Origin of the sequence: Psychrobacter okhotskensis (genome assembly GCF_965638355.1) — a bacterium.
Taxonomy (GTDB): domain Bacteria; phylum Pseudomonadota; class Gammaproteobacteria; order Pseudomonadales; family Moraxellaceae; genus Psychrobacter; species Psychrobacter okhotskensis.
In genome coordinates this window covers 2,595,216-2,652,886 of the sequence record NZ_OZ281822.1, presented here as the reverse complement: position 1 = coordinate 2,652,886, position 57,671 = coordinate 2,595,216, and the positions used below count along the sequence as shown (strand labels likewise).

The window sequence follows — 57,671 nt, the reverse complement described above, 5'->3', positions numbered from 1 at the left end:
AATAGTGAGCAGCACACAGCAGACTTCTTAGTCGTCGCGACAGGTGCTGAGCCTAAGATACCACCTTTTAAAGGTGCTGAGCTGGATGGTGTCTATACGCTACGCAGTATGGATGATGCCAAAGACATCAAGGCCGCCAGTGATAATAAGCATGTGGTCATCGTTGGTACGGGTTTTATTGGGATGGAAGTGGCTTCCGCATTGGCAGATGCGGGCACGACTGCCTCTATTACTATCGTTGGTCGCAGCCGCCGCGTCATGAGTAATATCGTCTCAGAAACAGTGAGTAATGCGCTCATCAAACTTCATGAAGAAAAAGGGGTGACTTTCGCATTTGGCGCGGGTGTTGATAAAATCACTGGAGAAGGTAGTAAAGTCAGCGGCGTAAAACTGTCAGATGGCAGTACGCTGGCAGCAGAGGTGGTCATTTTAGGTACAGGTGTCGCCCCACGTACCGAGCTATTAAATGAGGTAAACGCGCCAGATGGCGTGCAAGTGGATGAGCATCTACAACTGCGTGATGGCGTCTATGCGCTCGGTGATATTGCTAAAGCGACCAACCAAATGGGGCGTATGCGTATTGAGCATTGGCGGGTGGCGCTACAACACGGCATCGTGACCGCTGCCGCTATCTTAAATCAAGACGATGTCAACTCGCTAGAAGAGCGTATTCCTTTCTTTTGGACGGCACAATACGGCAAAAGTCTGCGTTATAGTGGACACGCGGCGACGCCTGATAACAACATCTTGTTTGGTTCGCCAGATACGCTTGATTATATCGAGTATTATTTTGACGATGATGGAGAAGATACGCGCGCGAGTGCAGCCAGTACGTTAGGACGTGATAAGGAATTAGTCGCCTTTTCTGAATTACTGCGCCGTGGTCATGCACCAACACGCGCACAAATCAATGCAGGGTTTAACCTTATCGAACAAGCGCAGGCGTTATCGCGCTAGCATTTAGAAGGTTTTAAGGTTTACTATAAAGGCTGGCCTATTGATTTGGGTCAGCCTTTTATATTATGTTGATGGAAAAGGAAAACCAATTTTATGAATAAAAACCACTTGAATAGCACATCAGTATTTTTACGCCAAGCAGAAACCGATGATATTGAGGCACTGGAACAACTGCTAAATCGCTGCTATCGGCAGACGGAAGGCTGGACCAATGAAGCAGATTTGGTCGGTGGTATCCGTATTACTCAAGCTGAGCTGGCGAGCATCATCGCCAATCCAAAACACTATCTGTTCGTGTACCCAAAAACCATAACGGGCGAACGCGATGGAGAGGAGACTGGTGAGCTATTGGGTTGTATTGCGGTCGATATAAAAGTTAATGCTGATACAAATAAGAGTGACCTTAATAGCACTGACAGTAAGAATAAAGCGTATATCGGCATGTTTGCGGTACATCCACAGCTGCAAGGGCAGGGCGTGGGTAATATAATTCTACAAGCGGCAGAGACTTTCGCAGGAAGACATTTGTCATCAAGTGATCAGCAAAATAATCAGCAGCCAAGTCGTCTGACCATGTCTATATTGAGCCATCGCCCTGAGCTATTGGCTTATTATCAGCGCCGTGGCTATCAGCTAAACGGTAATAAAATGCCGTTTCCAGACGATGGTAATAATGGCGAGCCCAAACGTCAGGACTTAGAGTTATTAGAACTGGAGAAAATTGTTAACGCATAAAAGTGAGTTTTATCTACATCAAACTTGAGTTAACCCCAAAAATGCCCAAAGGTCATAAACAGCCCAATACTAAGCAAGATAAATGCCACGACAATTAAGCGCTTAAACCAATTAAAAGCGGGCAAGCGTGTGGCATTGTCATCAGACATTAAGTAAGCAAACAGGCATAATAAGCTTGCTGCTAATGTCATAATCCCTAAGCCTATGGGTAATATATAAAGGTAGATTTGCCACACAGCCATCTCGCAACTATTATTGATACTATCATCATAACAGCATCGATAATGGACTGTCTGTATGCGGCATACTTTAATCTTTTCATCTTATCGAAATGTATAATGAGTGAACAGTAATATCGATAAATCGTGCACTGCTCATATCAATTTTTCTTGCTTGCTGTGCCTGTACAGACAGAGGCTACAAGAAATCAATATCAGCAATAGCGTCGCATTTTTAGCCCATTTAGATGACTATCGAGTGAATTGAAGACACGCCCTAGGATATTTTGACTATAAAAACCACTCACGAATAAACCCAACTTTATTTTCTAAAATTAAGTTGGGTTTATAGAAAGGAATCTGTATAATTAAATAACATTATAGATATATTGAGAACGATATGAAAAACCTAAAAAGACTCGCGCTGATACTACTTCTCACGCCATTATTCGCGGCTTGCTCTAGTGGTCCTTCTGAAAGCGATGTAGAGGCACTTATCCAAGCTCAGTATGATAAGGCCAACAGTATGATGGATGATGCTATGGCAAATGCGGGCAATGATGAGATGGCAAAAGCCATGAGCGGCATGATGGAAGGGATGATGCCAACGCTTGAAAAAGTAGAAAACGTAAGCTGCGATACTACCGAAGGTGACAACACTTATTTGTGCACTGCTGACGTCACGCAAACTATCGGTGGTAAAAGCCGTACAGATAGTGGTACCTTTAAAGTTAATGATGTTAATGGCACTTGGGTATTGACTCAATAGCGGCTTATAAAGCTGTTAAAAGTAATGATATAAACAGGGCGCTTAAGTAGCGCCTTTTTTTGTACTTAACAATAGCTGATGAGTGGTTTATATTGTTCTATAAGACCTATGATAATAAAAAATAAGCGAATAAGGACTATCCGATGACTAGCAGTATTCTATCTAAAGGCTTGTTTAAAAGAGGATTCAGAGCAACGACGATAATGACCGGTGCGCTTATTTTTATGTCAACATTGCCAGCTTTGGCTCAAACCTCAAATCAGCACTATCAGATTCAGGATTTTTCTGACGATTACTATGCGGTTATTCAGACTAGCGCCGATGAGGATAGTGAAGAAAACACTAGTATAAATATTATAGATGCCAAAACCAAGCAAACCCTTATCAGCCAGCCAACTGATATTGATATAGAGTATGAGCTGAGCAATAGTGAAGCGTACCAACTAGGCAACAAAGTTAGCGCTAATATTGCCAATAGGCATTATGGCGAGCATAGCGTGCTCATATACGATGACTTTAATTTTGATAATAAAAAAGACTTAGCACTGCAAGATGGTCGCTACGGCTGTTACGGCGGGCCTTCTTATCAGGTTTATCTCAAGCAAGGGAGCAGGTTCGTGCTTAGCGAAGGTTTTACTGAACTAGCGCAAGGCTATTGCGGATTTTTTGGCATAGATAAAGACAGTAAAACCTTAAACACGATGACTAAGAGTGGCGCAGCATGGCATCAGTTTAAAGAGTTTAAGGTCATCAATAATAAGCCAGTAGCGGTGCGTATTATTGAGGAAGAATATAACTCAAGAAGCCTGCTATCTATTACTGAAAGCAAAAGGGTCAATGGCAAAATGAAGGTCGAGAATTATGAAATGCTACCGCAATATGATGATCAGAAGGCAGCGGGCACACTACCTTATATTTATACCCTTATTGTAGATAATGGCAAAAAACTGGTGATTGATAGTCAGTATAAAGATGGCAGCGAGCAATTATATTATGCTTTTGCAAATAAAGAAGACAGAATTGAGCTGCTTTATGAAGGACAGTTTGACTATGATAAAACAACGAAGACACTGAGCTTCACCAACAGACCTGTGCTCTATAAAATCAATAACCAAGGCATCACGGTAAAGCTACCTAACCAGACAGTGCTGTTAAAGTCGCAACCTAATAGTGTGCAAGGCAATTTGGATGAAGTTACTCATTTCAAAAATGTAAGGGTGAGATAAAGAATATCGAAATAATTCGTTAAAGTGAGAGATAGTGGGAGTTTCCTAAAAACTGTGTAACTGCTTATAATCCCATAACAGGAGAATAAGCAATGACCAAGCAAACTGACATTAAGAAACTGGCCGAGCAGATGGCTAGTAGTATGAACAGCTTCGATGACATCAAAGACTTCCAAAAGCAGCTCATGCAATCGTTTATTGATACCGCCCTAGAAGCTGAGATGGAAGACCATCTTGGCTACCCTAAGCATGAGAAAGCAGATAAGCCAAATAAACGCAATGGGCATACTAAAAAGACCGTCCGCAGTGACACAGGCGATCTTGAGATATCCACCCCAAGAGACCGTGATGGCGACTTTGAACCTGAGCGAGGAAATAGCGAAGCACTGCTTCGCCCGAGCGCAAGACAAGAGCTGTGCTCGCGTGGGTGCGTAAGCATCAAACCCGTATTAGCGGCCTTGATGACAAGATCATATTCCTTTACGCCAAGGGTCAAACCACCACTGAGATTGTAGAGAGTATCAAAGAGCTCTACGATGTCGACATCTCAAGCACCCTGGTTTCAAGAGTCACTGACAACATCTTAGAGGACATCACCGCTTGGCAGAACCGGCCGTTAAGCAGTGTCTATCCTATCGTCTATCTAGACTGTATTGTCGTGAAGATACGTCAAGATAAACAGATTATCAACAAGGCTATCTATCTGGCACTAGGCGTGGGACTTGATGGTAAAAAAGAGCTGCTTGGTATGTGGCTATCAGAGAATGAGGGCGCTAAGTTCTGGCTGGGTGTACTCACTGAACTACAAAACCGCGGGGTGCAAGATATCCTCATTGCCTGTGTCGATGGTTTAAAGGGCTTCCCTGATGCCATCAATACCGTTTATCCCAACGCTCAGGTTCAGCTGTGTATCGTACACATGGTGCGCTATTCGATGAAGTTTGTACCTTGGACAAATAAAAAGGCAGTAGCGGCTGATCTAAAGGCTATCTACGGCGCTGATACGCTTGAGATAGCAGAGGCTAACCTTGAACACTTTGATGAGGTATGGGGCACTGAGTACCCGCATGTGGTTAAGTCTTGGCGCAATAACTGGGAGGGCTTAACGGTGTTCTTTAATTACCCTAAAGACATCAGAAAAGTCATATATACCACCAATGCTATTGAGTCACTGAACAGTGTGATTCGGACGGCGGTGAATAAGCGTAAGGTGTTCCCCTCTGATCAGGCAGCATTCAAAGTGGTGTACTTAGCCACCCAGCAGGCATCCAAAAAGTGGTCGATGCCCATCCGTAACTGGACGTCTGCTTTAAATCGCTTTATGATTATGTTTGATGATCGTATTAGTAAGCACTTAATCTAAATGGCAGTTACACAGAATTCGGGATGGGCTCGAGATAGTCCTCAAACCTAGCAAAAAAGGCTACTCTCTCAAGAATAGCCCCTCTACTTACACACCCTATAAAACTAACGCATATATCAACGCGACATTAACGCATGGTCACAAACTCTTCCGAGCCAGTTGGATGAATGGCAACCGTATTATCAAAGTCTGCTTTCGTCGCGCCCATTTTTATCGCTACCGCAAAGCCTTGAATCATCTCATCGACACCAAAACCTATGCCATGCAAACCGATGACTTTTTCATCATCGCCCAAGCAAACGAGCTTCATCACGCATTTTTGGCGATGCTGAGTTACCGCGCTGTACATCGAGGTAAAGCTCGAGGTGTAGCATTTGATATTGTCTTTACCATACTGCTCAACCGCGTCAATCTCAGACAAACCAATCGTGCCGATAGGGGGGTGAGTAAAGATAACCGTTGGTACCAAGTCATAAACCAAATGCTCGTCTGTCTTATCATTAAACAAACGCTCTGATAGGCGGCGACCTGCTGCGATAGCGACGGGTGTCAAATCAATACTGTTTTCGATAATATCACCGACCGCATAAATACCATCGACATTAGTATTTTGGAATTTATCGACCTTGATTTTGCCATTATCAGTCGTTTCCACACCCGTAACATCCAAATTGATATTGTCCGTCGAAGGCGCACGACCTATCGCCCAAATCAAACAATCAACGGTATCAAGCGCACCATCTTTGGTAAAGAGTTCTAAACTGCCATCGTCGTTTTTATTGACTTCCGTCAGCGTCGTTTCAGTATGCAATTGAATACCATCTTGCTCCATCTCTATCAATAACGCTTCTACGATAGTATGGTCAAACGAGCGTAGCGGCGAATGTTGACGCACATACAGATGTACCTCAGCGCCCAGACTGTTGAGCACGCCAGCGATCTCAACCGCGATATATCCTGCCCCGACGATAGCCACGCGTTTTGGCAAATGATTTAATCTAAAAAACCCATCAGAATCAATACCGTGTTCCGCGCCTTTGATATCAGGGAAGATAGGATGACCACCCGTCGCGATCAAAATATGGTCAGCGGTGATATGTTCGCCATTGACCTCGACCGTATTGGTATCGACGAATTTGGCAAAGCCTTTTATCACTTCAACGCCGTTCTTTGCCAAATTATTATCATAAGAGCGATGAATGTTTTGGATATATTGTTGACGACTATTGACCAGCTTTTGAAAGTCAAAGCCTTTTAACTCAACGTCAAAACCATAGTCTGGCGCATACTTTTCGATAGCTTCGGCCACTTGTGCGCCATACCACATCACCTTTTTGGGCACGCAGCCCCAGTTTACGCAGGTGCCGCCTAATTGCTCCGCTTCGATGATGGCGCATTTTTTGCCATAGCTTGCCGCTCGGTTGATTGAAGCAATGCCACCGCTACCGCCACCAATGGAAATATAGTCATAATGTTTGGTCATAGTTAAGTCTCTTTATTTAGTACGTATTGATGCGTATTGGTACAATTTTGCAGTCTATTATTTTTTAATTCTGTTATTTTTAACTCTATTGTAATGGGTATGATAATGAATCTTACAAGGTTTTGCTTATGAAGATGTGCCAGCTAGCACCACGCTATAAAAATATTTAGGCAAAAATAGCCTAACACCTTATAAGCCCATCTAAACAATAGCGCGCCGTCTATAAAATAACAGCCCAGGAATGGATAAGCCTAGCACCAATCCTGAAGTCACAAATAAGGCCTCAAACAAATACACCATCATTTGGCTAAATAATTCGTCGGAAAAGCCAAAATAGCCAATCTGTACCATACTGACCATCGCCTTATAAGCAGCGATACCGGGCATCATACAGATGACGCTTGGCGAGATTAACGCTTTGGGCGGTAAGGTATATTTTTTAGAAAAATACACGCCTAAAAAGCTGGCAAGCATCGCCCCAAAAAAGCTGGCTACCACCAGATGGATGTGCTGATAGACCAGCGCTGTTTTTAGTCCAAAGCCAAAGGCGGTCATCAGCAAACATGGAAGGATATAGCGTTTGGGGACGCTAAACATCAGCGTCCAACCAAGGGTAATAATACACGACAGCGCAACGGTTTCAATGAACCACATGTCAAAATCCCCAGTGCTGTATTTGTAGTAAAACCAGCGCCATCACAATGCCAACGCACGCTGACAAGGTTAGCATATAAGTAAAAACGGCACGTCCAATGCCGATATTGACATAGCCCTTTAAGATGTCTGAGAAAGAATTGATTAAAGGAAAGCTTGGAACTAGTAAGAGCACGCTAGAGGCAACGGCAATATCTGCATTATTACCAATATCAAAATAGTAAGTCGTCGCCCCAATTAAAGAGGCGATAAAAGCCGTCACGATGACGGTGATAAAAGGATTGAAATGCTGCTTGGCCAAATAAATGCGAGTGAACATCGCGACCATACCAGCGACAAAGGTCACCGCGGTAATCGACCAACTACCGCCATTAAGATTAGCAAACGCGGCACAAGATGCACCAACAAATATGCCCACCAGCCATGTTGGATAAACCGTTTTATCTAATTCATCAAACGCAAGGGTGGTGCGGTCAGTCAGCTCAGACTTCAGTTTATGGTTATCTAGCTTTTCGCTATTTGTATTGGCTTCGGTTTTATTGATAATTTGCTGGATTTGTACCAATAAATTGACATTGATGCTCTGATTAATCGTGTCTCTGGTGGTGGTGATACAGCGTTCATTACAGATGGTCGTCAAGGTGATGGCATTAAAATTCAGCGAACATTCTACGCTACTCATTCCCAAAGCGAATCCCAAACGTTTAGACAAGTCCACCACTACGGCAGACTCGGCACCATATTGCATAAGGAGTAGTCCGCAGCGCACGCATAATCGAGTAATGCGCTGTTGCTGTACGTAGCTGATAGAAGTCATTGGGCGAGTACGCATATTGGCTATTATGATTTTTATGAATGGTATTAGTATAAACAGTGTGAGTCGTTATGAGGTATCGATACGGCAAGGTAACGATAGCATAACTTGCCGTGCTTATTTGCTACTATTATAAAGCGTAAACCACTGTCGCAAGGAGAATAAAATGCATATCGTCATTCTAACTTTGACCTTTTCTCTACCCGGTTGTAGTTCACTCAAAGAAAAACGCCAATGCATGGGCGGCTTGCATGCACGCTTTGGTAATACGCCAAGCGTCGCGGTATGTGAAAGCGGTGAGCGTGATCGGCATGACGCCAGTGAGTGGACGTTTGTGATCGTTGGGCTGTCTAAACGTGAAGTCGAGTCGCAATGCAGTCAAATTGAGGAGAAGATAGAGCGGACCGTAGATGCGCGGGTGATGAATGTTGAGAGAGAGTTTATGTAGATTGGCTTTATTGCAGAATACTCTCTGAGTAGAGATTCTATTTAAAATGATAAAGTTGTATGTTTCAAAGGTAGGTCGGTAAAGCTTAAGACAACGAACAAACAATAGACTACAAATTTAATAGACTTTTGTTTTATATCATGATAATCTCCCACTCGGTAATTTAGACACATTACTTACACCTCATTTACATTTTAGTCACATTATTAATTATATATTGCTTTCAGTGCGCGGATTGCATGATATAAATTTTGATAGTGGGATTTTAAGTTTATCAACGCATTACTTTTATTTTAGCCAATCACCTTAATTATATTTCTCAACTAGGACGTCTAATGACAACTTTTAATAAAGTAAAAAATGCTCTATTGCTTACGACGATTACTACTTTAGTAGGCTGTACTACGATAGCTGATATGTCAGGGTACGATACCAATAGCATGAATGCCGATGCGGCTAAAAATTACTCTCAAGTGGTTTCTAGTGCTAATAGTCAAGGCGCAGTAGATAATACGTCTACCACCGCCATCCGAGTGAAAAGAGTCTTTAATCGTATGAAGCCCTACGCCGTTCGCGCTAATACGACAGGCGTCCCTTTTGATTGGCAGATCACTGTTCTACGTTCACCTGAATTAAATGCTTGGGCAATGCCGGGTGGTAAGATGGCTTTTTACACCGGTATTGTAGAGAAGTTACAGTTAACGGATGCAGAGATCGCTGCGATCATGGGACACGAAATGACCCATGCGTTATCTGAGCACAGTAAAAAAGATGCTGGGCAAAAAATTCTGACAGGCTTAGCGCTGCAGTTAGGTGGTGCCGAACTACAGGCAAAAACAGGTTTGAGTGATGATGCGTTGGGTTTGATTAGTGACTACGGACTTGATAAGCCGTTTTCTCGTAGCCAAGAATCACAAGCCGATGCTGGTGGCCTACGCTTGATGGCGCAGGCAGGCTACAATCCAGAAGCTGCCGTTGCAGTATGGCAAAAAATGGAGGCCGCCAATGGTCGTAGCAACACCATAGCTACTTTGATGTCTACGCATCCAAACTCTGGGCAGCGTATCGCTAAAATCCAGGCACTCTTACCTGAGGTTACACCAGTTTATCAAGCGGCTGCTAAAGCACCTACTAACGCAACTAGTGGGGCAACTACTGGGGTAACTACTAGAACCATTAAACGTAAATAACTCAGTAAATACTCTCAAAAGTAAATGTTATCAAAAAAGGTAAGTCAAAAGACTTACCTTTTTTTTGCGAAGAAATATCGAAAAGTGGTTGGTTTGGACTTTATGCGACGTCTGGATATTGGGTGTCGAGTAGGTTAGCGGCGAGGTACGAGATTCAACAGCTAAATATTGGAGCCAATCCCGCTTTCCGCTCATATCTACTCACTGATACGAGGCGAGGGCTACGGTTTGTCCTGTCTCTTGCTCCGCGTAGCCAAGCCAAAACCTAGTCCTCGCAACTCGTTCAATTGAGCAGGATAACCGCTACAATCGGGGCTAAACCGCATCTCAAGGCGACCTTCATAAACTAAATGGTAGGTTGGGTGGAGTTTGCGACACCCAACATCTAAATATTAAAAGAACATTCTCAACAGCCCCAATCAATAGGAAGTAAACCATCCTTCACAAATCGATGAAATGAGGAATATTGCCAGTCTTTGAGTTGTTTAACATACTCATGTTTAATAGGGTTGCTGATTTTTTAATAGCGGGAATATAATCAATATGTGCTCGATAGTCTGCTTCATCGCGAATGCAATGCTCCCAAAATCGACGTTGCCAAATACCGCGCTCGCTTTTTTTAAGTCTGCTATTTGAAATATATTCTGTTTTAGCAATATGATAAGAAAAGTAATATTTGATTAGTTTGATACGTTTAGAGAAGTCTGCATCATTGTTTGGCATAGTACATAACATATGCAAATGGTCTGGTAAAATAACGATAGCATCAATATGAAAGGGAGGTTTTTGTTTAACGAGTTTGAAGGAGTGAGCTATGCTGAAGAAACCGTACAATTAAACTTGGTAAACTAACGACTCAAAGAGGAGTTTACCATGGTCAAGAAAGTAAGAACCTACAGCGATGAATTTAAAGCCGAAGCTATTAAGAAGATAGCAGACAATAAGGGTAATATTTCAGCGACTGCAAAGCAGCTTGGCATAGCCATGCAAACGCTATCTAACTGGCAAAACAAAGCCACTCAAGGCAAGCTTGCAGGGACTGAGCAATATGACCCACAGCTAATGGCCGTGCTAGAAGAGAATAAGCGCCTCAAGCGACAGCTGAAAGTTGCCGAAGAGGAGCGCGAAATTCTAAAAAAGGCGACGGCGTACTTCGCCAAACACAGCTAGTAAAGTACGCCTTTGTTAAAGACAACCAGCAACTCTTTCGCATCAGTAGCATGTGCCGTGTACTACATATTAGACCCTCAAGTTACTACGACTGGCTGGGTCGTGACATCAGCGCTCAGCAGATACATCGTAACCAGTCTGAGCTACTAATCAAAGCGGCACACAGTGAAACAAAGGAGCGCTACGGCTTTGAGCGTCTGCATGCGCATCTAAATGAGCAAGGATATGATATCAGCCCATACATGGTCAGAAGCATCAAGGAAGAACACGGTATCAAATGCCGTCGTCATAAGCGTTTTAAAGTTACTACCGACTCAAACCACAACAAGCTGGTCTATGACAACGTGCTCGATCAGCAGTTTGACGTCAACCGCCCTAACGAAGCATGGGTCAGTGATATCACCTATATCTGGACAACCGAGGGCTGGCTGTACTTAGCAGGCGTTAAAGACTTGTATACCAAAGAGCTGGTTGGCTATGCCATCAACAAACGTATGACCGCTGACTTAGTTTGCAAAGCATTGAACATGGCAATTAAGAATAAGAGACCAAGCAAGGGACTAATTGTTCACTCTGACAGAGGCAGTCAGTATTGTAGCCATGCGTATCATAAGATTATTAAACAGCATCAGTTTATAGGCTCAATGAGTGGCAAAGGTAATTGTTATGACAACGCACCCATAGAGAGCTTCTGGGGTGTATTAAAGAATGAGCTGGTATATCATCAGGACTATAAGACCAGATTTGCCGCTATTACCGATATCATTAGATATATCGAGTTGTACTACAACCAAACGAGAATTCAAAAGGGTTTAGGCTATAAATCGCCAAGACAGGTGTGGTTTGACTATTATCGTCAAGCGGCGTAACTAAAATCTCCCAAGTTTAACTGTACGGATTTGACGGCAGGGGTCAGAGTGTCTAAGTGTTACAATTTTTTTGACTAGCAAATCGCTAGACCTATCAGCTAGGTTGATAGTGAAAAAGTAGGTTGCTCCCTTTTGATAGTGCCTTCGATACTGCATGCTATTCTGCAAATGATAATTGATAGCTGATATTACTTAATTTTGTTGGGTGTCACAAGCTCCACGCCAACCTACGGATTATAGGTGATTCCGCGTTTAGATTGTAGGTTGGTGTCGAAGGATGAGACCCAACGAGATAGTTTTGATGAATATGGATAGTTGGGTTTCCTTCGTCAACCCAACCTACGAGCTTTGAAGTAGATGAGTGAAATTAATAACCTCATTCAACAATAACTTCCTCAAAATCACAACTTCTTTGATCGCCATTATTACAAGCTAGATCAAAATATTCTTTTGCTTTCTTCTTGTTTGGCTCTATACCAACTGCAGGTATTCCATAATAATACTTAAAACCAGTATGAAACTGCATGTCAACGTTTCCTTTTTGAGCTATTTCCTCATACGAGTTTAATTCTTTGCGATACCAGTATGCAGATTTCTTATGATCTATCTCTATGTTCCCAATACCATTCTGGTATATTCTTCCTAATTGAGCTTGAGCATCGACATTATTTTTTGCTGCTTTTTTTAGCCACTTTACTGCTCGATGAGAATCCTGTTCTACACTTAAACCTTTCAAGTAAAATGTTCCAACTATAGTTTGAGCCATTGTATTTCCTCTGTCTGCTTCTTTCTTAAAAAAAACTAAAGCTTGTTCAAAATTCTCTTCAGATACGTAATTTACAGCATCATCAAAATCATTTGCGAAAGCAAAGACAGGTAGTAAGCAAAAAGTGAGGCATAAGGATATTAGTAATTTCATTTTTTTCCATAATTATAAAAAGTGCTGAATGCAAATAAAAGAGTACATAGGTAAAGCTTACGACACAGAACAACTATATTCAATAATAAAAACTCTCAAAACTATACTACAACCGTCTAAGCGCCCGAGTCGCATCATCAAAATCTACTTTAGCATCTTTTATCTAGCCTGCGAAAAGAGGAAATAGATGCGGCATCGTCTCATAAACCTTGAGTTTCGTATTTACACCAGATTCTTTAAGCTTATTAACACTAATGAGGATTTATCTATAAATAATTTTGATGATGTGAGAATTGAGAGTGCTTATACTCATGAATTAATTGATATTATTGAGGGTTTTATTTTAAATACTCGTAGGCAGGTTTTTATTGAGTAAGTAGCTATGTACAGTCTATCCAACTTAAAAAGGATACAATGCTGCTGGGATGAATTTTTCTAAGCCTCTGGAGTGCGGAGCGCATAGCAAGCGAGGAGAATTGATACCAGCAGGACGTTATTTTGAACGTATCTCTTTTATAGCAGACTTACTATACATAAAAAAGGCCACTCCATAAAGAGTAGCCTTTTATCAATAATTAATTAATTAACTAACTAACTAACTTGTATTAGCTCACTTCTTTCATTGCTTGCTGAAGCATCGGCTTCAAAAACTCACCCGTATACGAGCCTTTCACTTCTGCCACTTCTTCAGGTGTACCTTCCGCGATAATCAGTCCACCACCTTTGCCACCTTCAGGGCCAAGATCAATTACCCAATCGGCGGTTTTGATGACGTCAAGATTGTGCTCGATGACCACGATAGTATTGCCTTTATCGCGTAAGGTATGCAGGATATGCAGCAACTTATCGATATCATGGAAATGCAAACCAGTGGTAGGCTCATCCAAGATATACAGCGTCTGTCCGGTATCACGCTTGGCAAGCTCACGTGCTAGTTTAACACGTTGGGCTTCACCACCTGATAGCGTTGGCGCAGATTGACCCAAACGGATATAGCCAAGACCGACATCCATCAACGCTTGCAGACGACGATAAATCGCTGGAATGGCAGAGAAGAACTCAGTCGCATCTTCGACGGTCATATCGAGCACGTCGGCAATGCTTTTGCCTTTATAATGAATCTCTAACGTCTCGCGGTTATAGCGTTTGCCTTCACAGGTATCACACGGCACATACATGTCAGGCAAAAAGTGCATCTCAACTTTGATAAGACCATCACCCTGACACATCTCACAGCGTCCGCCTTTGACGTTAAAGCTAAAGCGACCGGCTTTGTAACCACGGGCGCGTGCTTCTTGCGTTTGCGCAAACATCTCACGAACTGGCGTAAAGACACCGGTATACGTCGCTGGGTTTGAGCGCGGCGTACGACCAATCGGACTTTGGTCGATATCGACCATTTTGTCCAAATGCTCAAAACCAGTGATGCTGTCATGCTTATCAGCGATGAGTGTTGACGCATTATTTAACTGGGTGGCCGCAAGTGGCATTAAGGTACGGTTAATCAAAGTTGATTTACCAGAACCCGAGACGCCAGTGATACAAGTCATAATTCCGATTGGCAGGGTCAAATCAACGTCGTGTAAGTTGTTGCCGGATGCGCCTTTTAGCTCAATAGTCATAGGGACTTTTTTCGGCTTAGCTTTCCCTTTAACTTCCATATCGATAGTTTTGGCTTTATGACGAATGCTTGGAATCTCAATTTTTTTCTTACCAGACATATATTGTCCAGTTAGTGATTCTTTATTGGCCATGATGTCATCGACCGTACCTTGAGCGATGATATGACCGCCATGTACGCCCGCGCCGACACCGATATCGATGACGTGATCCGCTTGGCGAATGGCATCTTCATCATGCTCAACGACCAACACCGTATTGCCCAAATCACGCAAGCGCGTTAGAGTTTTTAATAAGCGATCATTATCGCGCTGATGCAGACCGATTGATGGTTCATCAAGGACATACATCACGCCCATCAGACCCGCGCCAATTTGGCTGGCAAGACGAATACGTTGCGCTTCACCGCCTGATAAGGTTTCGGCAGAGCGGGCGAGTGATAGATAATCAAGACCGACACTGACAAGGAAGTTTAAGCGCTCGTTAATCTCTTTAAAGATTTTTTCCGCGACTTCGCCTTTATGACCGCCAATCTTTAGCGTTTTATAATAGTCAGCAGCATCACCGATAGACAGCTTAACGATTTGGGCGATGGTTTGATCATCAACGCGGACATTGCGTGATATCTCATTTAGTCGAGCACCATCACAGACGTTACAAGTGGTATCAGCTAAATATTTAGCCAGCTCGTCACGCACAAGATTGCTCTGCGTTTTGGCATAACGACGCTCTAGATAAGGTAGCACGCCTTCAAATGGTACGGTTTTATTGGTTTTACGACCGCGCTCATCGGTAAAGTTAAAAGTTAACTTTTCTTTGCCAGAGCCCTGCATGATGAGATCTTGCTGCGCTTTTGGCAGGTCTTGCCACGGTGCATCCATATCAATTTTGAAATGATTGCAGACGGTAGAGAGCAGGCCAAAGTAATAGGCGTGGCGCTTATCCCAACCGTTAATCGCCCCTTGATTGAGGGATTTTTCATGATGAGTAATCAGCTTCTCGGCTGAGAAATACTGACGTTTACCGAGACCATCACAGCTTGGGCAAGCGCCATACGGATTGTTAAAACTGAACATGCGCGGCTCAAGCTCAGACACGGCGCGATCACAAACAGGGCAAGAATGCTTGGCTGACATGACTTGGTTTTCATCGCCGCCTTCTTTTGGATTGCCATCCATAAAGTGTAGCGTCACCAAACCTTGGCCTAAACGTAGAGCCGTCTCCAAACTTTCAGCGACACGGTTGCCTAAGTCATCACGGACTTTAAAGCGGTCAACGACGACTTCAATCGTATGCTTTTTCTTTTTATCGAGCGTTGGTAGCTCGTCGGTATCGTAAACATCGCCATCGACGCGTACGCGCACAAAGCCTTGCCCAATCAATTGCTCAAGCAAAACCGTATGTTCGCCTTTACGCTCACGAATGACTGGCGCCAGTATCATCAGTTTAGTGTCGTCCGGCAACGCCATCACTTGGTCGACCATTTCGGTCACCGACTGCGCAACCATTGGCTCGCCATGCTCAGGGCAAAACGGTGTACCAATGCGCGCATAGAGCAGACGCAAATAGTCATAAATCTCGGTAATCGTCCCAACCGTTGAGCGCGGGTTATGGTTGGTTGATTTTTGCTCGATAGCAATCGCTGGCGATAAGCCCTCGATACTATCGACATCTGGTTTTTCCATTTGCGAGAGGAACTGACGTGCATAAGCGGAAAGACTTTCAACATAACGGCGTTGCCCTTCAGCATAAAGCGTATCAAACGCCAATGAAGATTTACCAGAACCTGATAAACCGGTGATTACCACAAATTTATCGCGTGGAATGTCTAAATCGATATTTTTTAGATTGTGCGTACGTGCGCCGCGTATTGCAATATGGTCATGTGCCATCGGTGATAGGTTTCCTATTTGCTAAAATGGTATTCGAAATGAGTATATATAATGTTAAGAAAGACTGGTTATGTCACTGGCTAGATCATGGTTTTAAATGGGTTGTTGCTTTTGTACAATGAGCATTTCTACAGAAATTCTGATTTTTATTAATATCTGATTTTTATCGGTCAATGTTGGTTGTTATTGAAATTTATTATTAGTAAACATTGAAGGGCGCTTTCAAACCGTTGCTAGTCATTCAACTGGTATTTAATGGCTAGTGGTATTTAACAGCCAAATGCATAAATTACAAGTAATAGACTAGCCTGATAATAGTGAATTTATTGGCCAAATGACATGTTTCGATTGTCGTTGTTTTATATAAATAGTGGTCGCTATACAATGATTCTGTCAGGCGAGAATGTCAGCGACGTTTTACTTTATTGTCATGATAGGCGCATTATTCAAGGTGCGATGACGCATCAGATGCACTTGGTAACAAAATTGTCGAGTAAAATGAATGAAGTGATCTCATATAAGCAGCATAGCGAGGCGAGCCGCATAAACCTCTAACTAAAAAGACATGGACAAAAACTGGTAGGAAGGTAAAAGTCTCGGCAACCAAACGGTGAATGTTTTATACTGTGGGGCTTGCATTATAGGTTGGGCGAAGCAGTGCGTACTTTTTTAAGGGACATTTGCCATAGAGTAAATGGCTCTTGATATCTTTTGAGACGCACACTTGACCTATAAGGATAGTGGCGCTATCTATTATAATAATGGCTAGCGCCCAGTTGTGACGTGATAAACCAGTGAGGCAAGTATGAATAGCGTAGAAAAACGGGCAATCCTCGGGGTCGGTGGCATTTTTGCCTTGCGCATGATTGGTCTGTTTATGATTGTGCCCGTCTTTTCTGTGTATGGTGATAATTATGCGCATGCGACGCCATTCTTGATCGGTTTGGCGGTCGGTATTTATGGGCTAGGGCAAGCTATCTTTCAGATACCGATGAGCCTTGCTGCAGATAAGTTTCCGCGTAAGCCAATTATCTTTTTGGGTCTGGTGCTATTTGCGCTCGGTGGTATCATTGCGGCAAATGCCACGGATATTTACGAAGTCATTATCGGGCGGGCGCTGGCAGGTAGTGGCGCGGTCTCTGCGGTATTGATGGCATTACTCGCTGATGTGACGCGAGAAGAGATGCGTACCAAAGCGATGGCGACGATGGGCTTGACCATTGCGACCTCTATCATGTTGGCTTTTGCTTTCGGCCCTCTATTGGTCGGCTCGCTTGGTATTTCCGGGCTGTTTTGGCTCACGGCAGGCTTTGCGGTGCTAGCGATGCTGCTGCTTTTCTTTGTACCGACACCGCTACGGGTGCTTAAGCATAATCTTGATAATAAATCGATTGGGCAGCAATTAGCGACAGTGCTAAAGATTGGCGATTTAAACCGTTTGCATATCGGTATTTTTGCCCTGCATTTAACGATGACGGCGATATTTGTTATTTTGCCACATCAGCTCAATGACGTGATGGGTCTATCGGTACGCCAGCAGGGTTTGGTCTATTTGCCATTGCTATTTATTGGCTTTGCCGTTGCGATTCCATTCATTATCATCGCTGAAAAGAAACGCAAAATGCGTCAAGTATTCTTGGCGGCGATTGGCTTAATGACCGCAGCCCTCGCGATACTGGCATTAGGCAGTCAGGTCGGTATCGGTATCATTTTAGGATTGTTGCTTTATTTTATGGGCTTTAACTTGCTCGAGGCAACGATTCCCTCATGGATATCGAAGCGTGCGCCAGTGGCTAATAAAGCAACCGCGATGGGACTCAATTCTTCTAGCCAGTTCTTTGGCGCTTTCGTCGGTGGGGCGATGGGTGGTCTATTATTGAGCCAGCCTAATCTGTTAGCATGGGGTATCCTTGCAGCAGTGATGGCAGTGGCGTTGATACTTATTATTCCCATCGCTGATCCGCCGTATTTATCAAGTACCACGGTGACTATTCCCAAGAATATTAATATCCAAGATTGGTCACGGCAAATGTTGGCAGTAGATGGCGTGGATGAACTGGTCGTCATGGCAAAAGAGCAAGTGGCGTATTTAAAACTAGATAAAACCCAGCTCACAGATTTGTCGAGACAAGAGCTGTCACATTTGGCACAAAGCCCGCTCGATATTTAACAGATCGCTTGTCGTTAGCCTCAAAACTTAATAGATCGCTGTTGTTTTGATACGCATTCTTTAAATACATATTGTTTAAATGAAAACGGCTTAAATCATCAGGGTGTTTGCCTAAAGTCGAATTCTGATCTCTGTTTAAAAGGAATTAATATGAGCAAATTTAATACGCTATCTAGTCAGGTGGTCGGCATCAATGCGAAGACCGCCACGCCGTCAGCCATTGTTCATCGCTCGATGGCTAAGATTGCGATTGGTATGGGTCTAGCTGTCACGCTATTGACGACAGGCTGCGCCACTCAAAATATTCAGGCGTATCAAAACACCACACCAACGCTCGATATGCATGAGTTTTTCTCCGGTCAAATCGATGGCTGGGGCATGTTTCAGGGTCGTAATGGCGAGGTCAAAAAACGCTTTTATGTCGATATTGATGCCACTCACGAAGGCGAAAATGTTATTGTTTTGGATGAGAAGTTTTCATGGGCAGATGGCACAAAGTCGCAGCGCATATGGCGATTGACCAAGCAAGCTGATGGTAGCTGGAGAGGCACGGCAGGCGATGTCATCGGTGCAGCAAAAGGTGAGGTCGCGGGTAATACACTGCATTGGCAGTATCTGTTAGAGTTGCCCGTCGACGACAAAACTTATAAAGTGAATTTCGATGATTGGATGTATTTAGTCAATAAAGACGTCATGCTCAATCGCTCGGTCATGAAAAAATTTGGTGTGGAGCTGGGTAGTGTCACTCTTAGTATGCATCGCAACAACAATGATTCTAGATAGTTAAATAACGGTTCGCAAAGGGGGGGGTATTGACCGAGAAGAATATTTTATTGCTATAAGTCAGCCAGATTTTAGCTTATAAATTATTCACGACAGGTGTTGTCGTATCTTGCCCACAGACTGCTAGATATTTTAAAAGAAAATAGTTAAAGTAAAACCATATTACTGATAGAATTAATTGTTTATATGAAAAACTCGATTAAAGCTCGTAATTAAATTATTCATAAGTAAAAGGACGGAACTATGCGCGGAGTTAATAAAGTTATCATCATTGGTAACCTTGGAGCAGACCCTGAGGCACGTCAATTTAGTAATGGCGGTAGCGTGACCAATATTTCGGTTGCGACATCAGAACAATGGACAGACAAGCAAAGTGGTGAAAAGAAAGAGGCCACCGAATGGCATCGTATTTCACTCTTTAATCGTTTAGGCGAAATCGCTGCGCAGTATCTACGTAAAGGCAGCAAAGTCTATATCGAAGGCAGCTTGCGTACGCGTAAATATCAAGATCCCAATGGTCAAGATCGTTATATTACTGAGATTCGTGCTGAGCAAATGCAAATGCTAGATGGTGCCACGGGTGGTCAAGACAATGGCGGCTTCAGTAATAATAACCAAGGTGGTCAAAATCAAGGCGGCTATGGCAACCAAGGCGGTCAGAATAATTTTGGTCAGCAAGCAAACAACCAGTCAGCACAGCAAGGTGGTTACAACCAAGCGGGCGCGGCAGCTTCGCAAGGCGGTAATCAGAATAGTTTTAATAACAACCAAAATACGCCTGCTCAGTCGAATCAGTTCAATAATCCAGCGCAAACACCTGCTCAATCAAAACCGACAGCAATGCCAGATGGCCCAGTTGATGATGATATCCCATTTTAGGATTTACCTAAGAATTATATGTAAAGAATATACTATTAACCCCCGTAATCACGGGGGTTAATAGTATATATATAAATAAAATAACGTAAAGAATATATTGAGTAAATAATGGATATAGTGTACCTTGTAAATATGTAAAGTATTAGGGTATTGCGATGAGAAAATCTTTCGGAACAACAGCTTTTTCAATGAATAGTGGAGAGCGTTATTGTTTGGTCGTCGATCAAATAACACAGCTCCCTGTCTATCATCCTAATCTATTTATCACAACTCAGATTCGTAATAAATCAGACTCGTTTTCAACTATGTTATCAGCTGCTAATAACTTAGTAATTTTTCTTGAGTTCCTAAAGGAAAGAAATATTGATCTTGAAGAGAGAGTTATAAGCCGAGAGTTTATTGGGATTAATGAATTAGACGATTTACGTGACTATACTCAAAAACGTCTTCCAAAGACCATTAATAGAAATTCGTCACGTATCGGGAAGGCTGAGAATGTAGTTAGCTCTATAACTCATTACATGCGTCTGACTACAGTTGCTCAATACATAAGTTGGTATTCTAGTCATTTAATAAAACAGCCAAACGCTGCTGAAGCTAGAAAAATTAAAAGCATGGAAACACAAATTAAAGCACGACGCCCAAGAAAAAGAGGTAGAAATCGAGACAAGGACAAGTCTCTTGATGATGAACAATTGGAAGTATTGTTTGAGGTGATAAGGCTAGAATCTCCTCTTAATCCATTTAGCCAAAAAGTACAACGCCGTAATCGTGTGATCATCTTAATTTTATACTATCTTGGAATTAGAGGTGGTGAACTTCTCAACCTAAGAATAGGTGACATCGATTTCTCCAGACATCAGTTGAAAGTAATTAGACGGGCTGATGAGAAAGAAGATCCGAGAATACAAGAACCAAATGCTAAAACGTTAGAACGTACCATACCTATTGGAGAGGTTCTCAGCAAAGAGCTGCACGAATACGTTACGAAAGACAGGCGTAAAGTTAGTAATGCTAGGAAAAACGATTTTCTGTTTGTTACTCACAAGGAAGGACCGACAGTTGGGCAGCCTATATCCAAGTCTAGTTATTACAAAATTTTTAATATCGTAAAGTTTGTATCGCCTCAGCTTCATATATTAACTGGTCATAAGCTACGTCATACATGGAATTATAAGTTTTCAGAAAAAATGGACTCAATGGATGAATCTGTAAGTGAGGAAAAACAAGAACAAATTCGTTCCTATATTATGGGATGGAAATCGGGTTCTGGTACAGCGATGCATTACAATAAAAGATTTATCCAACAGCAAGCTAAGAAGGCAGCTTTAGCGCTTCAGTCAAATAATGGTACTCGATTACCAGAACAAGGATTATCAAATGAATAACTTAGCTGTTAAAACTCCTAATATTACTGATGCAGAGCATTCTAAAAGCAATAAAAAAATATATGCGAAAACAAAAGGTTATTCTTTCAAAATCTATGAAAAAGAATGGGTGTTAGACAAAAATAGCACTATTAACTTAAATTATATTCATCAGAAACTGAATGATAGAGTTCTAGATGGTTGTATTAGCGCACTAGTCTTTTATGCTTCCAATTATTCAGCTAGCCACACTTATAATGTAGTTGCTAGATTCAATCATATGATTAAAAGCACAGGTTCTTCTGTAATTAATGACACTATGTTAATCAATTATAGAGCTTCCTTGGGTAAATCTCATGAGTGGTATTTAGGTACGGTTAGAGGGTTCTTAAGAAAATGGTATGAGCTTGGCTATTATGGTGTGGATGAAGATGTAATTCGATTGCTCGACAGTTGGACGATTAAAGGTAATAAGAAAGGGGATGCTGTTAAGCGTCAAGATCCTCAAGAAGGCCCTTTGAGTGACAATGAACTTCAAGCTTTTAATGAAGGTGCGGTTACTGCGTTTGAACAAAATCTAATTACACTCAACGAGTTTGCGATTTCACTTGTTACTAGCAATACGGGTCGTCGCCCAGTTCAAATTTCTCACTTAAGGGTTATAGATATTTTATGCGGAACAAATAAGAGAGGTGATCCCTTCTATATACTTAACATACCTAGAGCAAAACATAGTGAAGGATTTAGAACTCAATTTAATCCTCTTGCTGTAACACAAGAGTTATGGGCTATTCTTTCAGCTCAGTCAAAAAGTGCTATTTCGTTGGTTGAAGAGAGTCTTGGTATTGAGCTAAATGAAGATGATCGTCAGCAAGTTCCTCTGTTCCCTGGCTATAAAAGGGTTGAAAAAGTGGGATCTCTTTTTGAGTTTAGGGCTTTATTAGTAAGTGATAAGTTGCACATTGCATCTAATAAAGTGACAGACACCTTACAACTTGTAGTAGCAGCAGCAGGTATTAACTCAGAAAGAACAGGTGGTGAGTTGCCTATTGACGCTTATAGGCTTAGATATACTACAGGCACTAGAGCTGCTCGTGAAGGGTTTGGTAAGTTAGTTATAGCAGAGCTGCTAGATCATAGGGATACTCAATCGGCTGGTATATATATTGAAAACATACCTGAGCATGTAAAGCGTTTAGATGAAGCAGTTGGTTTTCATCTTGCTCCTTATGCGCAAGCTTTTGCAGGTGTATTAGTTGATTCAGAAAGAGATGCTGAGCGTGGTAATGATCTTAGTAGTCGTATTCGTACTGAAGAAGGCTCTAATATAGGCACGTGTGGAGAGCATGGATTCTGCGGTGCAAACGTTCCTATACCTTGCTATACCTGTATTCACTTCCAGCCGTGGCTTGATGGTCCTCATAAAGAGGTATATCAGGACTTACTGGATGAACGAGAGCGAATCAAAGATATTACTGGTGATATAGAGGTAGCAGCAATACTGGATAGGAGCATCGTTGCTGTAGCTGATGTTATTATGCGCTGTGAAAAGCGTCATGCTGAACTTAATGAGCAGAGAGGTGTTGATCATGCCTAATGTTTTCCAGTTTAAGTCTAAAGTGGAGCTAACAACCGCAGCTAACTTAGAAGCTTTTATAATTGAATGTCGTGAAGACTTAACGGTATTTGGCGCTGATTTAGATTGGGATGCTTATGTTTGGCCAAAGGTAGCTGTATTTGCAAAGCTTGGTGTCACAACACGTAAGCCGAAGCAAGAAGAGTTAATGGATGAAAGTTTTGTGGAGTTCGCCAAGGCATATTTTCGTTATCAACAAGGTCATAAACCTACTGGTACTAAAAATGAGCTCAAAGCGCTTCGAGTGTTAGAGGCCGCTCTTATACAAGTAAATGAAGAAGCATTAATTACAGGGTTATCTATTACTTGTCTAGATGAGGCTGCTTCTTTGGCGAGAGAGTATTATAGTGAGGGAGCTGCTTATGCTTGTGGGAGAGAGATTGAGAGATTGGCTGAGTTTGTAACTGATAACCAGCTTATTAATGCGAATTTAAAATTGTGGCGTAATCCTATTTCCCGTCCAACAGATACTACCAGAACAGGTAAAGAAGCAAAAAAAAATAGAGAAAAAAAGTTACCTAACGAAATAGCTCTTAACGCATTAGCCGAAATATTCGCTAGTAATCCTGCGGAAGAGCGAGATGTTTTCACAACATCAATATTCGCAATGTTAATGTCTGCACCCTCTCGAATTGCTGAGGTAATGGCATTACCAGTAGATTGTGAAGTATTTGAAAAAGATAGTGAAGGTGTAGAGCGCTATGGATGGCGATTTTTTGCTGGGAAAGGATATGAAGGAGATATTAAGTGGATACCTACCGTCATGGTAGAAGTGGCCAAAATCGCCGTTGATAGAGCTAAAAATCTATCCTTGGAAGCTCGTAAGCTTGCTAAATGGATTGAGGATAATCCTAATAAGTTTTATCGACACGAGAACTGTCCGAACGTAGCCGACGATAAGCCACTTACCATGGAGCAAGCCTGTCAAGCGTTAGGGCTAGCTTATGATACTAAAGACATCTGTTACTCTAGTTTAAACGGTAGAGGCCTTGATCACCATGATGGAATGAATACCTTAGATAGTCTTTGGCAGCACGTAAAAGGTAGATTACCTGATAGTTTTCCATGGTTCGATGAAGATAAAGGTATTAAGTTCTCGAATGCACTATTTGCACTAAATGCCAATCAATTCCATGGTAATAGACCGCGTTTGCCTACTGAACTTAAAAAGCCTGATACGAACTTTTTTAACAATGATATTGGTACTCGTCCAGCTTTGGAAGGTAAACATAAAACTATATTTGATAGGTATGGTTATTTTGACAACGATGGTGAACGATTAAAAGTCACATCGCATCAAGCTCGCCACCTGCTCAATACTATTGCACAGCGGGGTGGTTTATCCAACCTTGAAATAGCTAAATGGTCTGGTAGAGCGGATGTAAAACAAAATCGCACCTATAACCACATGGCTGACTATGAAATGGTCGCTATGGCAGAGAGGATTGATCCCTCGAAAGCGCTTTTTGGCCCTTTAGGTAAAGTGGAAAATCATCTTCCAGTCACTGCTCAAGAGTTTAATACCCTTGAGCAAGCTGCTGCTCATGTCACAGAATATGGATTTTGTGTACACGACTTCACAATGAGTCCGTGTGAAAAATATAGAGATTGTATCAATTGTACCGAGCAAGTATGCATCAAAGGCGATGCAGCAAAACTAGTTCGTATGAAAGAACGTCTTGATAAAATAGAGAAGATACTAGTTAAAGCTGAACAAGCAGTTAAAGAAGGTGATATTGGTGCTGATAGGTGGTTAAATCACCATATAAAAACAGCCAATAGATTGCGTGATCTTATCTGTATTCTAGAGAACCCAGATATAGATGACGGTGCACAAGTTAAGCTTCGTGGTAATGACTTCAGCCAGTTACGTCGTGTTGCTGAAAAGAAGTCTATAAGTATGGTTGTTGAGAATGATGTTGAATTTAAAGAAGCATCAATTTTAGAGGATCTCACAGATATACTTGGAGGCGGTTTTGGCTAAAAATCTCAACAGACAAGAAATACAAGCTATCGTCAATCTAATTCGAGGTTGGGATGAGCCTAAAATTACGTGGGCAGCGATTTGCGAGGATGTAGAGCCGCTTGTAGGCAAGAAGCCTACAAGACAGTCTCTAAGCGCTCATGAGACCATTACGGCTGCTTACCAAGCTAAAAAAGACACACTTAAGGGGAAATCGCCTACTAAGCCTCGGCCCGCTAGTTTAAATGCAGCAGCTTCAAGGATTGCTAACTTAGAAGCAGAGCTTGCAGAACTCAAGGAGCAAAACCGTCGATATAAGCAAATGTTTGTATTGTGGCAGTACAATGCTTACAAACATGGAATGACAGAAAGTAAGCTCAATGCATCTATGCCAAAAATTGATCGTGAACGGTCTGACAATGAGAAGCGATGATGTTAATCATCCTGCTTCTTTATATTCGGTACAATATTATTCTCATTGCTTAACCATTCTATACCAGCTTCAGTTGTTGAATATGTTTGGTTAGGGTGGTTAGGAGTTTCAGCATACGTCTGACTTAGTAGTCCCTTACTTAGAAGTGAATTGATATATTTTGTACGTAAATAGTCTGAATTTCTATTAATTGATTTTGCTAATTCCTCTGTACTAAATTTCTGCTGATTGCATAGAAGAAGAAGTATACCTTGTATCTGCTTCATCGAAGCCTTCTTAGGAAGGTCATTTAGTTGGCTTAAAGTTTTTTGTGGTAGATCTTCTATTTTCTCTATATCTGAAAGGTCTAGTAAATACTGATCATTAGCTCCTGAGGTTTGATCACTAGCTCCTGAGGTTTGATCACTAGCTCCTGAGGTTTGATCATTAGCTCCTGAGGTTTGATCACTAGCTCCTGAGGTTTGATCACTAGCTCCTGAGGTTTGATCACTAGCTCCTGAGGTTTGATCGCTAGCTCCTGAGGTTTGATCGCTAGCTCCTGAGGTTTGATCGCTAGCTCCTGAGGTTTGATCGCTAGCTCCTGAGGTTTGATCGCTAGCTCCTAAGTTATTTTGTTTGATTTTATTATTTTTGATTCGGCCACTAGGGTTCAAGCCCAAGGCGTGCTCAGTTAGAGTGTAGGTGGTAGAGCTCCCACCACCTTGCTTCTGTAATAAATCTTTTTTGCAAAGCCTAGATAAAAGGCGACTTGCTGACAATGTTTCTAATTTAGTTATTTCTCTAAGAGTACTGTTATCAACTGCACCTGTTTCGTGAGCTAGCATAAGCGCCATAGCATCATCGTCTGACAAATCATGATTATCAAAAGCTTCAAGCCACTTTAATTGCTTATCGTCCATTAATTGATGTAAAAGAAAAGTAGCTTTAAAGTAGTTTCTAGTATGATCACTATCAAACTTAGGCTCACTTAGCCCAGCTTGTTTAAGTTTAGCTCTCATAGTGCGAATGCCACTTCCTTTAGTTTCTGCCAGCCTCAAATCATATAACACAGAGGCTATTAGCGGATTGCGTGTTAACGAGCTAGAGCTGTCTAATGCGTCTAAGGGTTTTAGAGAGTAACCAGCATTTTGTAACTCTAATCGATCTTTGTATCGGTTAATTTGGGAAGGTTGATTTTCAGAATAGTCACGATGCATAACCATGTTTACTAAAGCTTCTCGAACAACCCTTTGCGGTAATAAAGGCTCATCAGATCTTTGCAGCTCGTTTTCGTTTAAGCGAAAATGATTGGGCATATCATCCATAATCATTGCTTCAATTCGAGGTATCATTAAGATTAAGGGCTCACGAAAATCTTTTGTGTAAATAAATCGCTCATCACTATGTTCAACCCATTGTGTTCCTGCACTACGAATGTAGTCAACACGAGCCATAGGAAGATGACGACGAAGTGCTAATGAAGAGCCGAACAATAATAAGCCAGCAATATTCGGTTTGAATACTCCATTCTTTTCTTGAATCAAATTAAAAGAAAGAAGTAAGTCAGTATCACTATAATCTAGTTCAACTGCATCAGGCTGTACTTTAGCTCGTTGCTTTCGATAAAATGCAATCACATCGGGATCAATGTCCGACCAAGAAGCTTCTGGTAGAACTATATTTTCAAATGATTGACCAGTTTTAGAAGCAATAATGTCATAAAGATCTTCAATTTTAGCTTCATAATCACCATTGATGCCGCGCCGCCATATACCAGTTTTAGTAAAGTTTTTGCTTTTTTTGCCACTACTTATAAAACCACAAGGCTTAGAAGCTGCATCAAGTTCGAAAACTTTGATTACAATAACTTTTTTATTTTCTAAATCGAGAATGCCAGCGTCTATATGAATAGCTGTATTAAATTGATTGCGACAGTTATTTTGTAGGTCATTAAGAATTTTATCCACATCATCAACGCCGCTTACCCAGTGCTTCTCGTGATTTTCATTTGGTTCTGAAACACCTAATAGTAAATATCCACAACTAATGTTAGGCTCATTAGCAAACGAGCAGACAGTCTGCATTACTGAATCGCCAATACTGTTTGTGGCACGCTTGGCTTCAATATTTTGAATCTCAGATGAGTTGATTAGTTCGTGATAAACGCCTAACATTTCTTCTTTTAATAACATTGGATATCCATAAAATATAATGAGCTACTTTTTCTTAAAGAACGGACAAAAAATTATAAAATAACGTGCTGTATAGTAAAATGCTGTCGTTAAGGTATACAAAAAGACACTTTGCGAATAGGTAAATAGAGCTTATGCGCTAGTATAGCAAAAGGGAATGCCATACAGATAATATAACACTTGTGAATTAAGAGCATGTAGGCAGGTATCGACTAGAAGCGCAGACACTATCAAGCACAAGGGCAATACGGAAGCTTTCGATTGAAGCTAGAAATAAAAAGCGAATGCTTCAATAGTAAAAAAGACTTATATGATTTATTGCACAAAAGTATCAAAGTCTATCCAAGTAATAGATTTCGACATCTCCATAACTGTTTAATTTAGGAAAATCATGAAATTAGAAGACATCAAACGCTTAGAAGACCAACTTTGGGAAGCAGCAGATACCCTGAGAGCCAATACTGATCTTAAACCTAACGAATATGCTACGCCTGTCTTAGGTCTGATATTCTTGAAGTTCTCCGACAACAAATATGCGGCTTATGAAGAGGCGATCCAAGCTGAGTTTGAAGAGTTACAAGGCACTCGCCGTGCCAAAAATATTGAGGATATTGCTATAAAGCACGAGCCCATCCCGAATTCTGTGTAACTGCCATTTAGATTAAGTGCTTACTAATACGATCATCAAACATAATCATAAAGCGATTTAAAGCAGACGTCCAGTTACGGATGGGCATCGACCACTTTTTGGATGCCTGCTGGGTGGCTAAGTACACCACTTTGAATGCTGCCTGATCAGAGGGGAACACCTTACGCTTATTCACCGCCGTCCGAATCACGCTGTTTAGCGACTCAATAGCATTGGTGGTATATATGACTTTTCTGATGTCTTTAGGGTAATTAAAGAACACCGTTAAGCCCTCCCAGTTATTGCGCCAAGACTTAACCACATGCGGGTACTCAGTGCCCCATACCTCATCAAAGTGTTCAAGGTTAGCCTCTGCTATCTCAAGCGTATCAGCGCCGTAGATAGCCTTTAGATCAGCCGCTACTGCCTTTTTATTTGTCCAAGGTACAAACTTCATCGAATAGCGCACCATGTGTACGATACACAGCTGAACCTGAGCGTTGGGATAAACGGTATTGATGGCATCAGGGAAGCCCTTTAAACCATCGACACAGGCAATGAGGATATCTTGCACCCCGCGGTTTTGTAGTTCAGTGAGTACACCCAGCCAGAACTTAGCGCCCTCATTCTCTGATAGCCACATACCAAGCAGCTCTTTTTTACCATTAAGTCCCACACCTAGTGCCAGATAGATAGCCTTGTTGATAATCTGTTTATCTTGACGTATCTTCACGACAATACAGTCTAGATAGACGATAGGATAGACACTGCTTAACGGCCGGTTCTGCCAAGCGGTGATGTCCTCTAAGATGTTGTCAGTGACTCTTGAAACCAGGGTGCTTGAGATGTCGACATCGTAGAGCTCTTTGATACTCTCTACAATCTCAGTGGTGGTTTGACCCTTGGCGTAAAGGAATATGATCTTGTCATCAAGGCCGCTAATACGGGTTTGATGCTTACGCACCCACGCGAGCACAGCTCTTGTCTTGCGCTCGGGCGAAGCAGTGCTTCGCTATTTCCTCGCTCAGGTTCAAAGTCGCCATCACGGTCTCTTGGGGTGGATATCTCAAGATCGCCTGTGTCACTGCGGACGGTCTTTTTAGTATGCCCATTGCGTTTATTTGGCTTATCTGCTTTCTCATGCTTAGGGTAGCCAAGATGGTCTTCCATCTCAGCTTCTAGGGCGGTATCAATAAACGATTGCATGAGCTGCTTTTGGAAGTCTTTGATGTCATCGAAGCTGTTCATACTACTAGCCATCTGCTCGGCCAGTTTCTTAATGTCAGTTTGCTTGGTCATTGCTTATTCTCCTGTTATGGGATTATAAGCAGTTACACAGTTTTTAGGAAACTCCCTAAAGCACTGCGGCTTCTATTTGCCACCTAAAGCACGCTACAAGTACCTGTTAGAGCTACCAGAGTCAGCAGATTTGTCAACTGAAATTTCAAATGCTATGCAGTCTATAGAGGACTTCAAAAAGGATGATAAGTTCGTCGATGTACTACCTAAAGATGAGTATGCCGCGTTTAGTCGCTTAGAAGAAGGCAAGAAAGCTTTAAAAGGTCTTTTAAGAAGCTTTTCTAATATCCCAACTGATGCCAGTGGTGATGTCTTTGGACGCATTTACGAGTATTTCTTGGGGAAGTTTGCGCTCTCAGAAGGTCAGAAAGGTGGTGAATTCTTTACGCCTACCTCTGTTGTTAAACTGATGGTAGAGGTCATCGAGCCCTATCATGGGACGGTATATGACCCTGCTTGCGGCTCAGGCGGTATGTTCGTTCAGTCACTACATTTCGTTGAGGATCGTAATGAGCAGCTTAAAGCGCATGGCGAGCTAGAAGAAAAAGACAGTACGATAGATTTGAGCGTATATGGTCAAGAGAAGACCCGTGATACGGTCAAGCTCGCTAAGATGAACTTATTCGTCAATGGCCTTAGAGGAGAGATTAGACAGGCCAACAGCTATTCAGAAGACCCTTTCGATAGTTATGAGAACTTTGATTTTATCATGGCGAATCCACCGTTTAACGTCGATGACGTATCGGTTGCTACTGTTGAAGACGATAAGCGTTTTAATACTTATGGCTTACCTCGAAAAAAGACTAAGAATAAAAAAACAGATGGTAAAGATGAAACAGTAACGAATGCGAACTACCTTTGGATCAGTTTATTTGCCACATCTCTAAAAAACCAAGCAGAAGCTGAGGCACGAAATAGTGGTCGTGCTGCGCTAGTGATGCCAAACTCTGCCTCTGATGCTCGCAATGCAGAAGAGGATATTCGTAAGCAGATCATCGAGGATAATATTATATATGGCATGCTGACGCTACCATCAAATATGTTCTATACCGTGACCCTACCAGCAACGCTATGGTTTTTTGATAAAAACAAAACCGATGACAATATATTGTTTATTGATGCGCGTAATATATTTAGACAAATTGATCGAACTCATCGTGACTTTACTGATGAGCAAATCCAAAATATTGCGATGATTGGTAAGTTACATAAAGGTCGTCGTCGCGAGTATGTCAGTTTAATAGACAGCTACTTCGGTCTTGGTATGCAGATACTGACAGAAACGGTATCTGACATCGAACCTGCTATTGAGCAGCTCAAAGCAGTGGTAGCGGGTGATAAAGCACTGAAAACAATTGTTAATACGCTAAATGACAATTGGCATGCACTTTCCCCTTTGCAAAGTAAGTATCAAGCCTATTTGGAGGCTCAGGATATAAGTCAGATCGCAAATGAAGATATTGATGACCTAAATACTGACCAGATAAGCCTTTTACAGGAGTTCAAGCCTTTCTTCAAAGCACTGCAAGATAATAATAAGCAACTAGATAAAGGTATCAGGGAAAAGGAAAAAGACAATAAAGAGCAGGTCGCTCAAGCCCGTAAAGGGCTTGCTGATGCAAAGGAAACTAATGACAAAAAGCTGATCAAAGAAAAAGACACTGATTTGAGAGCACTAACAGCTATAACTGCTGAAATAAAGGCTATAAAAGATTTACTAGCAATTATACGTAATGATAGAAAACGTGCTGAATATTATTTCAATCATATAGATTGGTTACAACAACGTTTTCCTGAAGCTCGCTATGAAGATATAACGGGACTATGTAAGCTTGCTAATCTTAAAGATATTGAGGAGCAGGGTTATTCACTTAATACAGGGCGTTATGTTGGTGTGGTGATCGAAGAAGACGGTCGTACTGAAGAAGATTTTATTGACTATATTCATGAAATGAATGAAGAGTTTATGTCTTTAAATAAGCAAGCTCAACAGTTGGAAAGTGTTCTTAATGAGAATATAAGTAAAATCTTAGAGGTGAAAGGTTATGGGAATTAATTTCCAAAAGTTGAGAGAGCTTTGTGTAATCGGAGATGGCATCCATACTTCAATAGAGAGGCAAGATTCAGGTGTACCGTACTTTACCTCCAAAAACTTTAAGCCTGATGGTTTGGATTTAACTAACGTTGATTATATATCTGAGTCAGATTATGAAAGATATTTTATAGATAAGAAGTCACTGCTAAACCCTATAAGCCAAGACATTGTGTTTGGTATTATTGGAACTATCGGAACACCATACTTAGTTAAGCCGGAAGATAGGTTTGGAATTTCAAGTAGCGTAGCTATTCTAAGGTCTAAGAAAAAAATATTACCTAAATATTTATACTTATACATGAGTTCTCATATATTCCAGTCTACTGTAGATATAATGAAGAGTGGTTCTGCTCAAGGTTTTTTGAGCCTAGAAATGATTGGGAATTTACCTATCATTGCTCCTGATTTACGGATTCAGGAGAAAATAGCAGCTATTTTACATACATATGATAATTTGATAGAAGCTAACAAACTACGCATAGGGATTTTAGAAAGAACTATTGAAGAGTTGTACAAAGAATGGTTTGTCCGTTCGCCTAAACGGAAAATGATTGAGCTTAAACCAGAATTACCTAGTAGTTGGGATTTAGTTACAGTTGAAGATCTATGTAAGGAGATTAGAAAGTCAGTAAAGTTAGAAGATTTAGATAGCAAACAGACATATCTTGGGTTAGAACATCTAAGTAGAAAAAGTATAAGCCTATATAAATCGTCAACCACTGATTCTGTTAGCAGTAATAAACTGGCTTTTCAGAAGTTTGATATATTATTTGGGAAAATAAGGCCTTATCTGCATAAAGTTTGTATAGCAAATTTTGATGGTGTTTGTTCAACTGATATTTTGGTAATCAGACCTAAAGACAATATTCACTTAATTTATTTGCTTTTTACTATATTTAGCGATGCTTTTATAGACTTAGCCAACGTATCATCAAAAGGTACTAAAATGCCTAGAGCAGATTGGGATTTCTTGAAGAAAACTGAGTTGCGCCTACCTCCTAGAGATATTCTAGAAAGTTTCAATGAAATATGCATGCCAAGAATAGACCAGATATTTATTTTCTTACAGCAAATCAAATTACTCGAGGGAATGAAAGCTGCTTTATTACCGCGTTTAGTATCGGGTGAGCTATCTGTTGATGATCTAGATATTCAATACCCACCATCTATGCAAACAAGTGATGAAGCTGAAGAAAAATAAAAAATATTCATAGGACTAGAAGTATGGCAAAAGTGACATATAATTTCATCAGTGAAGATAAAATTGAAAAAGCCTGTATTAAGTTTTTGCAGCAGCGCTATTCCTATCAGCATATCGATTGCACTACTATCGACCCTGAAGATCTCAACGATGGCTCAAAGCGTACAGATAAGCGTGACGTCGTATTCAAAGAGCGCTTAGTTGCTAAATGCATGCAGCTGAACCCTAACGTGCCTGAGGCCACCATTCTATCAGCAGTGAAGGACATCATGAGTCGGCGTGTATCGATGTCTACTCTGAAAGCCAACAAGCAGATATATAGCTATATTCGTGATGGAATTAACGTCACTTATGAAGATGCTAATGGTGTTAAGCGCGAAAATATACCTTTACGTCTCATAGACTTCGATACCCCTACTAATAATGAGTTTTTATTAGTAACACAGCTAACCATTAAGACGACTGGTCTTGAACCCATCAGAAAGTACCGTCGTCCTGATATATTGCTCTATATCAACGGCTTGCCGATTGTTTTCTTTGAGCTAAAAAACTCTAACGTCAAGCTACAAAACGCTTTGACGGATAACTTGACCAACTACAAAAACGATATCCCACAGCTATTTTTATATAATGCCTTTTGCATCCTATCTAATGCCTCAGATACTAAGATAGGGAGCTTTACCGCAGATTGGGAAAACTTCTATCCTTGGCTAAGGGTGGATAACGAGAAAGAAAAAGTAGATAAGCAGCAGATTGAAACTCATGGTAATAGCATCGAGTACTTGCTTGCAGGGCTGTTTAGGCCTGAACGGCTATTAGACTACATCGAAAACTTTATTCTATACCAAAACGAAAAAGTAAAAATTGTCGCCCAGAACCATCAGTTCTTAGGCGTTAAGCATGCTTTTGAGAACTTCCTAATTAGAGATCAATTGCAGGGGCGTTTGGGCGTATTTTGGCATACGCAAGGTTCAGGTAAGAGCTTTGCTATGGTGTTCTTTATCCGTAAAGTATTTCGTAAATGTGCAGGCAACTTTAGTTTTGTCGTCATCACTGACAGAGATGATTTAGACAAGCAGATATCCAAAAACTTCTTGGCGACGGAGGCGGTAAAAGAAACGGAGATTGCCAAACCGAAGAATAGTCATCAGATGCGTGAAATGCTAGGTCAGAATCTGAAAATCGTTTTTACACTCATTCAGAAGTTCCGTTATGAGAAGGGTGAGAAGTACCCATTACTCTATGATAAGGATGAAAGAGAAGTCATCGTTATCGTAGATGAAGCGCATCGTACCCAATACGATACGCTCGCTGACAACATGCGCTCAGGACTTAAAGGTGCACATTTCCTAGCCTTTACAGGCACACCAATTCTCAAGCAAAAAAAGACTAAGCAGTGGTTTGGTGAGTATGTGTCCGAATATACCTTTCAGCAAGCTATTGAAGACCATGCAACATTACCTTTGTTTTACGAAAAACGTGTTCCAGAGGTGCTATTACAGAATGAGGCATTGAATGAAGAGTTAGCGGAGATCTTAGAAGACGAAGATCTGTCTGATGCACAGCGAGAGAAATTAGAAAACAACTTTTCAAAAGAGCTTGAGGTCATCAAGCGTGATGACCGCTTGGATACTATAGCAGCCGACATCGTTTACCATTTCCCTCGACGTGGGTATCGTGGTAAAGGCATGGTGATATCTGTTGATCAGTTCACTACGGTTCGCATGTATGACAAGGTGACGGAGTTATGGAAAAAAGAGCAACGTAAGCTACAAGGCCGAATCAATCAAACTCAAAACGATTTGGAAAGAGTCCGTCTTAAAAATCGTCTTAAGTATATGCAAAGTATCGAAATGGCAGTCGTTATAAGCAGTCCTGCCTCTGAAAAAGAGCGGTTTGAAAAGCAGGGACTGGAAATCCAAAAGCATATCAATAGACTGACGCAGCAGCAACCCAATAGTCGAGATATAGAAGATGACTTTAAGGACGCTGAGCATCCATTACAATTGGTTTTTGTGTGTGCTATGTGGCTAACAGGCTTTGATGCTCCCACTGTCTCAACGCTGTACATTGATAAGCCTATGAAGGGTCATACGCTGATGCAAACCATCGCAAGAGCGAACCGTGTAACCTCTTTTAAGACTAGAAATGATAGCGGGCAATTGGTAGAAAAAACTAATGGTGAGATTATTGATTACTACAATGTATTCAGAAACCTTAAGTCTGCGCTAAAAGATTATGGTCAAGGCACGGATTCAGGAGATGGAACAGACCCTGTACAAGACAAGTCAGTATTAATTAACCTATTAGATGAAGCGATAGTGGAAACACTTACATTCTGTCTGTCTCATGAAGTAGATTTGACGAAAATCATTGAAGCTCAAGAAGTTTTCAAGCAAAACGCTTTGTTTGCTGATTATGCGGATATTATGCTATCGCAAGATCTCATACGTAAAACGTACAATGTGCATTTCAATGTAGTTGCTGGTCTGTATGAAGCGGCTAAGCCTACGATTCTTAGTCAACCAAGACCTATTGTCAGTGTTATGCAGTTCTTACACACGTTTATTGCCAATAAGATTGATCAAGATGATTTGGATGAGCAAGCCGTTCAGGTTTCAAGCTTACTAGATCGTAGTGTTGTAGTAGATGGTAACAATACTAGCTCAGTAGCAGAACCAGTAAGCGAGTACCAAATCACTAAAAGCGCTAGTTGGAATCTCGCTAATGTAGATTTCGAGCAGTTGAGAGCCGAATTTAAGCAAACTGAACATAAACATATCGCCATAGCAGACATGAAGAAGTTTATTGAGAAAAAAATCAAACAGATGCTTAAAACCAATCAAGGACGAGTAAATTTTGCAGAGCGTTATCGTAATATAATTGACCGATATAATGCTGGAGCAACACAAACGGAAGAGTTCTTTGAAGAGTTGCAAAAGTTTGCTCAAGACTTAAAAGAGGAAGATCATCGGCATGTCCGTGAAGGCTTGACAGAAGATGAGTTGGAAATATTTGATTTGTTGGCTAAAGATAAACTGACGAAGAAAGAGGAGCAGGCAGTTAAGCTTGCGGCTAAAGACCTTATTAAGTCTCTAATAGATGCATCACCCAAAGTATTAGTGCAGGACTGGTGGAGAGACTCTCATACTAAAGCAAAGGTTCGTTCGTTCATTGAAGAGGTTCTAGATGAAGACCTTCCTGATTCCTACGATAAAGAAATCTTCGAGAACAAGGTGACTCAGGTTTTTGATTTACTACAGCACTTGGCTATTAATGACGAAAAATGGGCTAGCTAAATTAATTGATAAATTAAGAAAAGTGTAAAGTTTAGAGCTATAAAATTGATATTATTTACAGTTTACTTTACACTTTAGGCTTTGATTTAATAAAAGACTGTATAAAACGTATGTTCTAGGGTTATTGATTTATTAATAGGTATATATAACCATTTTAACGATGATAAGAGATACCTAAGACTTATTAGTCAGTAATATATTTTAAAACCTCGCTATTAGCGGGGTTTTTTTATGGGAAAAATAAAATAATAAAAAAAATGGCACAAGCCATTGTTTAAGTTATTTAATGATGGCTTTGTCGCTATTGTGATCGTTATATAGAGACAGAATATGAATGTTAAATACCGCAGAAATATAAAGACCTAATTTTTGTTTGCAAGATATATTCTTTTTATTTCTTATAATTGCAACATCAGCAACGCATAAAAATAGAGTTGTACACTATTATTCTGATGAATTTTTATATGAAATTTATTCAAATGACCATTTATATCTTATATCAACCGTTCGTTCTATTGAATTTCACTAATGCTAACGCTTTATTAAATGTGTTGATATAATCAAAAACATGAATAATCCAGTAAAGATTAATATTTAGATACTTTAAAAAAATAAATAGTTTGTAAGAAATATTCAAAAGCTCAAGGTAGGGCAGATTTATAGCCCAAAGTATCAAGTCTTATTTAGGTGGCACTGTATTATTATCGTGTTTGCTTAAGTATCAGCGTTAGGTTTATCAGATGAATAGTAGTGATGTGTTTCGAAAAAGTGATTTGGGTCGAGAAGAAATTAAGACGCAAAGTTTGGGCGTGTTGCCGCGAGAAGCGAGAACATTGCTGATCATGATTGATGGCAAAAAAACCTATCAACATTATTTAGATTCGCTTGATAACAGTAAGATGTTCGCTGAGTTTGGTGGGATAGCACCGTTGTTTGAGCTGCTGCAAGAATTCCAATGTATCGAGCTGATAGTAGGGGATAACGCCAGCGCTTCTAGCCAATCTTATGCGCCGCCTCAATCCGCTGAGCCACAAGTAGCGGCATCGCCACCTACGATGCCGCCTATAGCACCGCCCCCAACGCTGGCTAATGAAGACAACAAAGCATTGCAGCCTGAACCAATGCCATCGCAGAGTGATAATGCCGCTGAGTTTGACGCGACCTTTAATGATAAGTCAGACAAAACCGTACCGTTTGCTAGCTACTTTAAGCGCAAAGCCGCTGATGTGGATTTTGAAACCTTAAAGTCGGAACTAGCGACTTATATCGAAAAAAATGCAGCGCCTGAGGATGCGTGGGGTTACCTGCTAAATCTGGAGCAGTGTACTGATGCCTCGCAATTATTGGCTCTCACACAGAAGATTCAGCGCTCTACCAGTGGCAGCCTATCACGCGGTGTGGGCGAGTTTGCCAAAAAAATTAAATCTTAAATTTACCCCTTTCATCGCAGCGCTGCATTTGGCTGTCGCCTGTAAAAAAGTACCAATAACTTATCGGAGTGCCTTATGGAAGTCGCTGAGCTGTCAGAAAAAAACACGTTAAACATGTTGCATGGTGAGCATATTATCTTGCGTTTGACTTATATTAGTCGTTATAACAACGACAACCCTAATGGGGAAGTCACGCGTATCCTAGCGCAGGCGCAGCAGAATAATGAGCGTAATGGCATTACGGGCGCATTGGTATTCAATCACAATTACTTTCTTCAAAGCATTGAAGGGGCAAGACCTGTCATCAACGAGCTACTACGCAAGCTTGTAAAAGACGAGCGACATGCTGCCTTACAGATTATCGAATGCCGCGAAGTCGAGCAGCGTCGCTGGAATAAATGGTCAATGAAATATCTTATACCAAGTGATGAGAATAAAGGGCTGGCGCTTAAGTTTTCGACGGGCACTCAATTTAATCCCTACCTTATGAGTACCAACCAAATCATGATGTTGATTGATACCTTGTCAGAGCTCCAAGAGCAAGAAGAAATAGACGCTTCTGCTAAAAAGAAATCATGGTTTGCTATTGGCTAATTGACGTTTATAAAAGCGCTAATATAAAAGTGCTACGTCCCCATTACACCGCCTAAGAGAACAGATATGACCTCACCAAATTCAGATGCACACATCTTAATGAGCATGACCTACGCCAGCCGTGCAAACCCAGACGTATCGGCGAAAGACTTTAATGAGATTTTGCAGCAAGCTCAAGCGAATAACGCTGCCAATGGCATCACGGGGATGCTGACATTTAATAAAGACTATTTTTTACAAACGGTCGAAGGGCCGAGAGCGCAGATCAATCGTTTATTATATGGTCTTATTGCTGATCAGCGTCATCACGATTTACAGGTCATTGAAACACGCGAGCTGAAGCATCGAGAATGGGCTAAGTGGTCAATGAACTATGCCTCTCCAACCGAAGCCAATGCCGCAATTTATCTAAAATACTCTACGACGATTGATTTCAATCCGTACTTATTAAGTGCCGAATCCGCTCGTGATTTGATGAGTGAGCTTAGCGCAGGACGCACCTAGGCAGTTTTGGTATTTTCTCGTTAACATCAAAATAATGAGCAGTATGAAATGATAAACATTCAAGGGTTAATTTTATATATAGTCATTCCATTATAAAAGTATTACTGCGTTAACCTCGTTTGAAGTATTAAATATACATCTACACTCGGTTGCCTTGTACTACTTTTAAATTGAATCAACTATAGCCTCCAAGAGGTTTTTATTTATTAGTGTTGTCAGGGTACTGTTTACGAGATTTTTCTTTAGCAGGTTTTGGCACACAATAGGATTATTATCGATCTTCTGTCTAATGCTATAGAAGATACATCATTGACTTAAGTTTGTTATTAATTATTTCTTATTATAGAGACGATTAATTTACTATTGTTATAACTACTGTTTTTGTTTATATTGTCTGTACTCATTAATGCCACGGCTAATACTGTTTTAATAAGTAAGAAACGGAATTGACTATTAAGTTTCGTATCATTACTTATTTATGAATTAGCAATCTTTAGTGCTTAGTAGATAAAATTATATTTATTAAGTTTATATCCCTTATCTTAAAGTTGAGTTTATTATGAATAAGAATGCCACCATTGATTTAGACAGCTTAAACGTAGATGAGCTACGTGCCATCACCGAAAATGCCCAGCAGCTGATTGCCAAAAAGCAACATCAGCGTTTATATGATGCTTATATGCAGTTTGAAAAAATCGCTGAAGAGAGTAATAGTACTATCGAAGAGATTTTAAAAGCTGGTGAGACGTTAGAGAAAAAACGTAGCATCAAATATCGCAACACCGATAATAATGAAGAGACTTGGACGGGCCGTGGTCGTAAGCCGACGTGGTTGGTTGACGCGCTAGCAGCAGGTCGTAAGCTTGAAGATTTTGCTATTTAGCCATTTTAAGACCACTAAATGTATCCATGTGCTAATTGATGACACGCATTAGGTGCAAGAAAGGCAAGTAACAGTGCTACCAGTAGACTGAACGAGCCTGATGACATACCTGATTTGTAGTGGATTTAACTATATAGCAATATGTCTTCTACGCTGTTTTTATGACGTCGTTATAGCGATTGAGCTAACAGCACATCAGTAGACAGAAGCCAGTATCTTTGTTGCCAGTAATTTGGTAAAAAGATACTGGCTTTTTTTCTGTCATCTGTATGCTATTGTTTGTTATGATAATGACGTTTTTACCTTATATAAGAGTTATGTAACCGTGGCCCAAGTCTCTGCGTCGTCTCATAAGCGTCCCCGTAAGTTGTGGTGGCTATTTGGGTTTATATTATTTGCGCTATTTGCCTTATTGCAAATGCCTGCGTCGTGGCTACTTGAAAAATATGCACCCAATAGCCCTTATGTGCAGCACGTGTCGGGCAACTTATGGCAAGGCTCAGCGATTTGGCAATTGCCGTTGTCAGCGACGCCGTTGACTGGTGCGGCGAATTGGTCGTGGCAGCCTTGGCAACTATTCTTGGGTAAGTTGAGTGCGGACGTCGATATCACGACAGAGCAGACCAGATTGAACGGTCAAATAAAACTGGGTACCAGCTCATGGCAGATTGATGATATGAGCGGTAAGATTGCAGCGGAAACCTTGACCAGTGTGGTCGATTGGCAGCTGCCCAAGACGCCGATTCAAGTCAATGCGGTGTCTCTAAAACGCCAGACTGGCTCGGATAATGACTCCAATAAAAAGTCCTATGGTTTCAGTGAGGCGGATGGTCAGTTGACGTGGGTCGGTGGTGAAGTGGGCTATCCTAGTGGCGGTAAGGTTTTTTATATCACCATGCCAGCGATGCGTGCCGAGCTGAGTACGGAACAAAAAAATGATAAAAACCTGCTGCACGTTAATTTGTTGAACAATCAAGATAAGCGTTTAGGGGATCTGTATGTCGATGGCGATAATATGCTAGACGTCAGCTTGACCCAGCGTTTGTTGGAGAATATGCCTGAGTATAAAGGACAAGCTCCGCAAGATACCCCTGTCGTCAGTGTGCGCCAGCCCTTGTTAGCTGGTTTGGGGACGCGCTAAATGTCTACTGTTACCGCTAATTTAAAACCTATTATTAATATTCTGAATCGCTGCGCTGGTTGGCTGTTATTATTGGCGATTGCTTGGCTGTGCTGGACGGCGGCACGGCTATTGTGGTTGTTGCTAGCTGCGCCTTTGGCACCAGCATTGCCGCTGACTCCTTTACAAAGCGCGAATACATCCGGCGATGATTACAGTGGTTTGTTTGCTATTTTTGCCGATCCCGCTCCTATCGCGGCGGCGGTACAGCCACCCCCTAATATTGGCTTGAAAGGGGTTCTGCTCGCGATACCAGAGAGCATGTCGTCAGCCTTGTTAGATGTCAATGGTGAGGTCAAAAACTATCGCATTGGTGACAGTCTAAAGGACAGTGACTATACTCTGATCGCCGTCGATTGGAATGCCGTCATCATTGCTGATGCCAGTGATCAGCAAACCGTCATTAGAATGGTAGAGTCCATGCCACTCGACCAAAGCGATATGCTAGCAGGCGCCGTCAGCAATCAGCGTTTGCCAAACACTAATGCCTTGCCGAGCGCCTCAATCTCAGCACCAGATAATACTGAATCCACAGCAGAGACGACTCCTGAGAGTAGCCCGCAATCCGCTATTGATGAAGCCATCACGGCACTACAAGAAAACCCAGCCAGTTATCTGAGCAGGATGGGCGTTATGGCCTCAGGCGAAAACTATCAGGTGACAGCGGCGATGCCCTCAAAACTACGCAACCGCCTAGGACTGGAGCCGGGTGATCAGGTGCTGACGGTCAATGGTCAAAGTGTGGGTAATAACCCGAGCCAAGATGCTGGTATCCTACAACAAGTCCAGCAAGCGGGCGAAGCACAAATAGAGGTAAAGCGCGGCGATCAAGTGATTACGATTCGCCAGCAATTTTAGACAAATGATTTTAAGTAAACCGTTCGTCATTAAAACGGCTTTAAGTAATTAATAACTATCTGGTTGGGGCTATGCTAGCAACGCACCAGCCGACAATACTCAGTCATACTAAATTCAGTACATACTAAGCGACATCACTGTAGGTAATTATCAATATGGTAAGTTCTCATAAATTTTCAGTTACGCCTTTGCACTATACCTTACAGCGCTTGATGCGCCTATGTCGTCCTCTTTGCTTAGCCGTGCCGCTATGGGCAGCCAGTACAGGTCTCGTTAATGCTGAGAGCTGGAAAGTCAACTTACAAGATGCCGATATCAAAGCCTTTATTAATGAAGTGGCGACCATCACCGATCAAAACTTTGTGCTTGATCCACGTATCAATGGCAATGTGACGGTCATCTCCAATAAAGCCTTATCCCGTGATGAGATTTATCAGCTGTTTTTGAGCGTGATGCAAGTCAATGGTATCGCCGCGATTGATTCTGGAACGACGGTTAAACTGGTACCGGATAATGTCGCCAAGCAGTCTGGAGTCGCCGTCGATTTACGTGGTGATAGCGTCGGTGAGGCGCTAGCAACGCGCGTCATCTATTTAACCAATACTCAAGCGGCAGAGGTGCTGGGAGTCATACGACCGCTCATGCCGCAGTCGGCCCATGCTGCTGCTGTGCCGGGTGTTAATGCCTTGGTATTGTCGGATCGCGCGGATAGCTTAAACCAATTAACCGCGCTCATCCGCGATTTGGACAGCAACGTTAATGACAGCTTGCAAGTCATACCGCTACGTCATGTCGATGCCGAGCGTATGATGGAGTTGATCAGTGCTTTGGTGGCGAGTGCCGGTAGTGGGCAAGCACAAGGCGGCAATAATCAGCTCAAAGTCATTGCTGATACGTCCAGTGATCGGCTGCTGGTCAAAGGCAGTCCTGAGATGATTGCCAAAGTCCAAGAAATGGTCAGTCAGCTGGATACCACGCCTACCAGACGTCTGAGTGGTTTGCGCGTTTTTCGATTAAAGTATGCCAGCGCTGGTCATATTGCAGATATGCTGCGTGGCTTACTGGCCAATCAATCCATCAATAGCGCTGGCGCGACCTCAACGTTAGAGTCGGCATCTTTAAATGATGCAAGTAGCACCGGCTCATCATTAAATAATAGCGCCAATGATATTCTTGGCAACAGCAGCATTGGTAATAATGCAGCAGCCTCTACCTCGAGTGCTAGCACTGGTGGCACGAGTACAGGTGGTACTGGGGTTGGTGGTCGACCTTTCAGTATCATCGCTGACGAAACCCAAAATGCGGTCATCGTGAATGCAGCGCCCGAGCTGATGTTTGAGATAGAAGATGCCGTCAATCAGCTAGACAGTCGCCGCGCGCAGGTGCTCATTCAAGCTGCTATCGTCGAAGTATCGGGCGATGATGCCACCCAACTGGGGGTGCAGTGGGCACTCGGTAACGCCAACAGCGGCTACGGGGTTGTCAACTTTAATAACGTTGGTGCTAGTGCAGCGTCGCTTGCGGCAGCTGCTTTGTCAGGGGGCGGTGCTGCTAGTATTAGCGCGGCTGCAGGCTCAATTGCTGGTGCGTTGATTGGAATTGGCGATAGCAGTAAGGACAGTCAAGGCAATACCCAGTTTTATGGCGCTATCTTGCAAGCGCTTGATTCGTCTACCAGTGCTAATCTGCTGTCTATGCCATCGATTTTGACACTAGACAATGAAAAAGCCAGTATTTTAGTCGGTCAAAACGTGCCCTTTGTTACCGGCTCTTACACCACCAGTGGCAACTCCTCAACCAATCCATTTCAGACTATCGACCGCCAAGATATTGGTATTAATCTGAACGTCATTCCACACATTGGTGACAATGGCACGGTGCGTTTAGAGGTGTCGCAGGAAGTGTCTTCAGTCGTGCCCGGTAGCACGGGAAATGCCAGTGGTTTGATTACCAATAAGAGCCTTATTAATACCACTATTTTAGCAGACGACCAACAGACCATCGCTTTGGGCGGTTTGATGCGGGATAACACCACCACACGTCAACAAAAAGTGCCGGGCTTGGGCAATGTGCCGGTTATCGGTCGCCTGTTTCGCTCGGACAATGACAACACGCAAAAAAGCAACTTAATCATCTTCCTACAGCCGACTATTCTACGCGATGGCGGTGCAGTGGCGAGTGTGACCGAGCGTAAATATAACCAAATGCGCGTCTTACAGCTGGTCATCGACAAGAATGGAACGATTAAGCAATTGCCATTGAGTGGTACGGAAGGCTGGAATGGGGATGTCAGTGCAGATTACGAGCTGATGCCACTGAATCCGCTCGTACCTAAGCGCGATCAAACGCCAAAAGCTACCTCGCAAGGATTTACTAAAGTAGAGAGTCCTAACAGCGGTATCACGACTTATCCTCTCAAGCATTAAACGCTAACTCACGCATATTATCCTTTCGTACGGTGTCATCAAAAACATGACACCGTACATTAGCTTGCGTATTCATAACACAGATAAACACAGCCACTACGATATCCCAGTATACTAGGAAACTTAAATATACCTTAGTACAAAGTATTCAAAGGCAATTTAGCAAATAAGTAAATAGTAAAGGGGAGTAGTAATGGCACAGCGTATAAACAAAAAAAGATGGCTTATGTTGGGCGCTGTTGCTACCGCTTTATTATTGATACCGCGACGTAGTAGTCAACGAGCAGACAGTAGCCTACAGAACGACACTAAGAATAAGACGAATAACAATTCAAATGCTAAAGATTAACTGCTCTCACTATTTATTTTATAATAAATATTTTCGTTAAAAAATCACTAATAATAATAAAATTTGGAATTTGTTAATGACTGCTCTTGATTCACCGTATATCGCTCCTCATTGTTCGTCTGCTGCTTTGCCACTGATTGACACGCATACACATTTTGACGCGCCAGTATTTGATAGCGATAGAGCGGTACAAGTAGAAAAAGCCTGTGAGCAAGGCGTGCGCCACCTTATGCTGGTGGGTTATTTATATGAGCATTTTGAACGTCTGTATGATATTAAACGCCTGATTAACGAGCAAGTTCAGGTCAATGAGAACAGTCAGGCAATTGCGACGCCAGCAGTTGCAACGGAGGCTGGCAATCAAAACCACTCGTCTCCTGAGGCTCATATCGCTCTAGGTCTACACCCTTTTTATATCACGCAGCATACAGAAGCTCATCTACAGAGTATGGCAAAGATGCTGACTGAGCAGTGCCCATTGGCAATCGGTGAGATTGGTTTGGATACTTTTACCGACGAGATGAAGCAGCCGCATATGCTGGCCAAACAAGAGCAGTTTTTTAAGGCGCAACTGGATATGGCAGTGGCGCATCAGCTACCCGTCATGCTGCATATTCGTAAAGCCCATGCTGAAGCCTTAGCGATATTAAAAGCGCACGATTATGATGCGCACAAGTTGGGCGGTGTCGCTCACAGTTTTAGTGGTGGTGAGCAAGAGGCAAAGGCCTTTGTAAAACTCGGCTTTAAGCTCGGGGTCACTGGACAAGTCACCAATCCGAATGCCAAAAAACTGCGTCGGGCGATTCAAGCAGCAGTTGATACTTATGGTCTTGAATGTTTGGTGATTGAGACGGATTGTCCGGATATGACTCCCATCATGTGCCAGCACTCAGATAGCAATCCGTCAACCAATAATCAGTCAGCGCTTGGACAAAGTCCTGATAATGAATGGGGTGATGCGCCCGCTCATAATAGGAATGTTCCTGCCAATTTGCCATGGGTGCTGCTCAGTCTCAGTGAGTTACTTGATGTGCCACCAGCTCGTCTTGCTGAGCAACTATGGCAAAACAGTTGCGATGCCTTGCGCACGCAATGGTCGTATCCTATGCAGTCATAAAAACTGCTGTTGTTCAAAGTAAAATGATATTGCCAAAAGTAAAATAGTACAGAATAAAATAAGAGCAACATAAGTTATCGTTGATTATATACCCCCTCAAAAGAGCGTTTAATCTGTTATGAGTGAAGCAAAATTATTTGACCAGTCGTTTGTAGAGCCTAATGCCGTTGAGCATTCTGTCGCTCATGACGACAGTGGTAGTGCAAGTGAGCAATACGAGCGACGTTTCCAAGGGACGAAAACTCTCTACGGTGGCTCAGCCGTTGACACCTTTGCGGCAGCGCATGTGTATGTGATTGGTATCGGAGGTGTTGGCTCTTGGGCAGCTGAAGCGCTGGCTCGTACTGCGGTTGGTACTATTACGTTGATTGATTTAGACGTATTGGTGGCTTCTAATGTCAATCGGCAATTGCCAGCGCTGGACAGCACCTTTGGTCAAAGCAAAATTGCAGCGATGGCGCAGCGCATTGCTGAGATTAACCCCAAGGTCACGGTCAATTTAATTGATGATTTTCTCACCACTGATAATGTCACTGCACTGCTGCCGAGTCGTGACGAAGCCAAGGCTGCCATTGCTCAAGGTCATCCTATTGCCGTGCTAGATTGTGTCGATGATATGAATGCCAAACTTGCTATTGCCCTGCATTGCCGTTTTAATAAACTAAAATTGGTTTGCGCAGGCGGTGCGGGTGGTAAGATAGACCCAAGCAAAATTACGGTGAGTGACTTGCGTGATAGCTATCAAGATCCATTACTCGCCAAGCTCCGCAATAAGCTGCGTCATGAAAAAGGCATTAACAGCGCTTTAAAAGAAAAATTTGGAATCAAATGCGTTTATTCCACAGAACCACCACGCGTCGATAAAAGCTGTCAAACGGGCGGTTTACACTGTGGCGGTTACGGTTCAGCGGTCGTAGTGACATCGGTTGTGGCTATGCTGATGGTGAGCGAAGCGTTACAATTATTGATAAAGCAGACAGGCGTCTGATTTTAATGAATGGAGTCCACTTTGACGATACCTAACTCACCTAAGCGCCGCTACCCGGTCGCCGCAGATGAAGTAGAGCGCATTAATAAGCTCAAAAAACATCAGGTGCTCAACAACAATGATGAGCCTGCCTTTGCGCGTCTGACTGAACTTGCCAAGTTGTTTTTTGATATGCCGGTCGTCACCATTACCTTTATGGATGAAGAAACCCAGTATCTAAAATCTGTGCACGGGCTTGGCGGGGTATGTACGACGACGCGCCAAGTGGCTATTTGCAACTATACCGTGCTGTCTGACGAGGTATTTGTGGTTGCGGATTTGACAAAAGACAGCCGCTTTAGTCAAAATCCATTGGTGACAGAATCTCCGTACCTGCGCTTTTATGCCGGGGCGCCCATTATCATGTATGAAGACAATAAGACGTACCGTTTAGGCTCTTTTTGTCTGATGGATATGAAACCCCATGATGATTTTGATAATAAGCAAGCGCAATTATTGGCGCAGTTCGCGATGATGGCAGCCGATGCGCTACAACTACAAGACAAACAACGGGTCGCCAAACATGCCAACGAGATGAAGTCGGACTTTTTGGCCAATATGAGCCATGAAATACGCACACCGATGAATGGTATTATCGGCATGGTAGAGATGCTTAGCGAGACTGATCTTAGTCACGAACAACAAGAGTATGTGGACAATATCAAAGTCTCCAATGAGCATTTGCTAGCGATTATCAACGGTATCTTGGACTTATCGAAAGTTGAGTCTGGTAAAATGACCATTGATACCATTCCGATGAATCTGTCCACCTTATGCAATGAAGTAGTCAGTCTTTTTGCGATCAAAGCTCGCCAGCGCGGCTTGATTTTAGATTACCATTATACTGAGTCGTTATCACCTTATGTGCAAGGCGATCCGGTACGTCTTAAACAAATCATGGTCAACCTTGTCAATAATGCCATCAAGTTCACCCGTGAAGGTGGGCGAGTCAGTATCGATGTCAAGCACGTGCCCAATTGCCATTGTATCGATGACAATGCTGAAAAACATGAAAGCAATGGCGGGTTTGCTGATGGTATTATTGGTGAAGAGAATATTACTAAAGAGAACATTACCAAAGAGAGTATTGCTTACGAAAACATGACTCTATGTATTGAGGTCACCGATACGGGTGTCGGTATTAAGCCTGAATCATTGGACGCGATATTCGATGCCTATGATCAAGCCAATAAATCAACCCATCGTCTTTATGGTGGTACGGGTCTGGGGCTGTCTGTATGTAAGTCTCTGGTGGATTTAATGGGTGGGCGCATCGACGTCGATAGTGTGGTCGGTGAGGGTACAACCTTCACAGTATTGTTGCCGCTCGCTACTATCGATGAGGAACAGTATGAAAATTGGCAAGTTGCCAACGACTTTACCATGACCGCCCCGAGTCAGGAGCGTTCTGGTCACATACTGTTGGTTGAAGACGATAGTGTCAATGCGACAATTGCCAAAAAAGCCTTGAGTAATAGCGGCCATACGGTAACCCACGTCACCGATGGGCAGCAAGCGATTGAGGCTTTTGCTTTGTACCCTGAGCGTTATGATCTCATTTTGATGGATCATCATATGCCGATTATGGATGGCGTACAGGCGACCATTAAGTTGCATGAGCTGTATGACCCTCAAGTATTGCCACCCATTATCGCCTTGACTGCCAATGCGATGGATGGCGAGCGCGAAAAATACCTTGATGTGGGCATGCAGGACTATTGCACCAAGCCTTTTAAGCAAGAACAGTTAAATGCCTTGGTGCAATATTGGCTAATGCATAAGCAATCGTCAGCTGATTGAGTGAATAAGACAGACGTAAGGGTTGTGAATTTCCCTCGCTAGACTTGCCATCGGCTACATAGGCTTTTTCTTTCTATATCGACAGTTAAAGCAACTTGACTCATTTATCCTAAATTTTTTACGATATAGTCAAAATATCCTAAAAACGCGACGCTATTGCTCATATCAATTTTTTGTGGCCACCGCCCGTGCCACATTTGAATGTTTAACAGACCCTAATAAAAAAGCTTAACCATTTAATAATGGTTAAGCTTTTTTTATGTATTACTCAAGCAATTTGAACGATTAGCTCACGCGGGTTTGGTAGTCACCAGTACGGGTATCTACACGCACGACTTCACCTTGCTGGACGAATAGTGGTACACGTACCACCGCACCCGTCTCTAACGTGGCAGGTTTGCCACCGCCACCTGAAGTATCGCCGCGTACGCCGGGATCGGTTTCGGTAATTTGCAACTCAACGAAGTTAGGCGGGGTGATTGATAACGGCACGCCATTGAATAAGGTAATGGTACAAAGCGCATTGCTGTTCTCTTTGAGCCATTTTTGCGCGTCGCCAATGGCTGTTTTGTCCGCTTGTAGCTGCTCAAAGCTTTCTGGATGCATAAAGTGCCAAAACTCCCCATCGTTATACAGATAGTTCATTTCGGTATCTATAACATCTGCCGCCTCTAAGCTATCACCTGACTTAAACGTTTGCTCTAGCGTTCTGCCACTGCGTAGATTGCGCAATTTCACGCGGTTAAACGCTTGTCCTTTACCAGGTTTGACGAACTCATTTTCGAGAATGGCACAGGGATTGCCATCGAGCATGACTTTGAGACCGGCTTTAAATTCATTAGTAGAAAAACTTGCCACAAGAAACTCCTAAGGGTTACGAATATATGATCGGTATTTGGGTGTGGAGCTGACTGTGCTAAGCGCTGTCGTCATACCAAGTATTGATGGCTGACGGGTATGCTTTGATAGGGTACTCACTAAGGGCGTATAATGACGCCTTTTAGGCACAGGTACTAGGTTGTCATGATAAACCATTTAATCACACAAAAAAACTGGCAAACGCAATTATCCGAAGGCATTACTAGCATCGATGAATTGCTTAGTATCCTAAAGCTTGAATCGCGAAGCGCAGAGGTTTATGTGCCTGAGCATTTCGAGCTACGCGTGCCACGTGCTTTTGTCGCAAAAATGACCGTCGGCGATAGCGATGATCCCTTATTAAAGCAAGTGCTACCCGACCGACAAGAGCAAATCGCAGTGACTGGCTATGTGGCAGATCCTTTAGCGGAAAATGCTCATAACCCAACCAAAGGCTTATTGCATAAATACCAATCCAGAGTGCTGCTGACGATTACGGGTGCTTGTGCGATTCACTGTCGTTACTGCTTTCGCCAGCATTTTGACTACAGTGCCAATATGCCCACTGCCGATGCCAAACAAAGCATCATCGATTATATTACCGCCCATCCCGACATTAATGAGGTGATTTTAAGTGGCGGCGATCCTTTAAACGTGACCAACAGACGACTGTTTGCTTGGCTTGATACTTTAGAGGCCATTCCGCAATTGACCACCATTCGGCTCCATACTCGGTTGCCAATTGTGATTCCAGCGCGTTTAGATGCGCCATTATTAGAGCGGCTAGCACAAAGTCGCTGTCATATCGTCATGGTCATTCACTGTAACCATGCCAATGAAATCGATACGCTCACAGCAGAATATTTGCAGCGGGCGCGGGCGGCTGGCGTGACGCTATTGAATCAAGCTGTGCTTTTAAAAGGTATCAATGACAGCGTGGCTGCTCAAACTGCCTTAAGTCAACGTTTATTCTCTGCTGGGGTATTGCCTTATTATCTACACGTATTGGATAAAGTAGCAGGCGCGGCACATTTCGATAGCGACGAGCGGTCAGCAATAGCGCTTTACTGGTCATTATTGGCAGCATTACCCGGCTATCTAGTACCTAAGCTGGTTAGAGAGTTGCCAGATAGACCGTTTAAGGTGCCGATTGACATTTACAATGAAGTCTAAAAGTTGCATTATGATAAAGTAGCGCTATTAGCAGACAAATAATGACTAATAAGTGCGTAAGCAGCCGTTATTATATCCAATCGATAGCTAAAGCTTACCTACCTGCTTGCTACTAACTTGTACAGCCGTTACTGTGCAATGACTAAGGATAGTAATGATAACTTTATCAGTTTTTCAACAGCAGTTGGCGTCGATTGCAGCGTTACCCGCAGCATCTGGTAAATCGACCGACGGCCAAGAGCAGCACCTACGCAACTGGGTAGCGCTGATGCCATCGCAAACAGAAGCGCAGCAAACGGAGCAATTGGAAAAAGTACTCATGGAATTGAGGGTGGCTGATGTAGATGATCAGCAACGCTTTACCTTAATAACTATCGTCCTTGAAGCGGCTGATCGGCTGATCGCCGCTTTACGTCAGTATTATATTTATGAAGCAGGAGCGCTAAGTGACGCGCAGTTGGCTCATGTTGCTCAAGTAAAATCCTTATACTATCTCATTGTTTTAACTTATGACGGGGTGATACGCCGCGAAATAGCATTGCTAGATCAGCAAAAACCCCCAGCAAGTAGTGGCTGGCAGCGCCACTTCACGGGCGAAAAGTCTTCTCCCGTTAGGTTAGCTATTGCCATTTACCAGACGCTACTCATGTACCAAAAGCTATTGATTGAAGACGCGCTTTGTTATCAAAAGCCACCGTCGTATGTATGGGCTGCAATCAATCGATTGTATTATCTTGCCCATCAGCGCCATGCTGCTACCCTTGACCTGAGCGGTCATGTCGTCACCAATCGTGCAGACACTATACATCGCTTGTACTGTCAAATATGTCTGCACAGTTTACTCAATGTGCGTGGCATGCGCCGGCCTAATATGCTGCTGGTTCAGCGCTCGCTACCTGAGTGGGCTGAGCCAATCGTTGCGACCATAGAGCCGCAAACTGAGACGCGGGTCTTCGTTAACTTGCATAGTGACAGTCCACCTACTTATTTGACCGCGCATTCTGATATCAATCCTTACGAAAACCAGTACGACTGTCTCTTTATTGAGCTAGCACCAGTGGTCGCCTATCTAAAAGCACGCCGGCAAACGTTAATGAATGAGGGTAGCGAAGGCGTTGAGTGTTGTTTGCTCGATAAGATGGCCATGGCGCTAACCTATCGTTATATTCAGCCGCAATTGACCGTACCGACCAAGTATAGTCCTAAGCAAAACGCCACAATGGTGACCGGATTTAATGACATTCACTATCATGCTAGCCATGCGCAAGGTCTAATAAGTTTGATTGGCACTAAAGAGCTGCCGGATGCGCAGCGACCTCGCTATGATACCGTGCCAAAAAAACAAACGACCAATGGCTTATTATCCGTTGAGACTTTCGACAGTAAGGACGCCCTGTCGCATTTTCGCACGCTGCGCTTGATTATCAATCCTGAAGATATATCTGCTGTTACCGAAGACAAGGTTGTAACCCCAAGCACCGCCACGATAATGACAATGAGCAAAGTCGGTAGCGAAGCGAGTAGTATGGTAGCAGTGATGGACAGCAATACTACTAATGCTGATATTCATCCTATCGATACTGCACCGCCACCGTTGCAAATGATGAGTCTTTTTTTATTATGCCGTTCTGAGACGAAGACCGCAGCTGATTGGTCGATGGGAGTGGTGCGTTGGCTCAATCTTAATACCCGAAACCCAGAAGTAGAATGGCAAGTGCTCGGTCACAAGCTCATCTCTTGTGGGCTGCGCCTAGAGGACAGAGACTCACGCAGTCAGCATTTTGTGCCAGCTTTTATGATTGCTGGTGATGAGCAGCTACAGACGACTTGTAGCTTAGTCGTGCCGACCTCTCATTTTCAAACCAGTGATAGAGTGATAATGCGCCTAAATAATAAACAGAAATCCTTACGCTTATTAAATCCTTTACTGGTTACCGATGAGTTTAGCCAATATGAAGTAGTACAATTGTAATCTGCTCAATTAGGGCGTGTCCTAAATACCAGCATGGATATAAGTGTAGATGGTTACATGGCGAAGGTGCAGGTATAACCACTTTATCTGACGGTATGAGTAATAAGTTAAGCTGCAGTCGGTCAAATTATTGTCTATAATGACGGATACCATGACTTAAGTTTGATAGATAAGATATGTCTACTAAGCCAGTCAGCCTAGATCATATCAATAAACCAGTATTGTCAGTACCGCCCGAACCGAACCCGAATAGTGCTTATCTATTTGCCGCGCTATCTAAATATTGATAAAAGGGCGAGGTATCGAAGTTAAGCGATAAAAATAAATACGATCATAAGATTCAAAAGGCCTCCTATGCGTACTCAGTCCGTCTTAAATCTATTAGTTATCGATGACGATCAGCTCTATGCTGAGCGCCTAGTGGATTTGCTAGATTCTTATTATGACAGCGTCAACCTAGGCTTTTTGGATGACAAGGAAGAACTGCTCAAATCGCTACGCCAGCCGTGGGATGTCTTAGTCTTTGGGCAAGCCTATGATATGGGCTTTACCGACGTTGTGGGTATCGTACAAGAGCAAAGCATTGACTTGCCGATGATATGCTTGATGAGTGCGGAGATGGCTGCGACTGCCCATAACGAGGAAGGTTTGCCTGCGGTCATGAATAGCACGATGGTTAAGGCGCTTAGGGCAGACCAAGAGACAGCGGTAGTGATGGCCATCTGTTTACAGCATGGTAATTTGCGGAGTCGTCATCAGCTTAAAGCCTTGCGTCACGTGTTATCTGAGGCAGAGCAGCGCGCTAATATCTTGATTAAAAACTCTAAAAGTGCGGTTGCCTACCTTGATCAAGGGATTCATATCTTTGCCAATGACCCTTATCTTCAGCTATTCGGTTTTGACTCAATGAACGATATCATTGGCGTACCGGTTATTGACTTGATCGCAGGCGGTGATAACATCAAAGCCTTTAAGCAGTTTTTGCGGCAGTTTGATAAAGGGAGCCGTGACGAAGTCGAGTTCAAGTTTGAGAGTCTGCGTACGGATGGCAGTACCTTTGAGGCAAAATTACAGCTGGCAGCAGCTACCTTGGATAGTGAGCCGGTTACCCAGATTATTATTCAACAAAATAACAGTAATAGTGCTGAGGTTGCTAAGCGCTTGGCAGAAGCTGAGCGTAAGGACAGCTTGACAGGCATCAATAACCGTCGTGGTTTTGAAGAGCAGTTGGCGATATTACACCAGCAAGCGTTGGCTGGTACTCTGACTGCTGGGCTGTTGTATGTTCAGCTCGATAACATTGGTAAGATCAGAAGTAGCTTGGGTTTGCAAGGTGTCGATACGACAGTCAGACAGGTCGCTTATGCTTTAGATGAGCTGGTGCCAGAAGGCTATGTGAGCCGCTTTAGTGACACAGCATTTACGATACTAGTAGAAAACCAGACCACCGACGATCTCGAAAAGCTTGCGGAGCATATTGGCCTACGGATTAGTGGCATGCTTATTGAAGTCGATAAGCGCACGACCAGCACGACGGCGAGTATTGGTATTGTCAAAATCGAAAGAAATACTGCTGAGCCTAAAATAGTACTCGAGCGAGCGATGGATGCCATCGCCCAGATTATGACCGAGACCTCCAATAACGGTGGTACTTATCATCTATATGATCCAAGCGAACATGCCAATAGTGATGACCATGCGCTGGCGGAGTCTTTAGTCGATGCCATTGCCAATAATCGCTTTGAGCTATCATTCCAAGCGATATATGACATCAATCATGATCGTAGTGACTTTTTTGAAGTCTATCTGCGTTTGCCATTGGCAGATGCTGACAATACAGTATTGACCCCTGATCAATTTATGGCGGTTGCAAAGACGCATCAACTGTTAGAAAAAATAGATCGCTGGGTGCTGATCAATGCCTGCAAAAAAATAAACGATGTACGTAAAACCCATCCTGAGGCGCGACTACTGGTACAATTGACCAGTGCTTCGCTGGTGGATAAAAAGCTGCCCAATGTCGCCAGTCAGCTGATTAATGCGGTTGGCGGTGCGGCAGGAGTGTTAACGCTACAGTTCAACGAAAAAGATATTGCCGATCATTTAACAGTCGCCAAATCTCAGTTTGAGGCCCTTAATAAAGTGAGCTGTCAGCTTGGCGTCAATAACTTCGGCTCATCTACTAAGTCTATTGAGATTGCCAGCTTTGTGCAGCCAGATGTGGTGCGTTTGGCCCGCAGTTATGTACAAGATATCGACTCTGCAGATAATTTAGAAGCCGTTAAATCACTAATCGTACGTACCAATACGGTTAATATTGATGTGTTGATGCCTTACATTGAAGAGGCGGCAACCATGTCTGTCGCTTGGAGTGTGGGTGCGCGTTACCTGCAAGGGTATTATTTGGAAGAGCCAAGCAGTACAATGAAAGTTGCTAGTGGCACATAAGAGAACCTAGGGCGTGTCCTCAATTCAAGCGCTTGTATCTAACTGGGCTAAAAATGACTAAATTTTGCCAAATATCGTCAAATAGCTGAATAATATCCCGATATTATTTGCGCTATTTTTCTCATTTGACGGCAATTTATCTCATTTTTACGACCATTTTTAAAATGAGGACACGCCCTAATCTCATGTGTGATTATAAAGTTATAATCCTAGACGTTTCTTAAGCGTGATTTATTGGTTTAGCTGCCGATAAATTGCGCTCTATTTTTAAACAGCTATCTATGTGTGCCGCCTGATGTTGCTTTCTACATGGTTTTTCAATGCACTATGCCTGTTGTCTCACATAGCTGGCGCTCCTCAACTAAAGATTGCCAAAAATGTCTATCATCAATACATCAATATTGAGCGGTATTTTTTCCGCTGTTCTGCTACTCACCGCCTGCGGGGAAAGTATCCCACCTGATCATCGCGCGCCTGTCACGCTGCCAATATATACTGAAGGTGATGCCGATAATGGTGCTCTAATTTATCAAGACGCTTGTGGCCAATGCCATCAGAGGAATGCTGGACTCAATAAAAAAGGCCCGCAGTTGATGAATATATATGGCGCGCCCGCTGCAGAGTTAGCAGATTATACCTATAGTGACGGGCTAAAAAACTCAGGTTGGGTATGGGATGCAGCAACGCTCGACCCTTATATTGCAGATGCGGAAAAAGCCATACCAAACTCAAAGATGCTATCAGACCCGATGCCAGATGCACAAGAGCGTGCGGATGTGATTGCTTATCTGTCAACGCTGCGCGCCGCCGCGCCGATAGTTGCAGATGAGTCAAAGTAATCTCTGATTTATACTTACTATTCAAAAAACGAGCCAATAATTGACTATGACCCACGCAGCCATCAATAGTGCCATTACAACACCACGTCAAGCAGCAGCAGAGGTGACTGATAAGCCGACCTTTAGCACTGCCGACTATCGTCGCAATCAGCAAAAAATTGCCCAGCTTATGGCGCAATTAAATCAAATTGTGTTAGATAAGCCGCAAGCCGTTAAGCTTGCGCTCAGCGGTATATTGGCAGGTGGTCATCTATTGTTGCAAGATATACCGGGTATGGGCAAGACCACTTTGGCACAAGGCTTGGCGCAGTTGCTTGGTCTGAGCTTTAGCCGTGTGCAATTTACCAATGATATGCTGCCAGCAGATATCCTAGGGATGAGCATTTATGACCAAAGTAAACAGCAATTTGAGTTTCGCTCAGGGCCTATCTTTACTCAACTGTTACTCGCTGATGAGATTAATCGCTCTAGCCCTAAGACCCAAAGTGCGCTACTAGAGGCGATGGAAGAGCGGCAAGTGACCCAAGATGGACAAAGCTATCCATTGCCGCAACCGTTCTTTGTGATTGCAACTCAAAACCCTTTGCAGCAAGCAGGCGTCTATCCACTCCCTGAATCGCAGCTAGATCGATTCTTGCTATGCTTGTCGCTTGGCTATCCATCACCTGCCGCAGAGCGTGAGCTTTTAAAAGGTCAGGATCGCCGTGAGTTACTAAAAGAGTTGTCTGCGGTACTTGATACCGAGGCGGTCTTGTTAGCGCAGCAAGGCGTCAAGCAAGTATATGTCGCGGATGTGGTCTTGGACTATCTACAAAGACTGGTGGCAAAAACACGATCAAGCCAAGAGTATCATGGCTTATCACCACGTGGCGTGCTGTCGCTACAGCGTGCCGCACAAGCCTATGCCTATGTATCGGGGCATATGGAGATGACGCCTGAAGACATTCAAGCGGTGTTTGCCGCCGTCACTGATCACCGTCTCGGTCAGCGTTTTGTACCCGCGCATGTGACGGGAGGACAAGCGACGCAGACCATCGCCCAACGCATTTTGGCAGACGTAGCGGTTGTTGTTTAAGAGTCCGTTATTTAATCGCATGCTTATTTTTCAAACGATCATTCAGTTATCGATGAGAGTATCCATTTTATGGTAAGGGTAGTCATGAGCTTTTTGCCAAAAGCCTTAACCGTACCAGCTACTTCAGCATTAAGCCGTTGGTTTGCTTCGCGTGCGCCCAAAAGTGATAGTGCCACCCTCAATTTGCGTAACGTCTATATCTTTTTTAGTTGTGAAGGGATGCTATTTGCTGTCTTACTGGTCATTACCTTTATCGCTGGTATCAACTATGGCAATAACTTGGTATTGGGCTTATGTTTTTATCTAATCAGTGTCTGGCTGATCAGCTTTCATGTGACCTTTGCTCATATCTCAGGTCTAAAGGTACAGCTAATAGAGGTGACCATGGCAGAAGCGGGTGCGCCTGTCTGGGTGACCCTGCAACTGCGTAGTGAGAGTCGCCAGCCAAGACGCCAGCTGCTATTTAGCTTTGCGCAGACTGATAAAGAGATGGATAAAAAATCTGGTAAGAAAATCAAACATCACGTGGATAGTCAACATTCTGTACTTGTTACACGGTTACAAGATGAGCAAATTATTCGTTTGCCGGTGCAGACGCATAATCGTGGCGCGTTTGAGTTGCCACGATTAACCATCAAAACCGTTTATCCATTAGGGATCATGCGTGCATGGTCTTATGTCTATTTTGCCCGTAGCGCTTGGGTCTATCCAAAACCTGAAGCCTTTGACTGGCAGACGCAGTATTCGGTCGCAAGTTTAGAGGACTTGCCAACAGGCGGGCAATATCGTCAAGGTCAAGATGACTTTGAGCGGCTCGATAATTATATCGAAGGTGAGTCGCTGGCTCGGGTTTCTTGGGGTCACGTGGCGCGCGGTCAAGGCATGTT

Annotated in this window: 44 protein-coding genes and 2 pseudogenes (2 of these 46 cut by a window edge); 36 read left to right on the top strand and 10 right to left on the bottom strand. The window is 42.8% G+C overall.

Features of this window, described 5'->3' with window-relative positions; genetic code table 11:
- A protein-coding gene (locus ACSUPM_RS10980) for an FAD-dependent oxidoreductase (RefSeq protein ID WP_436879938.1) crosses the window boundary here: on the top strand, positions 1-957 show its 3' portion. 681 nt of this gene lie to the left of the window's left edge; the window shows 957 of its 1,638 coding nt (coding positions 682-1,638); its start codon lies beyond the left edge, outside the window; the stop codon is at positions 955-957.
- Between the two features lie 93 nt (positions 958-1,050).
- On the top strand, positions 1,051-1,692 hold the full coding sequence (locus ACSUPM_RS10975) for a GNAT family N-acetyltransferase (protein ID WP_037025398.1): 642 nt from the start codon (positions 1,051-1,053) through the stop codon (positions 1,690-1,692).
- A 29-nt stretch (positions 1,693-1,721) separates the two neighbouring features.
- Here the strand turns inward: ACSUPM_RS10975 and ACSUPM_RS10970 are convergent, their stop codons facing one another.
- Complete coding sequence (locus tag ACSUPM_RS10970; protein WP_227674769.1) at positions 1,722-1,883, bottom strand: hypothetical protein; 162 nt, start codon at positions 1,881-1,883, stop codon at positions 1,722-1,724.
- Positions 1,884-2,310: 427 nt separating this feature from the next.
- Here ACSUPM_RS10970 and ACSUPM_RS10965 point away from each other — a divergent pair, with 427 nt between their 5' ends.
- From ACSUPM_RS10965 to ACSUPM_RS10955, 3 genes and pseudogenes are all read left to right on the top strand, one after another.
- Positions 2,311-2,679 carry a hypothetical protein gene (locus tag ACSUPM_RS10965; RefSeq protein ID WP_201569936.1) on the top strand — a complete coding sequence of 123 codons (369 nt, stop codon included), beginning with the start codon at positions 2,311-2,313 and terminating at the stop codon, positions 2,677-2,679.
- 143 nt (positions 2,680-2,822) lie between these two features.
- The gene (locus ACSUPM_RS10960) at positions 2,823-3,905 is read left to right on the top strand and encodes an XAC2610-related protein (RefSeq protein WP_201606398.1); all 1,083 of its coding nucleotides are present in this window, start codon (positions 2,823-2,825) and stop codon (positions 3,903-3,905) included.
- Between the two features lie 92 nt (positions 3,906-3,997).
- Positions 3,998-5,268 (top strand): annotated as a pseudogene (locus tag ACSUPM_RS10955) (IS256 family transposase).
- A 127-nt stretch (positions 5,269-5,395) separates the two neighbouring features.
- On the opposite strand, the gene gorA reads toward ACSUPM_RS10955, so the two are convergent.
- The 3 genes from gorA to ACSUPM_RS10940 all read right to left on the bottom strand — a co-directional run bounded on the left by gorA (position 5,396) and on the right by ACSUPM_RS10940 (position 8,222).
- Positions 5,396-6,751: a glutathione-disulfide reductase gene (gorA, locus tag ACSUPM_RS10950; protein WP_025652626.1), complete on the bottom strand. Its 1,356-nt coding sequence runs from the start codon at positions 6,749-6,751 to the stop codon at positions 5,396-5,398.
- 201 nt (positions 6,752-6,952) lie between these two features.
- Positions 6,953-7,405, bottom strand: coding sequence for a threonine/serine exporter family protein (locus ACSUPM_RS10945; protein ID WP_101212447.1), 453 nt, complete (start codon positions 7,403-7,405; stop codon positions 6,953-6,955).
- 1 nt (position 7,406) lies between these two features.
- Positions 7,407-8,222, bottom strand: coding sequence for a threonine/serine ThrE exporter family protein (locus ACSUPM_RS10940; protein ID WP_173238897.1), 816 nt, complete (start codon positions 8,220-8,222; stop codon positions 7,407-7,409).
- Between the two features lie 163 nt (positions 8,223-8,385).
- Between ACSUPM_RS10940 and ACSUPM_RS10935 the strand changes: the two genes are divergently transcribed.
- Positions 8,386-8,667 (top strand): DUF503 domain-containing protein, encoded by a 282-nt coding sequence (locus tag ACSUPM_RS10935; RefSeq protein ID WP_436879937.1) that lies wholly within the window; start codon positions 8,386-8,388, stop codon positions 8,665-8,667.
- 335 nt (positions 8,668-9,002) lie between these two features.
- On the top strand, positions 9,003-9,857 hold the full coding sequence (locus tag ACSUPM_RS10930; protein ID WP_436879936.1) for a M48 family metallopeptidase: 855 nt from the start codon (positions 9,003-9,005) through the stop codon (positions 9,855-9,857).
- A gap of 441 nt (positions 9,858-10,298) precedes the next feature.
- Here the strand turns inward: ACSUPM_RS10930 and ACSUPM_RS10925 are convergent, their stop codons facing one another.
- On the bottom strand, positions 10,299-10,691 hold the full coding sequence (locus ACSUPM_RS10925) for an REP-associated tyrosine transposase (protein ID WP_436879935.1): 393 nt from the start codon (positions 10,689-10,691) through the stop codon (positions 10,299-10,301).
- 39 nt (positions 10,692-10,730) lie between these two features.
- On the opposite strand from ACSUPM_RS10925, the gene ACSUPM_RS10920 reads away from it, so the two are divergent.
- A protein-coding gene (locus ACSUPM_RS10920) for an IS3 family transposase (RefSeq protein ID WP_101210724.1) occupies positions 10,731-11,896 on the top strand; the annotation gives its coding sequence in 2 pieces (ribosomal slippage) (positions 10,731-10,989 and positions 10,989-11,896; 1,167 coding nt in all).
- Between the two features lie 376 nt (positions 11,897-12,272).
- Here ACSUPM_RS10920 and ACSUPM_RS10915 read toward each other — a convergent pair.
- Positions 12,273-12,815, bottom strand: coding sequence for a tetratricopeptide repeat protein (locus ACSUPM_RS10915; RefSeq protein ID WP_201606394.1), 543 nt, complete (start codon positions 12,813-12,815; stop codon positions 12,273-12,275).
- Positions 12,816-13,420: 605 nt separating this feature from the next.
- Positions 13,421-16,327 (bottom strand): excinuclease ABC subunit UvrA, encoded by a 2,907-nt coding sequence (uvrA, locus tag ACSUPM_RS10910; RefSeq protein WP_201606393.1) that lies wholly within the window; start codon positions 16,325-16,327, stop codon positions 13,421-13,423.
- An 805-nt stretch (positions 16,328-17,132) separates the two neighbouring features.
- On the opposite strand from uvrA, the gene ACSUPM_RS10905 reads away from it, so the two are divergent.
- The 7 genes from ACSUPM_RS10905 to ACSUPM_RS10875 all read left to right on the top strand — a co-directional run bounded on the left by ACSUPM_RS10905 (position 17,133) and on the right by ACSUPM_RS10875 (position 25,558).
- Entirely contained in the window at positions 17,133-18,497 is a 1,365-nt protein-coding gene (locus ACSUPM_RS10905; RefSeq protein ID WP_201567696.1) for an MFS transporter, read from the top strand.
- Positions 18,498-18,647: 150 nt separating this feature from the next.
- Complete coding sequence (locus ACSUPM_RS10900; protein ID WP_240990833.1) at positions 18,648-19,280, top strand: DUF3833 domain-containing protein; 633 nt, start codon at positions 18,648-18,650, stop codon at positions 19,278-19,280.
- A gap of 243 nt (positions 19,281-19,523) precedes the next feature.
- Positions 19,524-20,159, top strand: a complete 636-nt coding sequence (gene ssb / locus ACSUPM_RS10895; RefSeq protein WP_025652640.1) for a single-stranded DNA-binding protein — start codon at positions 19,524-19,526, stop codon at positions 20,157-20,159.
- A 155-nt stretch (positions 20,160-20,314) separates the two neighbouring features.
- The gene (locus ACSUPM_RS10890; protein ID WP_025652639.1) at positions 20,315-21,547 is read left to right on the top strand and encodes a tyrosine-type recombinase/integrase; all 1,233 of its coding nucleotides are present in this window, start codon (positions 20,315-20,317) and stop codon (positions 21,545-21,547) included.
- Positions 21,540-23,123, top strand: a complete 1,584-nt coding sequence (locus tag ACSUPM_RS10885; RefSeq protein WP_436879934.1) for a site-specific integrase — start codon at positions 21,540-21,542, stop codon at positions 23,121-23,123. The genes ACSUPM_RS10890 and ACSUPM_RS10885 overlap by 8 nt, the downstream gene beginning before the upstream one ends.
- Entirely contained in the window at positions 23,116-25,146 is a 2,031-nt protein-coding gene (locus ACSUPM_RS10880) for an integrase (protein WP_025652637.1), read from the top strand. The genes ACSUPM_RS10885 and ACSUPM_RS10880 overlap by 8 nt, the downstream gene beginning before the upstream one ends.
- Positions 25,139-25,558 carry a hypothetical protein gene (locus ACSUPM_RS10875; RefSeq protein WP_025652636.1) on the top strand — a complete coding sequence of 140 codons (420 nt, stop codon included), beginning with the start codon at positions 25,139-25,141 and terminating at the stop codon, positions 25,556-25,558. Before ACSUPM_RS10880 ends, ACSUPM_RS10875 begins: the two co-directional genes overlap by 8 nt.
- Before the next feature lie 2 nt (positions 25,559-25,560).
- On the opposite strand, the gene ACSUPM_RS10870 is transcribed toward ACSUPM_RS10875, so the two are convergent.
- Complete coding sequence (locus tag ACSUPM_RS10870) at positions 25,561-27,729, bottom strand: ATP-binding protein (RefSeq protein ID WP_201567695.1); 2,169 nt, start codon at positions 27,727-27,729, stop codon at positions 25,561-25,563.
- A gap of 391 nt (positions 27,730-28,120) precedes the next feature.
- Between ACSUPM_RS10870 and ACSUPM_RS10865 the strand changes: the two genes are divergently transcribed.
- Positions 28,121-28,378, top strand: coding sequence for a type I restriction-modification system subunit M N-terminal domain-containing protein (locus ACSUPM_RS10865; protein WP_025652634.1), 258 nt, complete (start codon positions 28,121-28,123; stop codon positions 28,376-28,378).
- Between the two features lie 7 nt (positions 28,379-28,385).
- On the opposite strand, the pseudogene ACSUPM_RS10860 reads toward ACSUPM_RS10865, so the two are convergent.
- A pseudogene (locus ACSUPM_RS10860) lies at positions 28,386-29,656 on the bottom strand (IS256 family transposase).
- Between the two features lie 130 nt (positions 29,657-29,786).
- On the opposite strand from ACSUPM_RS10860, the gene ACSUPM_RS10855 reads away from it, so the two are divergent.
- From ACSUPM_RS10855 to ACSUPM_RS10790, 14 genes are all read left to right on the top strand, one after another.
- Entirely contained in the window at positions 29,787-31,712 is a 1,926-nt protein-coding gene (locus ACSUPM_RS10855; RefSeq protein ID WP_352244214.1) for an HsdM family class I SAM-dependent methyltransferase, read from the top strand.
- Positions 31,702-32,952: a restriction endonuclease subunit S gene (locus ACSUPM_RS10850; RefSeq protein ID WP_025650621.1), complete on the top strand. Its 1,251-nt coding sequence runs from the start codon at positions 31,702-31,704 to the stop codon at positions 32,950-32,952. The genes ACSUPM_RS10855 and ACSUPM_RS10850 overlap by 11 nt, the downstream gene beginning before the upstream one ends.
- 23 nt (positions 32,953-32,975) lie before the next feature.
- Positions 32,976-36,251: a type I restriction endonuclease subunit R gene (locus ACSUPM_RS10845; RefSeq protein WP_025650622.1), complete on the top strand. Its 3,276-nt coding sequence runs from the start codon at positions 32,976-32,978 to the stop codon at positions 36,249-36,251.
- A gap of 740 nt (positions 36,252-36,991) precedes the next feature.
- A complete protein-coding gene (locus ACSUPM_RS10840; RefSeq protein WP_025650792.1) occupies positions 36,992-37,681 on the top strand; it encodes a hypothetical protein in 690 nt (229 codons plus the stop codon).
- A 75-nt stretch (positions 37,682-37,756) separates the two neighbouring features.
- The gene (locus ACSUPM_RS10835; RefSeq protein WP_173238869.1) at positions 37,757-38,275 is read left to right on the top strand and encodes a BLUF domain-containing protein; all 519 of its coding nucleotides are present in this window, start codon (positions 37,757-37,759) and stop codon (positions 38,273-38,275) included.
- Positions 38,276-38,341: 66 nt separating this feature from the next.
- Positions 38,342-38,779: a BLUF domain-containing protein gene (locus tag ACSUPM_RS10830; RefSeq protein ID WP_025650790.1), complete on the top strand. Its 438-nt coding sequence runs from the start codon at positions 38,342-38,344 to the stop codon at positions 38,777-38,779.
- Between the two features lie 559 nt (positions 38,780-39,338).
- Positions 39,339-39,662: an H-NS histone family protein gene (locus ACSUPM_RS10825; RefSeq protein WP_201583478.1), complete on the top strand. Its 324-nt coding sequence runs from the start codon at positions 39,339-39,341 to the stop codon at positions 39,660-39,662.
- 325 nt (positions 39,663-39,987) lie between these two features.
- Complete coding sequence (gene gspN / locus ACSUPM_RS10820; protein ID WP_025650788.1) at positions 39,988-40,803, top strand: type II secretion system protein N; 816 nt, start codon at positions 39,988-39,990, stop codon at positions 40,801-40,803.
- Complete coding sequence (locus tag ACSUPM_RS10815; RefSeq protein ID WP_201566191.1) at positions 40,804-41,700, top strand: type II secretion system protein N; 897 nt, start codon at positions 40,804-40,806, stop codon at positions 41,698-41,700. It abuts the gene before it with no gap.
- Positions 41,701-41,855: 155 nt separating this feature from the next.
- A complete protein-coding gene (gspD, locus tag ACSUPM_RS10810; protein WP_436879933.1) occupies positions 41,856-44,126 on the top strand; it encodes a type II secretion system secretin GspD in 2,271 nt (756 codons plus the stop codon).
- A gap of 193 nt (positions 44,127-44,319) precedes the next feature.
- Positions 44,320-44,475 (top strand): hypothetical protein, encoded by a 156-nt coding sequence (locus ACSUPM_RS10805; protein ID WP_201566190.1) that lies wholly within the window; start codon positions 44,320-44,322, stop codon positions 44,473-44,475.
- Positions 44,476-44,551: 76 nt separating this feature from the next.
- The gene (locus ACSUPM_RS10800) at positions 44,552-45,592 is read left to right on the top strand and encodes a TatD family hydrolase (protein WP_350588233.1); all 1,041 of its coding nucleotides are present in this window, start codon (positions 44,552-44,554) and stop codon (positions 45,590-45,592) included.
- A 118-nt stretch (positions 45,593-45,710) separates the two neighbouring features.
- Positions 45,711-46,580, top strand: coding sequence for a tRNA threonylcarbamoyladenosine dehydratase (locus ACSUPM_RS10795; protein WP_101212473.1), 870 nt, complete (start codon positions 45,711-45,713; stop codon positions 46,578-46,580).
- Between the two features lie 21 nt (positions 46,581-46,601).
- A complete protein-coding gene (locus ACSUPM_RS10790) occupies positions 46,602-48,419 on the top strand; it encodes an ATP-binding protein (protein WP_227674767.1) in 1,818 nt (605 codons plus the stop codon).
- Between the two features lie 285 nt (positions 48,420-48,704).
- Here ACSUPM_RS10790 and efp read toward each other — a convergent pair whose 3' ends face one another.
- Positions 48,705-49,277, bottom strand: a complete 573-nt coding sequence (gene efp, locus ACSUPM_RS10785; RefSeq protein ID WP_025650782.1) for an elongation factor P — start codon at positions 49,275-49,277, stop codon at positions 48,705-48,707.
- Positions 49,278-49,442: 165 nt separating this feature from the next.
- On the opposite strand from efp, the gene epmB reads away from it, so the two are divergent.
- From epmB to ACSUPM_RS10755, 6 genes are all read left to right on the top strand, one after another.
- A complete protein-coding gene (gene epmB, locus ACSUPM_RS10780; protein WP_436879932.1) occupies positions 49,443-50,450 on the top strand; it encodes an EF-P beta-lysylation protein EpmB in 1,008 nt (335 codons plus the stop codon).
- A 154-nt stretch (positions 50,451-50,604) separates the two neighbouring features.
- Positions 50,605-52,422, top strand: a complete 1,818-nt coding sequence (locus ACSUPM_RS10775; RefSeq protein ID WP_436879931.1) for a hypothetical protein — start codon at positions 50,605-50,607, stop codon at positions 52,420-52,422.
- A 354-nt stretch (positions 52,423-52,776) separates the two neighbouring features.
- Complete coding sequence (locus tag ACSUPM_RS10770; protein ID WP_025650779.1) at positions 52,777-54,870, top strand: EAL domain-containing protein; 2,094 nt, start codon at positions 52,777-52,779, stop codon at positions 54,868-54,870.
- Between the two features lie 377 nt (positions 54,871-55,247).
- Positions 55,248-55,709, top strand: coding sequence for a c-type cytochrome (locus ACSUPM_RS10765; protein ID WP_173238876.1), 462 nt, complete (start codon positions 55,248-55,250; stop codon positions 55,707-55,709).
- 46 nt (positions 55,710-55,755) lie between these two features.
- Positions 55,756-56,784, top strand: coding sequence for an AAA family ATPase (locus ACSUPM_RS10760; protein ID WP_037025906.1), 1,029 nt, complete (start codon positions 55,756-55,758; stop codon positions 56,782-56,784).
- A gap of 84 nt (positions 56,785-56,868) precedes the next feature.
- Positions 56,869-57,671, top strand: the 5' portion of a protein-coding gene (locus ACSUPM_RS10755) for a hypothetical protein (protein WP_350588230.1). 247 nt of this gene lie beyond the right edge of the window; the window shows 803 of its 1,050 coding nt (coding positions 1-803); it begins with the start codon at positions 56,869-56,871; its stop codon lies beyond the right edge, outside the window.

What these genes read in the sequence shown, in the direction of transcription:
- ACSUPM_RS10975 (WP_037025398.1), top strand. Translation starts at nt 1,051, where the DNA reads ATGAATAAAAACCACTTGAATAGCACATCAGTATTTTTACGCCAAGCA.
- ACSUPM_RS10970 (WP_227674769.1), bottom strand. Translation starts at nt 1,883, where the DNA reads ATGACATTAGCAGCAAGCTTATTATGCCTGTTTGCTTACTTAATGTCT.
- ACSUPM_RS10965 (WP_201569936.1), top strand. Translation starts at nt 2,311, where the DNA reads ATGAAAAACCTAAAAAGACTCGCGCTGATACTACTTCTCACGCCATTA.
- ACSUPM_RS10960 (WP_201606398.1), top strand. Translation starts at nt 2,823, where the DNA reads ATGACTAGCAGTATTCTATCTAAAGGCTTGTTTAAAAGAGGATTCAGA.
- gorA (WP_025652626.1), bottom strand. Translation starts at nt 6,751, where the DNA reads ATGACCAAACATTATGACTATATTTCCATTGGTGGCGGTAGCGGTGGC.
- ACSUPM_RS10945 (WP_101212447.1), bottom strand. Translation starts at nt 7,405, where the DNA reads ATGTGGTTCATTGAAACCGTTGCGCTGTCGTGTATTATTACCCTTGGT.
- ACSUPM_RS10940 (WP_173238897.1), bottom strand. Translation starts at nt 8,222, where the DNA reads ATGACTTCTATCAGCTACGTACAGCAACAGCGCATTACTCGATTATGC.
- ACSUPM_RS10935 (WP_436879937.1), top strand. Translation starts at nt 8,386, where the DNA reads ATGCATATCGTCATTCTAACTTTGACCTTTTCTCTACCCGGTTGTAGT.
- ACSUPM_RS10930 (WP_436879936.1), top strand. Translation starts at nt 9,003, where the DNA reads ATGACAACTTTTAATAAAGTAAAAAATGCTCTATTGCTTACGACGATT.
- ACSUPM_RS10915 (WP_201606394.1), bottom strand. Translation starts at nt 12,815, where the DNA reads ATGAAATTACTAATATCCTTATGCCTCACTTTTTGCTTACTACCTGTC.
- uvrA (WP_201606393.1), bottom strand. Translation starts at nt 16,327, where the DNA reads ATGGCACATGACCATATTGCAATACGCGGCGCACGTACGCACAATCTA.
- ACSUPM_RS10905 (WP_201567696.1), top strand. Translation starts at nt 17,133, where the DNA reads ATGAATAGCGTAGAAAAACGGGCAATCCTCGGGGTCGGTGGCATTTTT.
- ACSUPM_RS10900 (WP_240990833.1), top strand. Translation starts at nt 18,648, where the DNA reads ATGAGCAAATTTAATACGCTATCTAGTCAGGTGGTCGGCATCAATGCG.
- ssb (WP_025652640.1), top strand. Translation starts at nt 19,524, where the DNA reads ATGCGCGGAGTTAATAAAGTTATCATCATTGGTAACCTTGGAGCAGAC.
- ACSUPM_RS10890 (WP_025652639.1), top strand. Translation starts at nt 20,315, where the DNA reads ATGAGAAAATCTTTCGGAACAACAGCTTTTTCAATGAATAGTGGAGAG.
- ACSUPM_RS10885 (WP_436879934.1), top strand. Translation starts at nt 21,540, where the DNA reads ATGAATAACTTAGCTGTTAAAACTCCTAATATTACTGATGCAGAGCAT.
- ACSUPM_RS10880 (WP_025652637.1), top strand. Translation starts at nt 23,116, where the DNA reads ATGCCTAATGTTTTCCAGTTTAAGTCTAAAGTGGAGCTAACAACCGCA.
- ACSUPM_RS10870 (WP_201567695.1), bottom strand. Translation starts at nt 27,729, where the DNA reads ATGTTATTAAAAGAAGAAATGTTAGGCGTTTATCACGAACTAATCAAC.
- ACSUPM_RS10865 (WP_025652634.1), top strand. Translation starts at nt 28,121, where the DNA reads ATGAAATTAGAAGACATCAAACGCTTAGAAGACCAACTTTGGGAAGCA.
- ACSUPM_RS10850 (WP_025650621.1), top strand. Translation starts at nt 31,702, where the DNA reads ATGGGAATTAATTTCCAAAAGTTGAGAGAGCTTTGTGTAATCGGAGAT.
- ACSUPM_RS10845 (WP_025650622.1), top strand. Translation starts at nt 32,976, where the DNA reads ATGGCAAAAGTGACATATAATTTCATCAGTGAAGATAAAATTGAAAAA.
- ACSUPM_RS10840 (WP_025650792.1), top strand. Translation starts at nt 36,992, where the DNA reads ATGAATAGTAGTGATGTGTTTCGAAAAAGTGATTTGGGTCGAGAAGAA.
- ACSUPM_RS10835 (WP_173238869.1), top strand. Translation starts at nt 37,757, where the DNA reads ATGGAAGTCGCTGAGCTGTCAGAAAAAAACACGTTAAACATGTTGCAT.
- ACSUPM_RS10830 (WP_025650790.1), top strand. Translation starts at nt 38,342, where the DNA reads ATGACCTCACCAAATTCAGATGCACACATCTTAATGAGCATGACCTAC.
- ACSUPM_RS10825 (WP_201583478.1), top strand. Translation starts at nt 39,339, where the DNA reads ATGAATAAGAATGCCACCATTGATTTAGACAGCTTAAACGTAGATGAG.
- ACSUPM_RS10815 (WP_201566191.1), top strand. Translation starts at nt 40,804, where the DNA reads ATGTCTACTGTTACCGCTAATTTAAAACCTATTATTAATATTCTGAAT.
- gspD (WP_436879933.1), top strand. Translation starts at nt 41,856, where the DNA reads ATGGTAAGTTCTCATAAATTTTCAGTTACGCCTTTGCACTATACCTTA.
- ACSUPM_RS10805 (WP_201566190.1), top strand. Translation starts at nt 44,320, where the DNA reads ATGGCACAGCGTATAAACAAAAAAAGATGGCTTATGTTGGGCGCTGTT.
- ACSUPM_RS10800 (WP_350588233.1), top strand. Translation starts at nt 44,552, where the DNA reads ATGACTGCTCTTGATTCACCGTATATCGCTCCTCATTGTTCGTCTGCT.
- ACSUPM_RS10795 (WP_101212473.1), top strand. Translation starts at nt 45,711, where the DNA reads ATGAGTGAAGCAAAATTATTTGACCAGTCGTTTGTAGAGCCTAATGCC.
- epmB (WP_436879932.1), top strand. Translation starts at nt 49,443, where the DNA reads ATGATAAACCATTTAATCACACAAAAAAACTGGCAAACGCAATTATCC.
- ACSUPM_RS10775 (WP_436879931.1), top strand. Translation starts at nt 50,605, where the DNA reads ATGATAACTTTATCAGTTTTTCAACAGCAGTTGGCGTCGATTGCAGCG.
- ACSUPM_RS10770 (WP_025650779.1), top strand. Translation starts at nt 52,777, where the DNA reads ATGCGTACTCAGTCCGTCTTAAATCTATTAGTTATCGATGACGATCAG.
- ACSUPM_RS10765 (WP_173238876.1), top strand. Translation starts at nt 55,248, where the DNA reads ATGTCTATCATCAATACATCAATATTGAGCGGTATTTTTTCCGCTGTT.
- ACSUPM_RS10760 (WP_037025906.1), top strand. Translation starts at nt 55,756, where the DNA reads ATGACCCACGCAGCCATCAATAGTGCCATTACAACACCACGTCAAGCA.